A 56,704-nucleotide genomic window follows, 5' to 3' on the forward strand; every position below is an offset into this window, starting at 1 on the left:
TCCTCGACATGCTGGCCTCGATCGTCCACTACCGCGCCGTCTTCCAGGCCCGCCATCTGACCGAGGACGACGCCTCGGCGGTCGTCGAGACGCTGCTGCGCGGCGCGGCCGTCGATTACCCGGCACTCGTGGAGCACAGCGCGACGCACCACTGATCGGATTGCCCATTATTGGCGCGGGGGGCTCGTGCATGCTCCGAATGGGTGCGCCCGCATCGTGGCGCGGGATCCTTTGCCGTGCAGGAGTTGTGCCGATCGCGGTCCGCGCCGGGTAGCGCAGAAGCGGTGGGCGCGGCTGGGCGGGAGCGGGTCGTCAGCGTTGATCAAGGACACGCTGAGTACGACGCTGCGGCCATGTCGCACGGTTCCACCCACCCGGCTATGTGATGGGCATCACGTATTCGGCGGTGCCGCTAGGCCTCCGGGCGCCGCCGCTAGGCGTCCGGGACGAGGAAGATCCAAGTCGTGCCCTCCGCGAGCGGGAGATCCTGGCCCGTGGCGCTGGCAAAGCGGAAGGGATCGGTCGCGGAAGGCCGCATCCACCGCCCGTCGAACCGCTGCCCATCGCGCAGGATCGTCGCCTCGCCCGATCCCGTCGTGCCCGCCTCCGGCGAGCCGAGCAGGCCATCGCGGACCGGCACCCGCGCGATGGCGATGTTCTCGACCGCGATCTCCCCACCGTCGAGCGTCGAGAAGGGCTGCCCGTCGAGCGTGATCGACCACGCCTCGCCACTATCGCTCCAGTTGAGCTGGTAGGCCGCGCGCTCGTACACCACATCCTCGGCAGCGGCAGGCTCACCGCCACCCGGCAGATCGCCGGTTTCCACGAGCGGCCGCGCGGGCCCAACCGCCGGTCGCGGTAGATCACCCGCGCGCACGTACAGGTTGTGCGGGGCCGCGCGGCCCGGGTCGCGGAAGAACGCTCCCGCCGCGCTGGACTCGGTGGCATTGATCAACGGCGCTTCGTTGAAGCGCTCGAGCACTTCCCGGGCCGCGCCCGAGTACGCGAACGTCGGTTCCCCGAACTGCCGCAGCAAGTCGAGGTCCGTGATGCGCGCGCTGCGCACCGGCCCCAGCACCTCCGGGAACGGCGCCTCGAGCACCGCCATCAGGCGGGTCAGTCCACCTTCCACGGGCTCCACGATGACCAGCGATGCATCCTGCACGCCGGACTGCGGCCGGGCCGCCGCGACATTGTCGATCTTGACCACCACGACCGGGGCAGGCGGGGCGGGAGCCACCGTGGTCGGCGGCGGCGCCGACGAGCTAGGGGCTGGCGCATCGATCGGGCCCTGCCCGCACGAGGCCATCGCCAGCACACCCAACAGACCGACCGCCGCAGCGGCCCCACGCGCAACCCGGAGCATGCGACATTCCTACCAGGTCCAGGGCCGATGAACCGTCGATCAAGGCGGGTGTCGGCGGGTGGATGTCGGTGCGCAGCAAGCTAAAGCACCTCGGATCGCCAAACGCGATAGAAACTCCACGGGTTCTGGGCCCGTTTCTATCGCGTTTGCGACCAAGGAAGCGACCAAGGAAGCAACCAGGTCCCAGCAGCCACGGACAACTGGCCGCCCCCTTTGTTCGCGATTCCGGCCACCTCAACCGCGCCGCCGTTTCACGATGGTGGCATGACGAGCACGCAGTCCACGCCTTCCGTCACCCAAGTCACGCCCTCGCCCCGTCGATTGTGGGCAGGCAGGCTCGGCGGCCCAGCGCTCGCGCTCCTCGCGTACTTCGCGATCCCGGACCATCCGGACCTGTCGCTGGCAGGGCGCACGGTCGCGGCGGTGGCGGTGCTGATGGCCGTGTGGTGGATGACGGAGTCCTTGCCGCTTCCCGCGACCGCCCTGGTGCCGATCGTGGCGTTCCCGCTCCTGGATGTCCTGCCCATCGGCGAGGCCACGGCACCGTACGCATCGCCGACGATCTTCCTGTTCATGGGTGGTTTCATGATCGCCCTGGCGATGCAGCGCTGGGATCTGCACCGGCGCATCGCGCTGCATACGGTGCGGGTGGTGGGTACCCGGCCGCGGCAGATCGTGCTGGGAATGATGGTGGCGACCGCGTTCCTGAGCATGTGGGTGTCGAACACCGCCACGACATTGATGATGCTGCCGATCGCGGTGTCGGTGCTCGCGCTGGTGGTGAGCGATGACACGAAGAACGGCGCGGCGGGAGCGATAGAGGATCGCGATACGCGCAACTTCGCCGTGGGCCTGATGCTCGCGATCGCGTACGCGGCATCGGTGGGCGGCCTGGCGACGATCATCGGCAGCCCTCCCAACGCGATCATGGTGGCATTCGTGGAGGAGGAGTACGGGATCTCGATCAGCTTCGCTGACTGGATGAAGATGGGCGTGCCGTTGACGGTGGTCTTCCTCGTGATCGTCTGGGTGCTACTGACACAAGTGATCTATCGGAGCGGGCTGACGGAGATCGCGGGCGGTCGCTCGATGATCCGGTCGCAGTTGACCGGGCTGGGATCGATGTCGCGCGGCGAGTGGAACGTGCTGGTCGTGTTCGTGGTCGCCGCCCTGCTGTGGGTGTTCCGCGAGCCGCTCGCCGAGGTCGACATCCTGGTGTCCGTGCTGCCGTTCATGGCGAACCTGTCTGACCCGGCCATCGCGGTCGGGGCGGCGCTGCTGCTGTTCCTGCTGCCCGCGGAGCATCGCCAGGCCGAGACCGAGGACGGCCAATCGGAGTGGGTTGCCACGTTGGACTGGAAGACCGCGCAGACCGGCATCCCGTGGGGCGTGCTCCTGCTTTTCGGCGGCGGGCTCAGCCTGGCCGGGGCAGTCTCCGGCACGGGCCTCGATGAGTACATCGGCTCGCAAGTGAGCGGGCTCGGCGCGCTCCCGATCGTGCTGCTCGTCGCAGGGGTGTGCGCGATCGTGCTGCTGCTGACCGAGCTGACCTCGAACACCGCGACCGCGGCCACGTTCCTGCCCGTGCTCGGCGGTGTGGCGCTGGGGCTGGGGCTCGATCCGATGCTGCTTCTCGCCCCGGCCGTGCTCGCTGCCTCGTGCGCGTTCATGCTTCCCGTGGCGACGCCGCCGAACGCCATCGTGTTCGGCTCGGGGCATGTGACGATCGGGCAGATGATGCGGGCCGGGATCTGGCTCAACATCATCGGCGTCGTGCTCATCACCGGGCTTGTGTACGCCCTGGGTGGCTGGGCGCTCGGCATCGAGTTCGGCTAGCGCTCCCGGCCGCGCCTACCCAGCGATGAGGTCGGCGGCCTTCTCGCCAATGACGACGCTCGGCGCGTGCGTGTGGCCACGGATGATGGTCGGCATGATCGAGGCGTCGGCAACACGGAGGCCGTCGACGCCTCGGACCCGCAGCTCAGGGTCGACGACGCTGTGGTCGTCGCGGCCCATGCGGCAGGTTCCGACGGGGTGGTACAGGGTGTGCGCGTAGTGCTCGAGGCACATGTCGAGGACCTCGTCGAGGGGGGTGCCCGGCGCGACGAGCGGCTGGAGGTAGTTGCCGAGGTGCTGGGCGAGCGGAGCGGTGCCAGCGATGGCGGCGCACGCCCGGATGCCTGCCATGATCGCGGCGCGGTCGCGGCCTTCCTCATCGCTCAGGTACCGGGGATCGATCAGGGGCTTGGCGAGCGGGTCCGGGGAGGCGAGCGTGATGTCGCCTCGGCTGCGGGGGGTCAGCAGCACGGTGCCGAGGGAGGCGCAGTGGCCGTCGTGCTCGAACAGGCCCTCACGGAGGAACGGCGCGGGACCGAAGAGCAGCTCGAGGTCGGGCAGCTCGAGGGTGTCGCTGCTGCGGATGAAGCCGTAGGCCTCGGCGACGTTGGAGGTGAGCATTCCGCGGCGCGCGGCGAGGTAGGAGATGAGCTGCCGCGGGGTCTCGGCGTCGGCGAGAGTGTTGCCGTCGGCTTCGTAGGAGAGGATGGCAATGAGATGGTCCTGCAGGTTGCGGCCCACCTCGGGGCTGTGGTGCTGCACGGAGATGCCGTGGTGGGTGAGCTGGTCGGCGTCACCGATGCCGGAGAGCATGAGCAGCTGGGGGGTATTGATGGCTCCGCCGCTGAGGATGACCTCGCGGCCGGCGTCGATCTGGCATTGCTGGCCGCCGTGCAGGTAGTCGATGCCGGTGGCGCGGGAGCCGGTGAAGCGGATGCGGGTGGCATGGGCACCAGTGATGACCGTGAGGTTGCGGCGCTTGGTGGCGGGCCGCAGGTAGGCGTCGGCGGTGCTATGCCGGGCGCCGCGCTTCTGGGTGACCATGGTCTGGGTGAAGCCGTCGGGCTGGTACTGGTTGGCGCGCTCGAGGCGATGGCCGAGGCTGGATACGGCTTGGAGGTAGTCACTGGTCATGGGGCGCGGGCTGCGCTGCCGGGAGATGTGCAGCGGCCCGTTGGCGCCGTCCCCGGGAGGGGTGGCGCCCTCGACGTGCTCGATGCGCTGGAAGTACGGCAGCAGCTTCTGGAACGACCAGTCCGGACCGGCGGTGCTGGCCCACTGGTCGTAGTCGGCAGCGTAGCCGCGCACCCACATCATGGCGTTCATCGACGAGCTACCGCCGAGGGTCTTGCCGCGTGGCCAGTAGATCTTGCGCCCGGCGAGGGCGGGCTGGGCGGTGGTGCTGTAGTCCCAGTCGTACTCGGTGCGGAAGAGCTTGGAGAACGCGGCGGGGATGTGGATGAACTGGTTGTCGTCGGGTGGCCCGGCCTCGAGCAGCGCGACCGTGGTGCCGGGCTTCTCGCTGAGCCGCGCGGCGAGGGCCGCTCCGGCTGATCCAGCGCCAACGATGACGTAATCGGCGGTGATGCGCGTGCTCATGCTGGGGCTCCTGTAGGCGCTGTCGGGGCTATCCGCGCAGGGCGGAGGCGAAGATCCCGGGCAGTTTCGCCCAGGATCGGTTGGCGGCGAACGCGGTGAGTCGGCGGCCCGTAGTGGCGGCGGTGCGGTTGGTGACGAACCACGGCGGCTTGGGGCTGATGGCGAGCTCGCCGCGCAGCACGGAGCGCGGCACGGGCCGGAACGGCCCGGTGACGACGGTGCGCTCGGTCTCGGCGAGCAGCAGCGCGTTGTGCACGACTCCGATGCCGGACTGCACATCGTTGAGCGTATGCCCGGGGAAGGCGCCCCAGGTTGCTCGGGAGGTGAGGTAGCCGACTCCGGTCCAGGCGTTGATCGCCACGGTGCCGTAGCGCAGGTCCTCGACGGCTTGGTCGAATCGCTCGCCGAGCTCCCGACGGGTGTGCGGGTGGATGATGACGTTCGCGCCGAGGGTGCCGACGAGGTGCTCGTTGGCGAATTCGACGGCCGCATCCACGTACTCGGCGGCGTTGCCGGGCAGCTCGGTGACGGCGAGGACGGGCGCGAAGTACTCGGTGGTGAGGGCGGGCGAGTCCGCCTCGAGGCCCGTGGCGAGCACGCGGTCGCCGATGCGGATGGCTCCGCCGAGCGTGTCGAGGGCGGAGGCGATGCGATCGCCACTGCCTGGGTAATAGGCATCGCGCGAGGGAGCGTCAACGAGGACGGAGCGTACCTCGGCGAGGAATGCGTCCTTCTGGTCCCAGTCGGCGGGGACGATGAGCACCTGCGCGGCGATGCAGTTGTAGCCGTTGTTGTGGAGCCGCTGCGTCACTACATGCTCGGCCTGGTAGCGCAGGTCGGCGTCGCTCCACTCGCCCGGCACGACGATCACTGGGGACACTCCGCCGAGCTCGCTGCTGATCGGCTTGGCGAGCACCGGATCGTTGCTGGCCTTGCGCCGGGCGCCTTCCTCGCCGGTGCCGAACACGATGGCGTCGTGGGTGGCGGCGCTGCCCGTCATGTGCACGTGGCTGACCTTCTCGTGGTGGGCGAGGTACCCGCCCACCTCGGCGCCGCCGAGCACGATGCGGACCACGCCGAGATCGATGAGGGGCCGCAGGGCCTTCTCGAGCACCGGGAGCATGGGGTCGGTGATCGGGTTGAGCTTAAGGATCACCATGCGGTTGTGGGCGAACAGCTCGTAGAGCACATCGAGTGGCGCGATGGAGGTGATGTTTCCCGCGCCGAGGACCAAGCCGATGCCGGCCGTCTCGGTGGGGGCGAGCTGGGCGAGCCCGGCGGTGCGGATCGCGGTTTCCTGGTCGATCCCGGGGCGTAGCCACACCTCGGCGTGGAAGCCATTGAGCAACAATGCGTTGGCGAGCTCGTAGGGCAGGACGTCCACCGCTATGCGCCCGCCGCGGGCCTCGTGGATGTGCTTGGCATCGAGCGGGCTGCGTCCTTGCTCGAGCGCGTGCAGGGACTCCGCGAGGGCGGTGGTGGCGATGAGCACCGGGTAGGGCCCGGACATCCACTCCTCGCCGAGGAGTGGCGATTTGGCGGGCAGGCCCTTGATGCGGGCCGCGGCGGCCACCCATTCGTTCGCGGCGGTGGCAACGCTCGCGTGGACCTGCTCGAGCAGCTCGCGGCGCCTGCGCAGTGGTGTCGCCGACCAGAGCTTCTCCCCTGCCTCTAGCTCCTCGAGCAGGGCATCCAGGTGTGAGGGAATGGCCATCGTCAACCTCGTCTCGCCCCGGCCTGTGGCACAGCCGGATATCGCTGAATCGTATTGCCGCTACCGTACTCCGGTCAGCCGCGGTCAGGGCGGACTTGGGAGCTGGGCCAGCGCGTCATGATGGACAGTTTTTCACGAGCAAAGGGCTGTGTTCCGCGTCACAGAGTGCCATGATTGATCTTGAGCCGTATGGACCCGGGAGCCTAGAGAGACAGAGCGATCTGACCACGCTACTTCGGTGAGGAAGTGCCGCCATGCTCAGGAAAATGCATGATCGACTCGGCTTGCAGACCGATCCCACGATCTTCTTCGTCTCCGGAGGGCTGGTCCTGGGGTTTGTCATTGCCGCGATCGCGTTCACGGATCTCATTGATTCGATATTCACCGCGGCCCGGGACTGGCTGCTGACGTCATTGGGCTGGTTCTACATCCTCGGCGTCACCTCGTTCCTTATCTTCCTCATCTGGATCGCGCTGAGCCGGTTCGGGCACGTGCGGCTCGGTGGTGCCGACGAGAAGCCCGAGTTCGGCACCGCCACCTGGTTCGCGATGCTGTTCGCCGCGGGCATTGGCACGATCCTGATGTTCTGGGGCGTCGCCGAGCCGATCAGCCACTTCGCCAATCCCCCGCGCAGGGACGTGGAGCCCGAGTCGCTGGCCGCCATGGAGGAAGCGATGGGCTTCACGCTCTATCACTTCGGCCTGCACACCTGGACGATCTTCTGCCTGCCCGCGCTCGCCTTCCCCTACTTCGTGTACAAGCGCGGCCTGCCCATGCGCGTGTCGTCGATCTTCTACCCCCTCCTGGGCGAGCGCATCCACCAGTGGCCCGGCAAGGCCATCGACATCCTGGCGGTCATCGGCACGCTGTTCGGCGTTGCTACCTCGATCGGCCTGGGCACCCTGCAGATCAACGCGGGCCTCAACAGCCTGTTCGGCATCCCCATGGGCAAGCCGACGCAGGTCATCCTCATCGCGGTCATCACCCTGATCGCTATCGGCTCAGTGATGATGGGCCTCGACAAGGGCATCAAGCGGCTGTCCAACATCAACATCACCATGGCGGTGGGCCTGCTCATCTTCATCTTCATCACCGGATCCACGCTGTATCTCGCCAAGGGCATCATCGAGACGACCGGCACCTATCTGGAATGGCTGGTGCCGCTCGCGTTCTGGACCGACGCGTCCGACGTCAACCCGGGCTGGCAGGGCAACTGGACGGTGTTCTACTGGGCATGGACGATCACCTGGGCGCCGTTCGTGGGCATCTTCATCGCCCGCATCTCCAAGGGCCGCACCATCCGTGAGTTCGTTGGTGGCGTGCTGGCCCTGCCGACGGCGTTCTCCATCGTCTGGTTCTCGATCTTCGGCCTCTCCTCGTTCGATATCGAGCGCAACCAGGAAGGCACGCTCGTGCAGGAGGTCGTCGAGGAGAACGACATCCCTGGCGCCCTGTTCGCTTTCCTGGAGAACTTCCCGCTCACCACTTTCATCGCGTCGATCTCGGTGCTGATCGTGGTCATCTTCTTCACCACGTCCTCGGACTCGGCATCCCTGGTCGTGGACATGCTGTGCACCGGAGAATCCGAGGCCGGGCCGGTTCGCCAGCGCGTCTTCTGGGCGGCGCTCGAAGGCGTGGTCGGAGCCACCCTGCTCGCCGCGGCAGCCGGGACGAACGGGCTCGACGCCTTGCAACAAGTGATCACGGTGATCGGGCTGCCGTTCTTCCTCATCGGCTTCGTAATGATCTACAGCCTCGTCAAGGCGCTCAACGAGGACCACGTGCCCACGGGCAAACCAGTGCGCGAGAGAAAGCACGCCGACCTGAACTAGTCGGCGCGCCCGGGGCAGCCCAAGGCTAGGACGGATCGCCGAGCCCGCTGATGTCCCCCGGCACATCGACGGCGTGCTCGCGCAGCACCGCCAGCGGTACGAGGTCGAGCACCCTCTCATGGGAGGCCGCCAGCACCACGGGGGCGGCCGCCCCGTCCTCGTGCGCGCGCAACCAGTTCCGGGCCGTCACGCACCACCGGTCCCCCGGCTGAAGTCCGGGGAAGCCGTAGACCGGCATCGGCCGGGTCAAGTCATTGCCGATCGACCGTTGATGATCGAGGAACTCGCGCGTCACCACCGCGCAGATCGTGTGGCTGCCCAGGTCCTCGTCACCGGTGCTGCAGCACCCATCGCGGTAGAAGCCGGTCACAGGATCGGTGCCGCACTCCTCCAGCGCACTGCCCAGCACATTGTTGTCCACCATGCGCACCAGTATGCCGACGGCGCTGCCGTCACGGACGCCGCCGCGCTGATTCGTCTACTCGGCGGTTCCGCGGGCTGATCCGGTCATGTCTCCCTCGGGGTCGAACAGCATGCACACGACCTCGCGATCACCATCCGCCCAGGAGGACTCCGTCGGATACAGGTAGCTCATGTAGAAGCGCGAGGAGGCGTAGTCGATGCCCACGAATGGCTCGAACTCGTCGTAGCACGCGATCTCGACGGTCTCGATGAGCTCTTCCTCCGCAGGGAAAGGCCCGTCCTCGAGATCGACGAGGGCATAGACCTCCCGACCATGCGGGCTCGAGCAGGGCACGACTCCCACTGATTCCACCTGGGTGTCGGTCGCGCTCTCGGAGAGGCAGTCGCCCACGCGGAGCTTGAACGCGCTGACCTGGTTCTCCTCGATCGGATCCGGATCTGCTTGCCGCCCGAAAGTGGCCTTCTCGTCGTCGGCACTCGCGGTGGGCGCTTCAGTAGCTGCTGGGCTTGGCGCGCTGGCCGTCTCCTCGTCGGACCCGGAACCGAGGGAGAACGAGCACGCTGACACCGCGAGCCCTGCAGCAAGCATCGCTGCCATGGCCATGCCGCGCGCGCGATCGCGTGAAACGAATGGGAACGCGGCCATGCCGACCTCCTGGTCGAGTCAGAGGGTTCACCAGGAGCTACCGCTCCCCGCATGATGAGAATATCGCGGGGCGCCGTGGTCGCGCCCGCTAAGTTGTTTTTTCCGCCTCGCGCGCGATGCAGTAGAGATCCTTCTCCATGGCTTTGCGGGTGAGCGATGTACCCAGCCGCACCATGGCCTTGTCGGCGAGCTTGCGAAGCCCTCGCCGCTCGGGCATGCGCGCGGAGAAGCGCATCGTCACCGCCGTGCCGCCATCGCTGTCGGCAAGCTGGAACTCGGTCTCGTAGCTGACGGACCCATGCCCGGCCGCGACCACGGTGCGGTGCGGGGCCTCGACCTCGGTGACCCACATCTCCTCGGAGGCCTCCCTGCCGAGCATTTTGCGGGTCTCCCGCCAGCGCGTGCCCACCTCGTAGCCGTCGCCCGAGAGCCGCTCGATGCGCGTGATGCCGTCGAGGACATCAGCGGCGTTGTCGAGATCAGTGATGATCCGCCATACCCGGCCGACCGGCGCGTTGATATGGCGAGTGATGTCCATGCTTGACTCCATGGCCTCACGATAGCGACGGCGGGTGACAACTAGGCGGCGCACAGGTCACGGGCTCGCAAGAAGACAGCATCAAGCATCGCGGGGGCGAACACCCCTGTGCAAGATCCGTGAGTAGTGACGGTCCTGGTCATCGCTCGCACAATCAAGCATAGGATGAGAAATATGGGAAAGATCACATTCATTTCGTACGATGGCGAAGAGACCGAGGTCGACATCGTCGAGGGACAGACGCTGATGCAGCTCGCGACCAATAACGGCATCGCGGGCATTGACGGCGACTGCGGAGGCGAGGCGGCCTGCGGCACGTGTCACATCATTCTCGAAGCCGAGTGGTTCAACAAGGCCGGCGACCAGAGCGATGACGAGGCCCAGATGCTCGACCTGACACCGGAGCGCGAGGCCACGTCGCGACTTTCGTGCCAGATCAAGGCCACCGAATCGATGGACGGCATGACCGTTCGGCTCCCCGAGTTCCAGATGTAGTCCCGGCACTTCTCGAAGACATTTCCAAGGCTACAGCGAGGTAGGCAGAATGATGAACGTACTCGGTCAGGTCAAGACAAGCGTCGTCGACCCGGTGAGGAGCAGGGTCGAGCAGGTTTTCCCAATCGACGTGCTGGTCAAGGCGGCGCACGCATACAACCGCACTCGTCGCCTCGTGGACAAGAGTGAACGGTCGCCGATCTTCGTCGAGCGGCCGATCCCGGACGGCCCGGATATCGCGCTGGCCGACATCGACATGAGCAACCCGTTCCTGTACCGCCAGGGGCAGTGGGAGTCGCATTTCAAGCGACTGCGGGACGAGTCCCCGGTGCACTTCCAGGACAAGGGTCCGTTCGGCCCGTTCTGGTCGGTCACCCGCTACGAGGACATCCTCGCGATGGACAAGAACCACCAGGTGTTCTCGGCCGAGCCGTCCATCATCATCGGCAAGTTTCCCGCGGGCTTCGACATCAAGATGTTCATCGCCATGGACCCCCCGAAGCACGACGCCCAGCGTGCCGCGGTGCAAGGCGTGGTCGCTCCGAAGAACCTCAAAGAGCTGGAAGGGCTGATCCGCTCCCGCGTCCAGGAGGTGCTCGACGGGCTGCCCGTCGGCGAACCGTTCAACTGGGTGGACCGCGTCTCGATCGAGCTCACCGGCCGCATGCTCGCGACCCTGCTGGACTACCCGTACGAGCTCCGGCGGGAGCTCACGGTGATCTCCGACTTGGCTTCGGGCGTGCCGGCGGCGACGGGCGGCACGTCCGACCTCGACGAGGTGTTCACCTCCTGCATCCCGATCCTCCGCAGGGTCATGCACCTGTGGGGTGACAAGAAGGCCCGCCTCGCCGCCGGGGAGGAACCAGGCTACGACTTGATCAGCCTGTTGCTGGCCGACGAGAGCACCAAGGACATGATGGAACGTCGTCCGATGGAGTTCCTCGGCAACTTTTTGCTGCTCGTCATCGGCGGCAACGACACGACGCGCAACTCGATGAGCGGTGGCGTGTACGCGCTGAACAAGTTCCCGGACGAGTTCGCCAAGCTCAAGGCCAACCCGAAGCTGATCCCGAACATGGTGTCGGAGATAATCCGCTGGCAGACGCCTTTGGCCTACATGGCGCGCCGGGCCAAGGAAGACACCGTCGTCGGCGGCCAGCAGATCAAGAAGGGCGAGAAGCTCCTCATGTGGTATGCCTCCGGCAACCGCGACGAGCGCCACTTCGATAGCCCGGAGAAGCTGATCATCGACCGCAAGAACGCGCGCAACCACATCGCGTTCGGCTTCGGTGTGCACCGCTGCATGGGCAACCGGCTCGCCGAGCTGCAGCTGCGCATCCTCTGGGAGGAATTGCTCGAACGGTTCGACGACATCAAGGTACTCGAGGAGCCTGAGATCGTGCAGTCAACCTTCGTGCGCGGATACTCGAAGCTGATGGTCGAGCTCACCAAGAGGCAGGCCTGACATATGCGCGTGCTGATCATCGGAGCAAGCCACGCTGGGGCGCAGGTGTGCGCCAACCTGCGTCAGGACGGCTGGACTGGGGAAATCCTCGGCATCGGTGACGAGCCGGTCCTGCCCTACCACCGGCCCCCGCTCTCCAAGGCGTACCTCGCAGGCAAGACAACGCTTGACGAGCAGCTCATCCGCCCCGCGGCGTACTACGAGAAGCACGACATCACGTTCCGTGTCGCCCATGTCGATAGCATCGACCGAGAGGCTCACACCGTCACGCTGTCCGATGGCGAACAAGTCAGCTACGACAAGCTTGTGCTGTGCCTCGGTGCCCGGCCACGCAGCCTTCCCCGCGCGGGCGCAGAGCTCGCTGGTGTGCATTATCTTCGCGACGCCGCCGACACCGAGGCGATCCGTGACGAACTGCACGCCAAGGGGCTGCACGCCAGCGGACGCGTCACGATCATCGGCGCTGGCTACATCGGCTTGGAGGCGGCCGCATCGCTGCGCCAGCTCGGCGTCGAGGTCACGGTCCTGGAGAGCGCCGAGCGTGTGCTGCAGCGGGTCACGGCCCCGGAACTGTCAGAGTTCTACACACGCGTCCACCGAGAGGAAGGTGTGGACTTGCGTACCGGGGTCGCCATCTCGGGCATCGAGGGCGACGAGCACGTGCGCGGGGTGCGCCTCGCAGACGGTGAACTCGTTCCCGCCGACCTCGTGATCATCGGCATTGGTATCGTGCCCAACGTGGAGCTCGCCGAAGCTGCCGGCCTGGCAGTGGAGAACGGGGTTGTCATCGACGACCACGGGCAAACGAGCGCCCCGGACATCTTCGCAGCCGGGGACTGCGCGAGCCACTACCTCGCCCGGTACGGGCGCCAGATCCGCCTCGAGTCGGTGCCCAGCGCCGGGGAACAAGCCAAAGCAGTCGGAGCCAGGATCTGCGACAAGGAGAAGGAGATCAAGGCTCTCCCGTGGTTCTGGTCCGACCAGTACGAGCTCAAGCTACAGATCGCCGGCCTCAACGACGGCTACGACAGCATAGTGCTGCGCGGAGACCCAGCGGCTGGACGTAGTTTCGCTTGTTTCTACTTCAAGCAGGGGCAAATGATTTCCGCCGACTGCGTGAACCACCCGAAAGAGTTCGTTTTCGCGCGGCGCGTCATCGGTGATCAACTGGCAGTTGATCCGGAGAAACTGGCAGATCCGGAGAACTCGTTGAACGACTTGCTGCGCGCGGCACAGGCCGAGCGGGCCTGACGGCTGACTAGGCCGCGCACAGGTCACGAGCGCGCAGGAAGATGGTGTCGAGCATCGCGGGGGTCAGTCGGCCCGTGAACGTGTTGTGCTGGCTGGGGTGGAAGCAGCCGACCAGCGTCAACGACCGGCCGTCCGTATGATCGACAGTGATCTCCGCCCCGTGCCCGAAGCGGGGGCGCGGCCGGGGCACCTTCCATCCGTCGGCAACGAGGCGGGCGAGCAGGGCCTGCCAGCCGAAGCCTCCAAGCACCACCGCCACCCGCAGGGTGGGCGCGAGCAGCTCGAGCTCGCGGGAGAGGTATGCCCCGCACCGGTCCCGCTCGGACGGGGTGGGCTTGTTCGCCGGCGGGGCACAGTGCACCGGGGCGACGAGGCGCGCGCCATGCAGCTCGAGGCCATCGTCGGCGTCGCGCGCCCAGCCCTGGCTGGCGAGGCCCGCACGGTGCATCGACGCGAAGAGGAAATCGCCGCTCTGGTCGCCGGTGAACAGGCGCCCGGTGCGGTTGGCGCCGTGCGCGGCCGGAGCGAGGCCCACCACGGCGATGGACGCAGCGGGATCGCCGAATCCTGGCACGGCCCGCGCCCAGTAGTCCCAGTCGCGGTAGCGCGGCGGCTTGTCGCGGCCGACCTCCTCGCGCCACGCGACGAGCCGTGGGCAGGCGCGGCAGCTCGCGATGAGAGCGTCGAGCTCATCGAGGGACCGCGCTTGCTGTGCCCGATCGGGCGCGGTCCCGGGATCTCCCGCTCCCTCCGGGCCAGCGGGCGTGCTGCGCGAAGCCATGCCGTCATCGTGGCATGCCACCGTGCGGGAGGACAGCGGGAGCACTACGGTAGTGCGAGGAATCCGCGCGAACAGTCAAGCGCGGCAATCACTATGAAGGAGGCGTCCATGGGATTCGGCGACATCATGAACAAGGCAAAGAACCTCGCGCAGCAGAACCCTGACAAGGCGCGCGCGGCCATCGACAAGGTCGAGGACACCATCGACGAGAAGACCGGCAGCAAGTACGGCGATCACATCCGCAAGGGTGGGGATACCGTCGAGGGCCATCTCGGCATCTCCGAGCAGGAGGCCGCGGAGGCTGGCCAGCAGCAGGAGCAAGCCGCGGATACGCAGCAGGAGACCACGAGCGAGGGCCAGGCAGGCACCAAGCAGGCCGACAACAAGTAGGCCTTCGCCCAGCGATGATCGCGGACCGGCGGCTCCCTCCGCCAGCGCGATGGAAGCAGCGCTAAGCACCACGCCCGCACGGCGCGCGCCCCTTAGGATGGCAGCACACCCGATGCCACGGCCCCGAGGAGGGACACACCGTGCACAGGCCCATGATGCACCTCGCGAGCGTGGATAGCGCTGCCCTCCGCGATGCCACCAAGGCAGTCAAGGATGAGCTGGATGTGCCGGACGGCTACCCGCCCGGCGCGGAGGCCGAGGCTGCCGCGGCGGTGGACCGCTGCTCCGCGGAACGGCGCGACGCGACATCGATCCCGCTAGTGACGATCGACCCGCCCGGCTCCCGCGACCTCGATCAAGCCCTGGACATCGAGCGGCACCGCGGGGGCTATCGCGTGCACTACGCCATCGCCGATGTGGCCGCGCTCATCGAGCCGGGCGGGGCGCTCGACAAGGAATCGCAGCGACGCGGCGAGACCTGGTACGGCCCGGACATGCGGATCCCGCTGCATCCGGCAGTGCTATCGGAGGGGGCCGCCTCGCTCCTGCCGGGCAAGGAGCGCCTCGCGGTGCTCTGGACCATCGACCTCGACGCGGAGGGCGACCGGACATCGACGCACGTCGAGCGCGCCCGCGTGCGCAGCCGCGAGCAGCTCGATTACCAGCAAGCGCAGCATCGCATCGACAGCGGGGCACGTTCCCACGGCTCCAGGCCCGATGATCCGCTAGGCCTCCTCGCCGAGGTGGGGCGCCTGCGCCTGGAGCAGGAGCGGGCGCGAGGCGGGGTATCCCTGCCACTGCCGGACCAGACCATCCACACCGACGGCGATGCCTGGACCCTGCGGTACGGCACATCGCGCCCCGCCGAGCAGTGGAATGCACAGCTCTCGCTGCTCACGGGCATGGCCGCGGCCGAGATCATGCTCGACGGTGGAACGGGCATCCTGCGCACCCTGCCCGCCGCCGATGAGCACGCGACGCGACGAGTGCGCCGGGCCGCCCACGCGCTGGGAATCGACTGGCCCACGACCACCCCCTACCCGGAGTTCGTGCGCGGGCTCGATCCTGCCCGTCCCGAGGATGCCGCGATGCTGATCGCCTGCACGCGCTTGCTGCGCGGCGCCGGGTACGAGCCGTTCACCGCGGCCCCCCGGGACACCACCGCCCGGGTGCATTCAGCGGTGGCGAGCACCTACGCGCATGTGACCGCGCCGTTGCGCCGCCTCGTCGACCGCTACGGCGCGGAATGCTGCCTGGCCCATGCAGGCGGCCGGGAGGTGCCCGATTGGGTGCTGGAGGCGTTGCCCGACCTGCCAGGCATCATGCGTGGCTCCTCGCAGCGCGCCGCGACGTTCGGCAACGCGATGGTCGATCTCGTCGAGGCGGCGCTGCTCGCTCCCGCGGTGGGGCGCGAGTTCCCTGGTGTGGTCCTCGAGGCGAGCGACAAGGATCCACGGACCGGCACGATCATGATCCGCGAGCCCGCCATCGAGGCGCGCATCACCGCCGAGCAGGACCTCCCGGTCGGCGCCGACGTGCGGGCGCGGCTCGTCGAGGCCGATGCCATGGCGCGGCGGGTCGAGTTCGCGCTCGCCTAGCCGATCCCGCTACGCCGGGGCAGCCTCGATGATCGAGGTGGGCGCCACCGTCGGCACCACCCGCGACAGCTCGAACCCCGCAGCGCCGAGAAGATCGCGGAACTGCTGCTCGGTGCGCTCGCGGCCCGTTGCCTGCACGAGCATCTCGAGGTCCAGCCACTTGCCGAAGTGGGGGGTGTTGCCTTCCGGGAGCACCGTCTCGACGAGCAGCAGGGTCGCATCGTTGCCCATCGCATCGCGCACCGTGCGCAGGATGCGGGTGGCCGCGTCGTCATCCCAGTCGTGGATGATGCTCTTGAGCACATAGGCGTCGGCCCCGCCGGGGACGGCTTCGAAGAACGAGCCGCCGTTGATCGCGACCCGGTCGCCCACGCCCTCCTCGACGAGGAGCTCCGAGGCTCCCGCGACGACGCTGTCGAGGTCGAACAGGATGCCTTTCGCCGTGGGAGCGGCGCGCAGGATGCCGGCGAGCAGCGCGCCGTGCCCGCCGCCGATGTCGGCGATCGTGGTGAAGCGGCTGAAGTCGTAGGCCGCGACCGTGTGTGGCACGGAGATTCGCGAGACGTCGGTCATCGCACGGTTGAACACTGCCGAGAAGTCCGGATTGGCGCCGAGGAACTCGAACGCCGTCATGCCGCGGAGCATCTCGAGGCTCGGCTTGCCCGTCTGCACCGAGTACAGCAGGTGCGACCAATGCTCCCAATGCGTGGGGTCGCCGAACATGAGGACGAGCGACCGGACCGTGTCGGGGGAATCCTCGCGCAGCGTGTCCGCGAGTGGCGTCAGGCCGAATACCCCGGGGCGTGTCTCGGTGAAAATGCCGTGGGTGGCCAGTGCGCGCAGCAACCGATGCAGCGCGTCAGGATCAGCGTCGACGTGCTCGGCGATCTCGGCCACGGGCCGGGCACCGTCGATGAGCACCTCCGCGACCCCAAGGCGCGTCGCCACATAGGTGGCCTGCGCGACCCAGCTCCCAATCATCACCTCGAGCACCGAGGCGGAGGCGGGGACCATGCGTCGCGCGGTGGCGCTGAGCGCGTTGCGCACGCTCGCGACGGCGCGGATCACGCGCGCGGGAGGCAGCGCGGGCTTGCCAAGTCGGATCATGGCGTCCTCACAAGGTCAGGGGCGAGACGTCCTGCGGGCCAGAGGGTGCTGGCTTGGACTAGTGCTTAGCACGGCATGCGTGACCCACGCTACAGTTGCGCGATCCCGGAGCGGACGTTGACTGCCGCGCGAGGCGGACTGGCATCCCCGCGTCGCCCCGTGTGGGATCCTGGGGTAGCAGTTCCCCGCGCTCGGGAAGGACCCTCCACTCGTGATCGCACGCATCGCAACGGCCGCGCGCCGGCTCGTCGGCCGGTCGCTCGAACCGCTCGCCGAGCCCAGCTATGGCTTCGACCCCCGACGTCCGTGGCTGCTGACCGCGGAGGAGCGCGACAACCCCGCCGCGGACGTGGCGCCCTGGACGTCGGGAAACCAGGTGATGCCGCTGATCGACGGGCGCGACTACTTCGCGCGCCTAGCGACGACGCTCGCCGCGGCAGGCACGAACGATCTAGTGCTGTTCACCGATTGGCGTGGCGACCCCGAGCAAGTGCTCGACGAGCACGGCACCACCATCGCTGAGGCCCTCGCGGGGGCCGCTCGTCGCGGCGCGATGGTCCGAGGGCTCATGTGGCGCTCGCATCCCGAGATCATGGGCTTCACCGGCGAGCGGCACCGCGAGCTCGCTGACCTCATCACCCAGGCCGGCGGCGAGGTCGTCCTCGATCATCGTGTGCTCACCACCGGCAGCCATCACCAGAAGTTCATCGTCATCCGCTACGGCCGCGATGAGCAGCCCGATGTGGCGTTCGTCGGGGGCATCGATCTCGCGCGCTCGCGCCGCGATACCAGCGAGCATGCTGGGGATCCCCTGGCGCGCGACTTCCCTCCCGAGTACGGGCCCACGCCGCCCTGGCACGATGTGCAGGTAGAGATCCAGGGCCCCGGCGTCGCCGATGTGGAGACCGTGTTCCGGGAACGCTGGCACGATCCCGCGCTGCCCTCCCGCTTGCCGTGGCATTCCCTGCCGGACCTGCTGCACCCCCGCATCGCTTTCAATCCCGCGCCGCTGCCCGATCAGGCTCCCGCGCCGCCGCCCGCGGGCACCTGCGACGTCCAGCTGCTGCGCACGTATCCGCGGCGGCGACCGGCGTACCCGTTCGCGCCACGCGGCGAGCGGTCCATCGCCAGGGGCTATGCCAAGGCGGTGCACCGGGCCCGCTCGCTGATCTACATCGAGGACCAGTACATGTGGTCGCTCGACGTGGCCAGGGTCTTCGCGCATGCGCTGCGCGAGAATCCTGGCCTGCGCATGGTCGTCGTGGTACCCCGCTTCCTCGACGAGGATGGGGCGATCACCATCCCCTCGGCTCTGCTCGGGCACGCCCAGGCGCTCCAGGAGCTCCACGATGCCGCTGCCAGCCGCGTAGCGATCTATGACCTCGAGAACCATGCGGGCACCCCGGTCTACGTGCACGCCAAGGTGTCGGTCATCGACGATGTGTGGGCCACTGTGGGCAGCGACAACTTCAACCGGCGATCCTGGACCCACGATTCCGAGCTCACCGCGGCCATCCTCGACGAGCGGCTCGACGGGCGGGAGCCGACCGATCCCGGGGGGCTCGGCGACAACGCCCGGGTGCTCGCCCGCGAGCTGCGGCTCAAGCTTGCCGCCGAGCATCTCGACCGCTCCCCCGGCGATATCGGCGATCTCATCGATCCGAGCAGCTTCTTCGACATGATGCGGGCCCACGCGCAGGCCCTCGATGCATGGCACGCCTCGGGCAGGGTCGGCGAGCGGCCGCCGGGCCGATTGCGCGCGCATTCCCTCGACGGGGCTCCCCGCTGGCAGCGCCTCCTCGCCGCGCCGGTCTACCGCGCGGTCGTCGATCCTGATGGCCGACCGAGCCGCATGAGGCTCGCCCGCCGGTTCTGAGGCGGCCGATGCTCGGGGCAGCAGCGCGCCCACCGCCTAGGATGGCGGCATGCGAGTCCTGCTGACCGGCGCGGCCGGGTTCATCGGCGCCGCGGTGCATGCCCGCCTCGTCTCCGAGGGGCACGACGTGGTAGCGGTGGATGCGATGCTGCCGTCCGCGCACGGGCCCGCAGCCCGCGACCACATCGCCACGGACGGAGCCATCACCGTCGTCGATATGCGCGATCGCGCTGGCCTCGATGCCGTGCTGGGCGAGGTCGACGTGGTATGCCACCAGGCGGCGATCGTCGGTGCCGGGGTCGATGCCGCTGATGCGCCCGCGTTTGCTAGCCACAATGACCTCGGCACCGCCACGCTCCTGGCCGCGATGGCCGCCGCTGGGTGCGAGCGACTAGTGCTGGCCTCATCGATGGTGGTCTACGGCGAGGGCCGGTACCGATGCGCCCAGCACGGGGAGCAGGACCCCCCGTCCCGGGATCCCGCGGCGCTGCGCGACGGCACGTTCGACCTCGCCTGCCCGCGCTGCGGATCGCCGCTGGAATGGGCGCTCGTCGACGAGGACGCGCCGTTGCGCCCGCGCAGCCTGTATGCCGCGAGCAAGACCGCTCAGGAGCATTACGCGCTCGCGTGGGCGCGGGCGACCGGCGGCCAGGTGACCGCGCTGCGCTATCACAACGTGTACGGCGCCGGGATGCCCCGCGACACGCCCTACTCAGGGGTGGCGGCGATGTGGCGCTCGGCCCTCGAGGCAGGCCAGGCCCCGCGCGTGTACGAGGACGGTCGGCAGATGCGTGACTTCGTCGAGGTCCGGGATGTCGCGGAGCTCAACGCCCGGGCGGTGGCCGAGCCGCTGGGCGGGTTCACCGCCCTCAACGCCTGCTCGGGCCAGCCGGTCCGCATCGGCGAGGTCGCTACGGCCCTCGCGGCCGCTACCGGCGGTCCCCAGCCCGTGACCACGGGCCAGTTCCGGCCCGGGGACGTGCGCCACATCGTCGCCAGCCCGCGCCGGGCCGAGCAGCTCCTCGGCTTCCGCGCGGCGATCGGCCCCGAAGCAGGCCTGCGAGAGTTCGCTGTGGCGCCACTGCGCTCGGTCGACGGCCTCTCCCGGCCCAGCATCTAGGGCGGCCCCGCATCTAGGGTGGCCCAGCGTCGAGCGGCGCCCGATCACCACCTCGTCAGCACCAGATGATTGATCGCCAGCGCGATCACGGCCTGCACGATCAGCCAGCGCCGATGATGCTGCATCGGGAGCAGCGCCGGGGCCGTGCAGATCCAGATCGTGAACGGCAACCAGATGCGTTCGGTCTCGGCCTTGCTGAGCGCGCTGATCCCGGCCAGCAGGATCGCAAGGATCCCCGCCGCGACCATCACGCTCACAGCGTCGCGGGACCGCAACCGCGACAGGCGCAGCGCTCGCGGCAGGGCCGCCACGGAGGCCAGCCCGATGACGCATACCGTGGCGGCGTAGTTCGCCCACCCCCAGTAGCTGATCGGGCGGATGCTGGCGATGCCCTGGTAGTAGCGGTCCACAACGAGGTGCAAGCCCTCGAACCACCAGAACCCCGCCCAGGTGAACAATCCAGCTACTAGCAGTGCTCCGGCGAGGGCTGGCAGCAGCGGGCGAGCCGTGCGGGCGGCGAGGAGCACGGCCACCGCGAGGACGCCCATCAGCACGAGCCCGTAGTTGAGGTAGACGCCGAACCCGAGCAGGAGCCCAGCCGGGAATGCCAGCGCCCAGGCCCCGCGCCCGCGCCGGTTCGTGGCGAGCGCGAGCAAAGCGATGCCCCACGCTGCCACGCCCATGAAGTATCCGTCCGCGGAGGCCACCACCCAGATCGCGGCGGGCGCCAGCACCAGGAACGGTGCGGCCGCCCGCGCCCCGGCCTCGGAGCCAAGGGCCCGCAGTGTCACGAGGATCGCCACGATCGCGCTGCTGCCGGCCAGGAGGCTGAGCATCCCCGCCCAGGCGCCGCCACCGAGGCCGACGCGGTCGAGCACGACGTAGGAAAGGATCGCGCCGACCGGGTGGCCCGAGACGTGCGTGGTCCAGGAGTCGGGCTGCCCGTCGAGTATGCGAGCGGTGAACCCCGATACCAGGCCGCTGATGGAGTCGATGCCGGGAACCTCGTGGAGGTACTCGTGAGGATCGGTGAGGCGGTTGACCACCCCGCGCTCCCAGCCGTCGATGAGGGCCAGCGAGATCATCCACGCCGCGGCCGCTGCCCACGACGCCGCGAGCAGGAAGCCGAACCGGGCGCGCGCTGCGAACGATGGCCCCTGCCAGATCACCACGGCGGCGACGATCATCGCTAGCGCCGAGCCCGGACCATAGTGCGGCAGCCAGTCCCCGAACAGGGGCGCCACCTTCGCGAACAGGCTGCGCTGGTACTCGTCGGAGGCGAGGAACGGCACGACGATGGCCACCGCGACCAGGAGGGCGCCGGCCAGCGCGGCCACGATATCGCCACGGGCAGATTGTTGTCGGTCACGCGGCGCGACGGCTGGAGGTTCAGTCGGCATGCTTCGACGATATTGGCACGCGCCGGCGCGCCCGCGGGAACCGTCCGCGATGTCACGACATTGACATCGTTTTCCCAGGCTCCGGGGCCCGCGGGTGCCTAGGGTCTAGGCCATGAGCAATGCACCACTGCCCGGCCCTGGTGTCACGGTGGTGATCCCATGCCGCGACGAGGCCGCGTCCCTGCCGGGAGTGCTCCGCGCCATGCCACCGGGCTACCAGGTCATCGTCGTCGACAATGGATCGCGCGATGGCACCGCCGGGGTGGCGGCGCAGCTCGGAGCCACGGTGGCCCATGAGCCGCAGCCGGGCTACGGCGCCGCCGTGCACCGTGGCATCGAGGCCTCCCGCACCCCCTACACCGCCGTGCTCGACGGCGACGGCTCCATGGACCCGGGTGAGCTGCCCGCGCTGGTCGAAGCCGTGCGCTGCGGCGCGGACCTTGCCGTGGGACGGCGCCGGCCGACCAGCAACGGGGCGTGGCCCTGGCATGCCCGCGCGGGAAACGTGCTCATCGCTGCGCTCATCCGGCGGCGCCTCGGCATCGACATCCACGACATCGGCGCGATGCGCGTGGCCCGCACCCAGCCCCTGCGCGACCTCGGGATCACGGATCGACGGTTCGGCTACCCGCTCGAGCTGCTCGTCCGGGCTGCCCGCGCCGGATGGGACATCCGTGAGCTCGACATCAGCTACCGGCCCCGCACCGGCGGCGAGTCGAAGGTCTCGGGCTCGGTGGCCGGCACCACCCGAGCGGCGCGGGACTTCCTGAGGGCCCTGTCGTGACTCCACCATTCACGCTGCTCATCGTCGCCAAAGCGCCCGTGGCGGGGCTGGCGAAGACGCGCTTGCAACCCGCCTGCACGCCCGTGGAGGCGGCGGAGCTCGCTGCGGCATCCCTGCTCGATACCCTCGCGACCGCGCGGGCCACGCCTGCCCGGCGGCGCGTGATCGCGATGACCGGGGACCTCGCTGATGCCGAGCGGGGCGCCGAGATCGCCCAGGTGCTCGCGGACGGCTTCACGGTGATCGAGCAGCGCGGCCGGACATTCGCGGACCGTCTCGTCGCCGCCCACCTCGATGCCTCTGAGCTCGATGCCTGTGAGGTGGATGCCCCTGAGCTGGGCAGCACGGACCCCGGGCATGGTCCGCTGCCGATCGTCCAGATCGGCATGGACACCCCGCAGGCCACTTCCGCGCAGCTGGTCGCTATCGCGCGGCACGTGGCCAGGCCTGGCACCGCGCTCGTCGCCCCAGCGGTCGACGGCGGCTGGTGGGCGCTCGGCCTGCACGAGCCGCGGCATGCTGAGGTCCTCGCCGGGGTGCCGATGTCGGAGCCACGCACCGGGGCGGCGACGGTGGCGGCGCTGAGGCAGCGCCAGTTGCGGGTGCGCTCGGGAACGTTGCTGCGCGATGTGGACTACCCGGCCGACATCGCGATCGTCGCGCGCGCCTGCGCCCCGAGCAGCGCGTTCGCCCGCGCCGCCCGGGACCTGTCGGCGGGTGCGCGCCGATGATCACCACGTGCGGTCGCGCGGTGTGCCAGGATCGGCGGTATGGCTGATCCACAGCGCTACATCGCCGAAGACGAGACCTTGCTCTACAGCACTCGCCAGCACTGGACCGAGATGGTCGCGGAGGTGATCATCCTGGCGGTCATCTGGCTGGTAGCCGGTGCCGTGATCTGGGTGCTTCCCTCCGGGGAGCAGTGGAGCCGCATTGCCCTCTACGTCGTGATCGGGCTCGCGGTGCTCGCCTCGATCCGCTGGTGGCTGGTCCCGCTGCTGTCGTGGCGCTCGACGCTCTACATCCTCACGACCAAGCGCATCTACAAGCGCAGCGGCTTCCTCACCAAGACAGGGCGCAGCATTCCCCTGTCGCGCCTGAATGACATCTCGTTCCGCGCGACGGTGTGGGAGCGGATGATGCGCTACGGGACGCTGACGATCCAATCGGCATCGGAGCAGGGCACGATGACGCTCGCGCATGTTCCTGACCCGGAGGGCTTCAAGGCCCGGATCTATCGCGCCGCCGACGAGGCCCGCGGCTACTAGTCCGGCATCAGGTGATGGAGCCCGGCTACCTTCCCCGTGGCCGGGCTCCATGCACATCCATCGTGCGCCGCGCCAGAGCGTGGCTGCGGTACCGGTTGGCGATCGGCTACTGGTTGGCGATCGCGAGCTCGGCGAGCAGTACGTCGAGGAGCCCCAGTGGCTCGGAGAGGCTGCCGAACGCGCCCTCGAGAGCGTCGTCCTCGCCGCCCGTCTCGTCGGTGGTGGACTCGCTGATGGTGACCGTCTCGGTGGCCTCCGCGGGCGTGGTGCCGTCGTCGCAGGCGACGGTCGCGGTGTAGGTGCCGGGTAGCAGCGCGGCGGTGCGCGATACGCCATTGCCATCAACGGTGAGGCTGATGTCCTGGGCGACGATCTGCCCATCGTCATCCTCGACGGTCAGCTCGCAGGCGATATCGCCCTCGGTGCTGCTCGCGCCCTCGATCGACGCGACGATCGTGTCGCCGCTGGTGGTGATGGTGACATCGCCGGTGACGGCGGCGGAGGCGGTGGGGGCCGCGAGCGCGGCGATGCCGAGAATCCCGGCAGCGGCGGTGGCGGTGCGACATGCGAAACGAGACATAGCAATCTCCTCACTGGTTGACAACAGTCACACCGGTCACTGTAGCCCTTATGGGGGGCATCGACAGCAGAACGCCCCGCATCCTGGTCCGGGATGCGGGGCGCTGGCTCGAGGATTCGCTCGCCGCTGGTGTCAGGCCTTCTTGGCCGTACCGCGGATAGCGGGGTGCAGCTCGAACATGAAGTTCATGCCCAGGCGGACCATGAGGCCGTGCAGTGCCAGCGCGATCGCGACGACCAGGGCGGTCACGATCAGCGGCGCCACCACGGTCACCGCGAGCAGCGAGGTCACCGCGGAAGTCTTGATGAAGGCATACACCACGACCGCGATGAGCATGTCCATCATCACGTACACCGGCAGGGTGCGAGTGCCGATGCTCTGGAAGAGGTTGCCCGCCCGGGTGCCGACCAGCGCCGAGGCCACCAGCACTCCGAGCAGCAGACCGACGGTGGTGACGACCAGCTTGAGCTCGGGCATCGGGAGGACATCGAGGACCATGATCGGCACGAACACCGCGGTGTAGGCGGCCAGCGCGGCGACCAGGCGCGGCCCGTTGGCGAGATGGCTGAACCGCACGATGATCGGCTTGGCGTGGATCGCGAGGAGGAAGTACACGAAGTAGGAGCCCAGGTTGCGCCATCCGAAGCCCAGGTCGTCGAAGATGAAGTGCGAGCCGTAGGCGGAGACCGACAGCGCGATCGCGAACCCGAACTGAACCACGAGCGGCAGGCGCTGGATCGCCTTGGCAACGATCGCGAAGAGCGCGAGGCCATAGATGAACCACAGGGCGTTGCTGGGCGAGGTGAAGCCGGTGATCACCGAGCTGAGCTTGGCGTAGCCCTTGTGCGACACGTCGTCGGGGAGCAGGTTATGCACCACGAAGAACATCAGCAGCCACACGGTGTAGAGGTAGAACAGGTGCGCCACGCGGCTGCGCAGCATCGTCGCCCACGTCATCCGCAGCATCCCCTGGGCGAACAGGCCCGAGGCAACGAAGAACAGCGGCATGCGGATCGGCTGGAGGAACCCGTTGATCGTCGTCCAGAAATCCGGGGCGAGATCGTTGCGGGTCAGCATGCCGACGGCGTGGAGCAGCACGACCAGCGTGATGGTGAGGCCCTTGGCGAGATCGACCCACTCCACGCGCTGCTTGGCAGGCTTCGTGGGGGTCGGGGTGAGCTGCGCGGCGGCCGGGGCCTGTGCCACCGTTTCCGGCGTGGCCGCGGGCAGGTCGAGAAGGTGCTGGCGGTCCGCGGCAGCGATCGCCGAATCCGGTATCGAGCTCTGCGTTGGCGCGGTAGTCAGCACATCAATCTCCCAGGGTGCGGAATCGGTGGATACTGCGCCACCGACCACGTTGTTCGCAGCTTTGCGGCGCCTTTACCTTGATAAATAACGGTAAAGTAACGACAACCTGGGGGATAGATATGTGCAACCCACGTCACATGAGTGCTCGGTCACAGCGCCCCGGCCGCGGCAGCAGGTTCTCGCCGCGCGCCGGTGGCGCCGTGCGCAGCGACCTCAAGGCTCCACGACGGGAAAGTCGATCTCCGTGCCGAGGGTGTTGTTGACGATGTTCGTGAGCAGGTTCAGGCCCACATGGCCGAGCACCTCCGCGAGCTCGGCGTCCGAGGCACCAGCGGCGCGGGCCGCCTCGATCTCCTCCGCATCGACCATGCCCCGCTTCTCGTTCGCTGCTCGGGCGAAAACAAGCAGCGCCGCCGTGCGCGGATCATCCGCCTCGGCCTTGCGCGCTGCTGCGAGCTGCTCCCCCGACAATCCAGCGCCCTTCTCCCCGAGATAGGTGTGCGCCGACAAGCAATAGCCACAGCCATTGGACTGCGCGATCGTGATCGCCAGCCGCTCGCGCGTCGCTCGGGGCAGCACGCCCTTGTCCAGCGCGCCCGCGAGCCCCGCGTAGCCACGCAGCAACGCGGGGCTATGCACCATCACCCGCGCCAGGTTCGGAACAGCCCCGAACGTCTCCTTCGCGACCTGCAAGGCCTCCACCTGCTCCTCGGTCGCCTCTGAATCAGTGATCAACGGCAAAACACTCATCTCGCACTCTTCCCTTCTCCGTTCCGCCTGGCACCGGCATGCAACCGTGGTGCCGCTCGCGGCTACCGGCGCGCGATCACGCGCCATGGTGTAGACATACGAACATGCCCCGGCGTTACACAGCCCACGCCTAGCGTGCGGAAATCGCGGTGAAGTCCGTAGATGATGACAGGTGGCCCACCGACGCGGACCTGCTCGCGGGCCTGCGCGCCGGTGATACCGCCGCCTTCACAGCGCTCGTCGATGCCCTGCACGCGCCCCTCGTGCGGCTCGCCCGCGTCTACGTCACCCCCGCGCTCGCCGAGGATGCCGTGCAGGACACCTGGGTGAACGTGATCCGTGGGCTGCACCAGTTCGAGGGCCGCTCCTCGCTGAGGACCTGGGTCTACCGCATCATGCTCAATCGCGTCCGCACCCTCGCCAACCGCGAGGGGCGCCTGATCCCGTTCGCCACCGCCGGCCCCGAGGTCGATTCCCGTCCCTCCGTCGATCCCGACCACCTCGACGGTTCCGAGCATGGCGCCCACTACTGGCCCGAGGCGCCGCCCAGATGGGACTTGCTGCCCGAGCAGCACCTGATGTCCCGCGAGGTCCTCGATGTGGTCGCCAAAGCGCTCGCCACGCTGCCAGCGAGCCAGCGCGAAGTCGTCGTCATGCGCGACATCGAGGGGTGGACCAGCGCCGAGACGTGCGCATCGCTGGGAATATCCGGCGTCAACCAGCGCGTCCTCCTGCATCGAGGACGCGCCGCGATCCGCACGGCACTGGAGGTGTACCTCGCGTGAACCACCACAGCGACACCACGCCCGATGGACCTGACCCGTTCGTCGACAATGCACTGCGGATCAGCTGCGCCGATGCCATCGAGCTCGTCACCGGCTACCTCGACAGCAGCCTCGACGACGCCGACCTCCAGGCCTTCGAGGAGCACACCAGCCGGTGCGAAGCCTGCCAGGTGTACATCGACCAGGTGCGCCGCACCATCCGCATCACCGCAGCGGGGCGCGACACGAGCGTCGAGGTGCGCCCGCGCGACTTCCCCACCCTGCTAGAGCTGTTCGCCCAGCAGCATCCTCGCACCAGCAATGAACCGACTGGCAAGGATCAGGATGGCGCCACTCCCTGAAGTTTCGTGCTCTGATGTTTCGGAGTTTGGGGCCTCAGGGTTTGGGGCCCGGCCTCGTTCGCGGCCGCGAGCAGGTGCGCCGCCAGCTCGTCGGGGCAGGCCAGCGCCGGCATGTGCCCCGACGGTACTACGACAGGCTCGATGCCCAGCCGCTCCTGGCACACGCGCCGCTGAAACGGTAGCGGGAACAGGCGGTCATCCCGGCCCACGATGACCATCGTGCGCTCGGCCGGCCACTCGGGACCCGCCCAAGCAGTGGTGAAGGGCGTGCCCGACTGGTCACGGAAGTGCGCGATGCCTACCTCGACGATACGCGGCTCCACGTCGTGCAAGAACGTCTCGATGGAATCCATCGGCGCTTGCGGGTCGCGCCCCTGCTCCTGCGCGAATGCCTTCTGCGCCTCCTCCTGCTCCGTCGCTGCCCACCATTGCCCGCCGGTCTCCCCCGGCGCCGGGATCATCGGAGCCACGAGCACCAGCGCCGAGCCGGTCAACTGCTCGCATGCCAGCACCGCGGTGAACGCGCCCATCGAGTGCCCCACCACGACCACCGGTTCCACGACCTCGTCGGGAAGGGAGGCCAGAGCGGCCCGCGCATACTCCTCGAAGCCCGCGGAATCATCCGCGCACGGCAGGTCCGGCGCATGCACCTGATGGCCGGCGGCGACGAGCAGCGGGGCCACCCGGTGCCAGTCCCAGGAGTCGGACCCCGCGCCGTGGATCAGAAGGAACGTTGCCATGGCCCTCACGGTAGCGTGAGGGTGTGACGCTTTCCGTCGATCGCGCGCTCGAAACCATCGCCCGCCACCGGCCCGAGCCTGTCGATGCTCCCGGCATGCAGGCCGCGACCGCGCTGATCGTGACCCGCGAGCAGGATCCGCGCGCGCTGTTCATCCGCCGGGCGCAGCGCGACGGGGATCGCTGGTCCGGCCATGCCGCGCTGCCCGGTGGCAAGGTCTCCCCCGCCGACGCCGACCGGATCGCCACTGCACGCCGCGAGGCCCACGAGGAGACCGGCGTCACCGGTCTCGCCACCATCGGCGCGCTCGACGACATCAAGGGCTGGTTCCGCACCGGCGTCGTCACGCCCGTCGTGTTCACCATCCCCGAGCCGCCGCCGCTCATCCTCGAACCAAGCGAGGTGGCCGACGCCGACTGGATACCTCTCGAGATGCTGGCCGACCGGGCCGCCCGCACCCGCCACCCGTATCCCCGCCTCGGCCCGTGGAAGGCGTGGACGGTGCCGTTCGGCGAGACGGGCGAGCCACTGATCATCTGGGGGCTGACCTACCGCATCCTGCGGCGGTTCCTCGACCTCTGCCGCTAGGGGGCGCGCCGGTCGTGGGCCGGTCCACTCCAATCGTGAAGATCTGGCCACCTGCCACGTGGCTGATTCTTCACGATCGGCGGCGTCGCGCATCAGGAGAGGCTGCCGAAGTCGATGCACAAGAATCCGGTGCAGTCCGGCTCGGGAGCGGTGTAGGTGATCACCCCGCTGGGGACGTCGGTGGTCTGGGCGAGGCCAGTTGTGTCACCGAGCGCGGAACCACCTCCGCCCCCACCGCCGCTTCCGGGCATATTGGATGCTCCTCCACCACCACCGCCGTGGACCCCGGCACCGCCACCGCCACCGCCCTGGAAAATGTCCGTCCCTCCGGTTCCGCCGACACCGAGGGCGCCCATGGCGCCGTTGGCGAGACCACCCGCACCACCTGCGACAAGTGTGCCCGCGCCTCCTCCTAGCCCTGGTTGGCCATTAAGTGCATCGTCGCCGCTGACTCCCGCGTTGCCGCCGAGCCCACCTGAACCGCCACCGCCTGCACCGCCGCCGCCAGCGGCGACGACGAGCCGGGTGGAGAGATCACCGGCGACGGTTCGCACATCGGAAGCGCCACCACCACCACCACCGTTGATGCCATCGCCACCACCGTTCGCGCCGCCAGCCCCGTCGGCCGAGCCGTTGGCGCCGTTGCCGCCGACGAGCACGAACAGGGTGCCGGTGAGCCCGTTCAAGGTGCTGCTCGCCGTCCCGCCGCGTCCGCCGATACGGACGCCGACGTTGCCGTTTCCACCGTGTCCGCCGATAGCCACGACATCCAGACTGTCCACACCGTCAGGAACGATGAACTCGTGCTGGCCAGCGGTGAGGTACGTGCATGTCACTTCCGCACCGGTCTGCATGCACTCCGCGGGAAGCGCGGCGGACGCGGTCGCAGGCATGACGAGCGCGGGCACGGCAAGCACGAAAACTGCTCCTGCTCCAACGCTAGCCCACCGCCATGGCGAGACAGCGCGTCGTTGATCGGGTGCCGCCTGTTGTCGCATCATGTGGGGCCTGCTTCCTGTGAGCAAATGAGCCTCGTCCGGCTCCATGAATGTGCTCGACGCTAGTTCTAGCCGCGCGGAGGCACGCGGCGTTTGTCGCGAGCGAGACGGACCCGTGATTGTTGTACGGCTGTCCGCGTCATTCCGAATTCGTGGAGGTGTGATCGTGCAGTGCCAAGCCCGGGAGCATCAGTCGGTGCGGGCGCGAGCGCGCCGATCAGGGCCGCGCCGGCAGGACCGGTACGGTTGGAGGCATGGGCCCACATTCCAACACCTCCTGGCAGGATCCCTGGGACAACAACGACTACGACGACGATGACGCGCCTCGCCGCACCGGACCCCGCTGGACCACCATCGTCGCGTGGATCGCTATCGCCGCTATGGTGCTCGTGCCCATGATGTCGCTGTTCAACCTGTACCAGGCCGTTCCGCTGCTGGTGATCCTCAGCGCTGCCATCCTCGGTGGCATCTTCTACTTGGTCAGCACCCGCGGCGGCGAGCTGATCACCCGCATCAACGACAAGCTCGGCAAGAAGTAGCGCCCTCGCCGCTAGCGACCGCGATCGTGAAGATCTGGCCACGCGGGACGTAGCTGATTTTTCACGATCGGCAGCGCCCCGGTTCGATCGGCGGCGCGCAGCTAGCGCTGCTCCAGCCTCGCCTCCACCCGCGCGACCTTGCCCTCGATCTCGCCGTGATGACCGGGCCTGATGTCGGCCTTGAGGACGAGGGACACCCGCGGCCCGAACTCGCCCACGGCATCGCAGGCCTGCTTGACGACGGCCATGCACTCGTCCCACTCGCCTTCGATGGTGGTGAACATCGCGTCGGTGCGGCTGGGCAGGCCGGACTCGCGGACCACCTTGACGGCGGCGGCGACAGCGTCGGACATCGAATCATCTGGGGCGCCACCGGAGGGCGCGACGGAGAAGGCGATCAGCATCCTTCCACGGTATTCCAGCCGCGCGCCCAAGACACGCGCCCAAGACACGCGCCCAAGCCATTAGCCAGGCCCCCGGCACGCCAGTGAGCCCCGGTTCCGCGAGGGAACCGGGGCTCATGGGACCGGTGCTAGACCGGCTCTACCTGGATCAGGCGGCGACGAGCTCGCGATCCGTGGTGCTGGCGAGCTGTGCCTGCTCGGCCTTCGTCTTGCGGCTGTCGGGCAGCGCCAGGCGGAAGATCTTCTTGTAGACCGATCCGAACTGGCCGAGGAACGAGCCCGTGTTGTACGGCAGGCCGTACTTGGCGCAGACTTCCTGGACCTTGGGCGACATCTCGGCGTAGCGGTGCGCCGGGACGTCGGGGAACAGGTGGTGCTCGATCTGGAAGCTCAGGTTGCCGGACATGATGTGCATGAGGCGGCCACCGTGGAAGTTGGCGGAGCCGAGGATCTGGCGGTAGTACCACGCGCCCTTCGACTCGTTCTCGGTCTCCTCGATCGAGAACTCCTGCACGTTGGCGGGGAAGTGACCGTTGAAGATGACCGCGGACGACCAGACGTTGCGGATGAAGTTGGCCGCGACGTTGCCGGCGAAGGTGACGGGGAAGAACGGGCCGGAGAGCGCCGGGAAGATCAGGTAGTCCTTGAGCGCCTGCTTGCGTCCCTTGTCGAGCGCGCGGCCGAAGCTCTCGCGGGCCTCGGCGAAGGACTTCTCGCCACGGATGACCTTCTCGGACTCCGCTTCCTGGAGGGCGGTGCCCCACTGGAAGAACGACTGCAGCAGGATCGCGAAGACCGGGTTGAGCAGCCAGATCGGGTGCCACGGGGTCTCTTCGGTCATGCGCATGACGCCGTAGCCGCTGGCGTCGTGGTCCTTGCCGACGATGTTGGTGTACGTGTGGTGGACGTAGTTGTGGGTGTAGCGCCAGCTGTCAGCCGAGATGGTGTTGTCCCACTCGAAGTTCTTCGAGGTCAGCTCGGGGTCCTGCATCCAGTCGTACTGGCCGTGCATGACGTTGTGGCCGATCTCCATGTTGTCGAGGATCTTGGCCGCGCTGAGCGAGGCAACGCCGGCGAGCCAGAATGGCGGGATGATGCCGGCCCACAGGAAGCCACGGCCCGCGACCTCGAGCTTGCGCTGGACGTCGATGATGCCGCGGATGTAGTCGGCGTCGCGCTGGCCGAGGTCAGCGACGACCTCCTGGCGGATGGCGTCGAGGTCCTTGCCGAGTGTTTCGATCTGGTCCGTGGTGAGGTCTGGATGGGTAGTAATCATGATTAGTCTCCCTAGCTGTTGGATCTTGAATTGATTAGAGGTTGACGCTGACGTCGCCGCAGGGCGCCGTCACGCAGATCTGGATGTCCTTGTCCTCTTCGGAGTCGATCTCGCCGGTCATGACATTGCGAGTCGTTCCGAAGTCCTTGCGCTTGGTGCACGAGAAGCAGATGCCCATCCGGCAGCCGTACTCCGGCGTGAGCCCCGCCTCCTCGGCCTGCTCGAGGATGCTGCGGCCGTTGTTGGTGACCTTCTTGTCCGCGAAGGTGAAGGAAAGGTCGCCCTCGACGTCATCGGAGGGGACGGTGCGGACCGGGGCCGCGAACTGCTCGAGGTGGAGCTGGTCGTCGAGGCCGTCCTCGGCGTAGACCTTGCGCACCGCATCCATTAGGGGCAGCGGTCCGCAGAGGAACGTCTCCGCGTCGTGGAAGTACGGCTCCGCGGCTTCGAGGTGCTCGCGGTTGAAGTACCCGTGCAGGTCTCCACCGGTCTCTTGCTCGGTGTACGCCCGCACGATCTTCACGGTCGGGTACTGCTCCTTGAGCTCGTCGAGCTCGCGGCGGTAGATGATGTCGTTCTCGGTGAACGCGTAGTGCAGGAATGTGATCTTGCCGTTGTAGGCCTTGTCGCACAGCGTCCGCAGCATCGACATCACCGGGGTGATGCCGGAGCCGCCGCTGATCAGCAGGATGCGTCGCGGGTGCGGCAGCGGGACGAAGAACTCGCCCTGTGCCGGCGAGAGGGTGACGATCATCCCGGGCTTGGCGTTGTCACGCAGGTACGGCGAGACGAGGCCGTTGGGGTCCACCTTGATGGTGAGCTCGATGCGACCGTCGCGGCGGAACTGCGAGTCGGCGGGCGAGTAGCAGCGGGTGCGGCGAATGCCGTCGATGTCGACGGAGAGGCGCACGAACTGCCCTGCTCGGAAGCCCTTCCAGTTCGCGTTGGGCCGCAGGGTCAGCGTCACGCTATCGCTGGTCTTGCGATCAACCGCGGTGACCTCGGCGCGGACGTCGGTGAGCGACCACGCGGGGTCGATCATGCTGACGTAGCGGTCCACGCTATGGGGGCTGGCCATGGCTCGGGCGATCGACGATCCCAGAACACGTCGTCCTGGTCGTGATGACGTCACCACACTCATTGCTGTACGCATCTACACTCCTAGGGCTCGTGACGTGTACTGGGCCGGTTGACCCGATGCACTCAGAGTACATGTGTGCACTCAAATGTCGATGGTTCGGGCGGTGTGTTCCCGGACACGTGGCAACAAGCACCAACGCGGGTCGGGGAGCCAGTGAACGGCCGTTGCCGCATGGCGAAATTCGCGCGCAGGGCGAGCGATAGCTGGTCAACCGCGGGAAAGCGCGCGCCGGAGGGCATGGTCGCCGACCACACGATGGGGTTCCGATCCCGAGGCGTGGCATCATTCCCCTGACCCTGGAAAGCTGCTTGCGCCGGATACTCCTCGGCCGCAACCGTCACGACTCGCGATCGGAGCGCCTGTGCTCAGAAACCTGCTGGCGAGCAAGAAGCCCTCCCCGGACGACATCCTGGCCTTGCAGCGCGCGCGGCTCGCCGACGCTGTCTGCCACGCGCGCGCCCATTCGCCACTGTTCGCCGAGCTCTACCGGGACCTGCCCGATACCGTCACGGACCCGGGGTTGCTGCCGATCACCACCAAGCCTGGGCTGATGGCCGACTTCGACCGATGGACCACCGACCGCGCGATCACCCGCGAGCGGGTCGAGGACTTCCTGGCCCATCCCGAACTGGCCGGCACCCGCTTCCTCGGCAAGTACCTCGTCACGACGACATCGGGCACCACGGGACGGCGCGGGTTGTTCGTCCTCTCGCCGGACGAGCTGCGTGCCGTATCCGGCCCCGCGTATCGCATCAGCACGCTGGGACTGCTGATGCCACCGGTGCGCACGGCCCGGCTGCTCGCCAAGCGCTTCCGCACGGCAACGATCATGGTGTCGATCGGGCATCACGCCATGAACTCCCTGTGGACCCAGGCGCACGGCACGGGCAGCAAGCGGCACCAGCGGTTCTCCTCGATGCAGCCACTGCCCGAGCTCGTCGCGCGGCTCAATGCGTTCGACCCGGCGACGCTGACCGGAACATCAGGGGTGGTGGCGCTGCTCGCCGGGGAGAAGGCCGCCGGACGCCTACAGATCGCACCGGCCATCGTCATGATCTCCGGGGAAACGCTGTCGGAGGAGGAACGCGCCTTGATCACCAGCGAGTTCGGCGCACGCGTGATCGACATGTATGCGGCGAACGAGGCGCTGAGACTGAGCACGAGCTGTGCCCACGGCTGGCATCACGTCTTCACCGACTGGGTGATCTTCGAGCCGGTCGAGGAGGACTACTCCCCCACGCCGGTCGGCCGCCTGTCGCACTCGGTCCTGATCAGCGTGCTGTATCGCAGGACGCAGCCGCTGCTGCGGTACGAGCTCGGCGATTCGGTGCAGCAACGACCTGATCCGTGCCCCTGCGGCAGCCCCTTCCCGGCGTTCAAGGTGCACGGGCGCACGGCCGATGTGCTGCGCGACGGCGACGGCAACCCGGTGGCGATCGCGCAGCTCCTGCTGCTTGCCCTCACGAAGCGGGTGGAGGGCATCCGGCAGCTCCAGCTCGTGCAGTCGGATGCGAGCACGCTGCGGCTGCGAATGCTCCCGGCCGACGGCACGAGCCTCGACGAGCTGTGGCCCCGAGCGCGCGACGAATTCGAGAGCCTGCTCGCCGAGCACGACCTGTCCAGGTTCGCGGTCGAGCGAGCCGACGAGCCACCGCGGATGAGCCCGGGAGGCAAGTTCCGGACGTTCGTACCGATCGATGCCTGACCACGAGCGCCCCACCCTGTTCAACCATGACGCGCAGCACTGCTACAGCGGCATGGCCGCTGAGTACCAGATCCAGGAGTCGCTCACCGCGTCGGCGTTCCTGAACGTGCCGTGACCGAGCAAGGCCTGCGGCTGCTCGAGGTGAAGAACGCGCGATACAACAGCGCCAGCTACCCCGCCGCGATCGCTCGCGTCCTCGGTGCACATCGATGGACTGCCCTGCACTGCACATGCCGACCCGGTCCCGGACAGTCCGCCCGCTCACCCGTGCGCTCGGCGAGCTGAAGTACGACCCGCGCCACCGGGCGGGAGTGGTGCTGGTCAACTGGGGGCCGGTAATCGTGGGCGAGATCGGGGTGCTGCTGATCAGCGATGACGCGGACCTGGCAGCGCTAGGAGCCGAGGTCGCCGCGGAGATCAGCTAGCCAAGCGGTTCCCGAATTGTTACTCAATGAATCTATTGGTTCGCATGGGGCCTATGGTTCTGCTGTGCCAGAGTTCGAGCACATCCTTCCCGCTGGCTGCCCAAAGCCGCGACATGCCTCCAGCGGGGGCCATGCCACGACACGAGGAACGCCGATGACCACGATCACCGCCAAGAGCCGAACCTCAAGGCACTCATTGCCGCGGATAATGCTCCTAGCGCTGGGCGCCACCCTCGCCGCTGCGCTTCCAGCCGCCGCGGACACCGTGACCGACACGATCCCGGTGGTCGGCACCCCGCATGGAGTCGCGGTCACCCCGGACGGCACCCGTGCCTACGTCACCAACGGCGGTGACGCGTCAGTGTCGGTCATCGACACCTCGACCAATACGGTCGTCGGCGCACCCATCACCGTCGGGACTGTTCCGCAGGGGCTGGCAGTGAGCCCCGACGGCAACACCGTCTATGTGGCTAACGCCTTCACCGATGTGGTCTCGCTGATCGACACCGCTACCAACATCGTCACCGGCACCATCAACGTCGGGAGCATTCCACTCGCGGTGGCGTTCAGCCCGGACGGCAGCACTGCCTACGTCACTGTCACCACCACTGACCAGGTGCAGGTGATCGATACCGCCACCAATTCGGTGATTGCCACGGTGGGCGTCGGAGACGCCCCAGAGGGAGTCGCGGTCAGCCCCGACGGCAGCACCGTCTACGTCGCCAACAGGGTAGATGATTCAGTGTCGGTGATCGACACCACTACCAACACGGTCACCACTACCATCGGCGTCGGTAACCGCCCCATCGAGGTGGCGGTCACCCCGGACGGGGCTGCTGTCTACGTCACCAACGCGGACGACGACACCGTATCGGTGATCGACACCGCCACGAACACAGTCACGGGCGCCCCGGTCCCGGTTGGCGGCGCACCTCTAGGCGTCGCCATCACCCCCGACGGAACGCGTGCCTACATTGCCAACAAGGACTCGGCCAACGTCTCGGTGATCGACACCGCCACGAACATGGTGATCGACACGATCACCGTTGGCGCCGGTCCGCGCGGTGTGGCGATCACCCCCAACGGCAGTACCGTCTACGTCACTAACGCGTTCGACGACACTGTGTCGGTCATCGCGGTCGAAGTCGCTCCCGCCATCACCGGCACACCACCCGCGGGCGTCGTCGGCGAGCCGTTTGCCTTCAGCTTCACCGTCACCGGCCAGCCCGCGCCCACCGTCACCACCGGCGACCCGCTTCCCGCCGGTCTCACCTTGGACTCTGATGGCACGCTGTCCGGCACCCCCACCGAATCCGGCAGCTTCCCGATCACTGTCACCGCCACCAACGGCATCGCACCCGACGCCACCACCAACGCGGTGATCGAGATCGCACCGGCCGAGTGCACCGGCTCGCTCTGCCTGTCCGCCGGATCGTCGGGCAGCTGACCCAAGCCGCGGCGGCGAGGCCCCGGTCCTCGCCGCCGCCACACCAAGCCCGGCCCCGCGGGCAGACAAGGAAACCAGGACCATGACCACGGCACTCCCCGCCACGCCACCCGCCCCCGACGGCCCTCGCCCGAGGCGCCGCCGCGCCCGGCTCGCCACCGTGCTCATCGCGCTCATCGGCCTGCTGGCACCCGCCCTGACCGCCGCCCCCGCGGCGGCCGACACGGTCACCGACACCGTCCCCGTCGGGGGCGCCCCGCGAGGAGTGGCGGTCACCCCAAACGGTGCCTTCGCCTACGTCGCCATCATCGGCAACAACACTGTGTCGGTGATCGACACCGCCACCAACACGGTCACCGCGACCATCCCCGTCGGCCACGGCCCCATCGGGGTGGCCATCACCCCGAATGGCGGCTTCGCCTACGTCACCAACTCCGACGATGCCTCGGTGTCGGTGATCGACACCGCCACCAACACGGTCACCGCGACCACCCCCGTCGGCAACGGCCCCATCGGGGTGGCCATCACTCCCGACGGGACCCGCGCCTACGTCACCAACGCCGACGATGCCTCGGTGTCGGTGATCGACACCAGCACCAACACCGTCACCGCGACCATCCCCGTCGGCGACCGCCCGATCGGGGTGGCCATCACCCCCGACGGCACCCGCGCCTACACCGCCAACTCCGACGATGACACCGTGTCGGTGATCGACACCTCGAGCAATACTGCCGTCGGCGCCCCCATACCCGTCGGCGACGCCCCGTTCGGCGTGGCCATCACTCCCGACGGGACCCGCGCCTACGTCACCAACTTCGACGATGCCTCGGTGTCGGTGATCGACACCGCCACCAACATGGTCACCGACACGATTGCCGTCGGCGACGCCCCGCGCGATGTGGCGGTCACCCCCGACGGCACCCGCGCCTACACCGCCAATGGCCCCCTCATAGTTGGCACCGTGTCGGTGATCGACACAGCCACGAGCATGGCCATCGACACGGTCACCGTCGGCTTCCTCCCGTACGGGCTGGCGATCACCCCTGATGGCAGCACCGTCTACGTCACCAACGGCTTCGACGCCACCGTGTCGGTGATCACCATCGAAGTCGCACCGGCCGAATGCACCGGCTCGCTCTGCCTGTCCGCAGGATCCTCAGGCAGCTGACCCAAGCCGCGGCGGCGAGGCCCCGGTCCTCGCCACCGCCACACCAAGCCCGGCCCCGCGGGCAGACAAGGAAACCAGCACCATGACCACGGCACTCCCCGCCACAGCGCCCTCCCACAACAGCCCTCGCCCGAGGCGCCGCCGCGCCCAGCTCGCCGCCGTGCTCATCGCGCTCATCGGCCTGCTCGCCCCGGTGCTGACCACCACGACAGCCACAGCGGACACCGTCACCGACATCGTCCCCGTCGGTAGCATCCCGGGGAGGGTGGCCATCACCCCTGACGGCTCCAGCGCCTACGTCGCCAACTTCGCCGGCGGCACCGTATCGGTGATCGAGACCGCCACCAACACCGTCACCGCCACCATCCCCGTCAGCTTCGGGCTGTCCGGGGTGGCCATCACCCCCGACGGCACTCGCGCCTACATCATCAACCAACTCGACAACACAGTGTCGGTCATCGACACCGCCACCAACACGGTTGTCGGCACACCCATCCCGGTGGGCCAGGCCCCTCGCGTGGTGGCGATCACTCCCGACGGCTCGGCCGCATACATCGTCAACACTGTCCACAACGAAGTGGCGGTCCTCGACACCGCTTCCAACCCTGTCACCGGGACGATCCTCGTCGGCAATACCCCAGACGGGATGGCCATCACCCCTGACGGCACCCGCGTCTACGTCACCAACTCCAGTGACGGCACAGCGTCGGTGATCGACACCGCAACAAACACTGTCACCGCCACTGTCGCAGTGGGCACCGTGCCCGGCGGGGTGGCGATCAGCCCCGACGGCACCCGCGCCTACATCGTCAACAGCAACAGCAACGGCACCGTGTCGGTGCTCGATACCGCCACCAACACCGTTGTCGAGACGATCCCGGTGGGCGCCGAGCCACGACAGTTGGCGGTCACCCCCGATGGCGCTCGCGTCTACGTCACCAACAACGGCGGCGACATCGTGTCGATCATCGCCACGGCCACCAACACGGTCATCGAGACGATCCCCGTCGGCACCAACCCGGGAGGGGTGGCGGGCACCCCCGATGGCACCCGCGTCTACGTCACCAACGCCGGCGACGACACCGTGTCGGTGATCACCATCGGCCCGGAGCCCTGCACCGGCTCGATCTGCCTGCCCACTGGATCCGCGGGCAGCTAGCCCAGCCTCTCGATCCCCTCGGTCAGTTGCGCGATGTTGACGAGGCCATCGCGGCCGGGTGCCGGGTGCCGGTTCTCCACATGAGCCAGCTCATCGGGACCGGGAATGCCCTAGCGAACGGCTCGATCGCGGCCCAGCGCCACGGCGTATGAATGTCACGCCTGCCCTTTTCGAGAGTCCGGAGGACAACTCGGGCGACCTGGTCCGGAGTCATTGTGCCGATGAGCTTCTCGATCCTGGGAATACGATCTTCGGCACCGGGGTGGCGATCGAAATACGGGCTTGAGACCTTGGCTGGAGTAACAGAGCTGACGCGCACTCCAGTGCCGCGGAGGTCCTGGCGCAGCGCATCAGTGAAGCCGCGCAATGCGTACCGGCTGGACGCGTAGCCAACCGCCCCCGGCCAGGGGATCGTGGCAGCCGGGGTGTTGATCTGCAGGATGGTCCCAGACCCGCGTTCCACCATCCCTTCGACGAAGGCCCGGGTGACGTAGAACGCGGCGAAGTAGGGCACGGTCATCATCGCGACTGCCTCTTCGGGATCCGTTTCATCGATGAACAGGAACCGTCCGGCACCCGCGTTGTTGACGATCACATCCGGCACGCCCCAGCGCTCGAGGACCTCGGTGGCCATGGCTCGAACGTCGTGAATCGAGCCGACATCAGCCGGTATCGCATCGGCACGGCCACCGGCGCGCCTGATGCTCGCCGCGGCGGAGTCGAGTGGCTCTGGGGTCCGGGCGACGAGGATGACGTGCGCACCCTTTTCCGCGAGGGCGTGTGCTGTCGCCGCCCCGATGCCCGAGGAGGCTCCGGTAACGAGCGCGAGCTTTCCGTCAACGTTCATTGTGGTCTGATTCCTTCTCATCGATCACTGGTTGTACTTGCTGGGACTGACTGCGTGGGTCGTGGGAAGCAGTATCGAGCCAGCTCGCCACGCTCTGTCAGGCCGGTGCCGGGAGCAGGTCGCGGACCATCCGCTCGGTCCGCGCCCTGTCCATGTAGACCGGGACCGCGTAGTTCCAGTGGGTCTCGCTCATGGCGCGCTCGACGATCTGCGCGATGTCGGTGTCCTGGAGCTTGTCGACCTGTGTGGGGATGCCGAACTGGGCATTCAGTTCGCGGACGTGCGCGATGAACGCATCCGCCAGGGCAGGCTCATCCGTGCCCTCGAGCCCGCTCGCCAGCGCCAGATCCGCTAGGCGTGCCTGGCATACCGGTCGATAGAGATCGAGAACGCGCGGCAGGATGATGGCGTTCAGGTAGCCGTGCGGCAAGTGATACAGGGCACCGAGATTGTGCGAGATGGCGTGCACCCAGCCGATGCCCGCGGTCGTGATCGCGACGCCGGCCTTGTAGGACGCGATCGCCATGCGCTGGCGTGCCTCGAGGTCGGTGCCATCCTGCAACACCTGAGGAAGGTTTTCCATGACCAGCCGCGTCGCTTCGAGCGCCTCGGCGTCGGTGGCCGCAGTCGCGTTGCTGGAGAGGTATGCCTCGACCGCGTGGGTCAGTGCATCCATACCGGTCGCAGTGGTCCCCGCTGCTGGCAGTCCTGTCATCAGGCTGGCGTCCAGCGCGGCGGCGAGCGGCACGAGCTTCGGGTCCATGACGACGAATTTCCGAGTCGTTTCCGGGTCCGAGATCACCGCTCCGATCGTCGCTTCCGACCCGGTTCCCGCAGTCGTCGGAATCGCGTAGAGCGGCAGTGGCGGAACGATGACTCGGAAGAGCCCGCCCATGTGGACGATCTTGAGCGGGTTCCGGGCGCGCGCCGCCACCATCTTGGCGGCGTCGATGGACGAGCCGCCGCCGATCGCCAGTACTGCTTCGCTGCCGTGCTGGCGCAGCATCGCAAGACCTGCCTCGACCTGCTCGATCGTGGGATCGGGCTGGACGCCGGTGTAGGCGACGACGTTCACGCCGTGCGACTCGAGGCGGTCGATCATGGGTTGGAGCAAACCGATCTCCAGCAGGAACTCATCGCTCACGAGCAGCACCTTGCGGACGCCGGACTTCGCGATGTGGTCGCACAGGTCGAGCGACGACCCCGGACCGCTGAACAGTTCCGGCTGCCGGAAGTTCATGATCTTCGCTCCGATCTTCAGCGCGGACTGTAGCTGCTTGTAGGCAAGCACCTGGATCGAGTACGGAATCATTGAATTTCTCCTGTTGTCGGATGGATGTCCGGGCAGCCACTGCCCGCGATCGAAATGTTCCCTCACAGATCGAGGTCGATGTCCGAGCAAGCCAGACTGTCGCACACTGTGATCCTCTGGACACCGGTGCCGGAGTCCTCGTTCTGCGTCCTGCCACTCAGCTTCGGGGTCACGCAGGCTCGGCACAGGCCGCGACGGCATCCGGTAGGAACCGAGATCCCGGCACGGGAAGCCGCTTCGAGCAAGGTCGTCGCGCCGTCGATCTCGACCTTGCGATCGCTGCGGCGGAACGACACGGTGTAGCGGCGACCGTCGTCGACGGGACGAACCAGCTCTGGTGGCGAGAACGATTCGGTGTGGAACAACTGTGGCGATTGACCGAGGCCAGTCAGGCATCCGCGAACCGCTTCGACAAGTCCGCCCGGGGCGCAGACGAACGTCTCGCGCTCGTGCGCATCGGTGACGAGTTGCTCGATCAGGGTCGCCGCCGGTTGCTCGCCGGTGAACAGGTGCACTCGGATGCCGGACTTGCGCCCGAGCTCGCGGATCTCGCGCTCGAAGAGCGTCGACTGCTTGTCCCGGTTGAAGTACAGGAGCACCGCGTCGCTGGCCTTGCCCTCGCTGGCCTTGCCCTCGCGGGCGATCCGGCGCAGCTGGCTGATGATCGGCGTGATCCCGACACCACCCGCCACAAACAGCGATTTCGCGGGAACCTCGGTCATGATGAGGCCGCCGGTCGTGGTGGGGGCACCGACGAGGGTCACGTAGGCGCCTGAGTCCAGCGTGTCGTTCAGTAAGTTCGAGACTCGTCCGTCGTCAACCCGCTTGATGCAGATATCCATCGTGCCGGAGCCGTCGATGTCGTGCACCAGGCTGTACTGGCGCACGAGCGACTCCCCACGATGCTCGACCCGCACCGAGATGAAGGCGCCGGCTTCCCATCGCACGTCGTCCCAACCGTGCGGCTTCGCAAGCTGAACCAGCCGGGCGCGACCGCCGGCCAGCTCCTTCGTCGCGACGACGCGCGTGGGGACGTTGTACCAGCGCGGCTTGTCGAGGTAGGGAGCATCCGGGAGCAATCGATACTTCGCACCGGCGACGACGCGTCGAGCGAGGGACAGCGGCTGCTTCAGCAATCGCCGCGGGCTCGAGCTCTCGCGCTCCCCGACCGGAACCGACAACCCGGCGAGAGCCTGCACCAGCAGCGCCGCGGTGTCACCGATCGGCGTCTCGTGGTAGGGCAGGCCATGGCGGAGCGCGATTTCCTTGACCTGCGCCGCGACCTCGCGCTGCCGGTTGGGCGGCAGGTCGGGAAACAGGTGGTGCTCGATGTGCGTGTCCAGGCCGCCGTAGAAAATACGGAAGTCCGGCCGGTTCTCGTAGGGCACCTCCTCCTCGAGGATGCGCGCGAGCACCGAATCGAGCTTGTCGTTGCGCAAGAAGTTCCGCGTCGCACGGATCTGCCTGGTGTAGTACTCGTCGCGCGTCTCGTCGGGACCGGGCTCCGGAAAGACTTCGACGTCACCAGCATGGTGCTCGATGATCACCAGGAACAGCACGGCGAGGTAGCCGGCGACCCCACCGACGTGATTGCCGAGCAGCGTCGGAAGAAACCGCGAACCTGCTGCGCGCGGTTCGGTGATGAGCCGGCGCACCGTGTCGCGGTAGGCGACGCGGGCTGGCACGCGCAAGGTGTCGACGCTGAAGAAGGGCGAGTTCGTCATCTGCCGGGACGCGTTCGTCACGACGAACGGCGCCACCTGGGGGAAGAACGGCGTTGCCGCGCCGACTAGGAGAAGCTGCAGCGCGTGGTGGCCGAACCAGTCCTGCCCGGGCTGGGCGCGCACGACGCTGTACCCGAGATCGTGGTCCCGGCCGAGAATGTTCGTGTTCGGGTGATGTCCCTCGTGATGCATCACCTTCCACTCGGCGATGTCGACGTTGAAGTCCCAGTCGTAGCGGTCGGAATGGAACTCACCGGCGTTCGGCAGGTGGTCGTAGGACCCGTGAATGATGTTGTGACCCAGCTCGGAGAACTGCAGAAGCCGATACAGCATCTCGAGCACCACCGCCCGGCTCACCGCCCTCGGGCCGCCCGAGCGGAGCAGTTCGCGGCGCCGGGCGTCGATGGCCTTCGAGTAGGCGCTGACGGCACGGATGTGGGCAAGGTCTTCTTCGCCGACCCTCGCCTTTGTGCGGGCGTAGAGGTCTTGGATTTCCTCGGAGAGGGCCTTGTGTCGGACAACATCAATCGCGGTCATGAGAACAACTGTATGGCGATCACGGTTCCAGAAGAATGTTCGCTTCGGGCGGTTATTTGATAAATTCGGACAATGGTTATGGCTGCAGCGCCCGCATGGTCCGTGCCGCGCGGCACTGAAGGCTTGCGGATCATGGCGCAAGGCGTCACCGGTCACATGACCATCGCCGAGGTGCTGTCGGGGACGGGACTGACCGAAGCAGATCTCGTTGACGAGACCGCCGAGATCTGGGAGCACCAGGAGTTCGCCGTTGTCCGCAACATCGTCGGCAAGCTCGGCGACAACACCGGCCAGGGGATCGAGGTCGGCGGCTTCAGCACCTTTGGCCGGGCTGGGATCGTCGGTTTCACCTTCCTGGCCAGCGCCACGGTGCGAGAAGGCGTCGAACGTGTTGCTCCCTACCTCGCGCTCGCGCCGTCGCACGTTCGCCTGTCGGTCGACGCCGACGCCACTCACTCGTACATCGTCGCCGACGACACCGAGATTCCTGCCGACGTGCGGCCATTCATCGTTGAGCGGGACCTCGCGGGCATCGCCGCCGTACTCAGGGGAGCCGGTGTTGAACTCGCGCCGGAGTGGATCGAGACCACTCTCGACGAAGAGCGGGCTGAACGTCTCGTGCGCACGTGGTCGGCAACGGCTGAGATCCGCCCCAACCAGTCACGCAACCGCATAGCAGGGCCGCCGGAAATGCTTGATGTTCCGCTCCCGCAGGCTGATCCGAACACCGCCAGGCTCTTCGAGCGGCAATGTGCCGAGGTCCTCGGTCGTCGGCTCGCACGTGTTGGACTGGCCGGTCAGATCCGCAGCCGACTGCTCAACGATCCAGCGCATTTCCCCTCGATGCAGACGGTCGCCGACGAGCTCCATCTCGACCCACGTACGCTCCGCCGCAGACTGACCGACGAAGGAACGTCGTTCCGGGCGCTCGTCGAAGACGTTCGCTGCACCCTGGCCGAAAGACTTCTAGCGCAAGACATGCCGATCGAAGCGATTGCACACCGCCTTGGCTATGCGGAAACGGCGAGCTTCACGCACGCGTTCACCCGGTGGACTGGCGTGGCTCCGAGCCGGAGTCGCGCGCGAAACCGTCGGCGCTGATCGGCATCCGATGCAGCGGGCAGCTAGCCCAGCTCCTCGATCACCTCGGTCAGCTGCGCGAGGTTGCGGCACTCGAGCATGTCGATCACCTCGGCGTACTCGAGCGCCGCGGAGTCGCCGGTCTCCCAGCTCGCGCGCGGCTCGGGGTTGAGCCAGTAGGCCCGGCGCGCGCGTCCCACCAGGCCCGCGACAGCGTCTGCCCGGGGCGGGAGGTTGTTCGCGCGGGCGTCACCGATGACCAGGAGAGTTGTTCTGGGCGTCAGGGCATCAGCGTAGGTGTCGGTGAAGCCGCGCAAGACCTTCCCGTAGTCGGTTCCGCTGCCCATTACCTGCTGCGTGATCGCGCCCTCCATGGCCGTGAGCGCATCGAGAGCATCGCTGTGGCGGGCGAAGTGCTCCGAGACCTCCTCGGCCATGCTGATGAACACGAACGACCGCACGCGGGCGAACTCCTGCTGCAATGCCGAGAGCAGGAGCAGGGCGAACCGCGCGAACGTTGCCCCCGATGCGCTGATGTCGCAGAGCACGACCAGCTCGGGGCGGTGCGGGCGCTTCGGGCGATGCTTCAGGTGGACCGGGACACCACCGGTCGCGAGCGAGGCGCGGATGGTGCGCCGGAAGTCGAGCGCGCCCCTCCGTCCGTGGTGCCGCTTCATGCTCATCCGCGCCGCGAGCCGCCGGGCCAGCGGATGCAACTGCCGCCGCATCTCGGCGACCTCTGCCTGGGACGCGGCGGCGAAGCTCACCAGCTCCAGCGGCTGCACCCGCACTGCTTCCGCGCCGGCGCCCTGCTCCTCGAGTATGCGTCGCCGCGCCTCGGCCTCGACGAGCTCCTCGAAGCGCTCGAGCCGGGCATCGAACCGGGCGCGGGCAATCGCTGCGGGCATGGCGGGTTCCTCAGCGGCGGAACGCATCAGTCCGGCCATGAGGGTCCGGGGCGACATCGCGGTGAGCACGGTCGCCGGGGACCACGATGTACCCGTGCCGCGCGCGCTAGGGAGCTGGCCGAGCTGCTCGACCGCTTCCCGGGCGATCTCGTAGAGCTCGCCCTCGTCGCCGTCGAGGACGGCCTCGGTGAGCTCGCCGCGCAGGGCCTCCACCCCCGACGCTCCCGGCTCCGATCTCGTTTCCCGCGCCGTCTCGCCCTCGGGGAACCACAGGTCGAACAGGGTGTCGAACAGCTGCCGATGGGACTGCCGCTTGACCAGAGTGGCCCCGTATATGGCGTGGAGCTTGCGCCGGTCGAGCGCGGGCAACGCAGCGATGCCATCGAGCGCGTCGAGGCCCTCGGACGTCGAGGCAGGCACGCCAGCATCCCGGAGCGCCTGCAGGAAACCGAGGTGGCGGTCGAGCATGCGGCTACTCCGCGAGCTTCAGGCCGGTGATCGCCCTCGCATGATCAGAGGCATGCTTGAGCACCACGCCCAGCGTCCTCGTGATCGTGCGCCCGTCGAGCCTGGTCGTGCCGAGAGCCCGCAGCGTCCGTCCCCAGTCGAGCGTCTCCGCGATCGAGGGCGCCTTCTTCAGCTCGAGGCCGCGCAAAACCTCGACCGTCTCGGCGAGCTGACGCGCCAGGGTCTCGTCGATGCCCGGGATGCGGCGCACGACGATATCGCGCTCCCGCTCGATCGACGGGTACTCCATATTGAGGTAGAGGCAGCGGCGCTTGAGGGCCTCGGACAGCTCCCGAGTGGCGTTGGAGGTCAGCACGACGAAAGGCTTGGCGGTCGCCCGCATCGTGCCGAGCTCGGGGATCGTCACCTGGAAGTCGGACAGGATCTCGAGCAGCAGGCCCTCGAACTCGAGGTCGGTCTTGTCGATCTCGTCGATCAGCAACACGGTGCGGGTCTCGCTGCGGATCGCGGTCAGCAATGGCCTGGTCAGCAGGAATCGCTCGCTGAACACATCATCGGAAAGGCCATCGGCATCCTTGGTGGCCTGGATGCTCAGCAGTTGCTTCGAGTAGTTCCACTCGTACAGCGCGCGTGATTCGTCGAGGCCCTCGTAGCACTGCAACCGGATCAACGGCACCGCGGCGGCGCTGGCCACGGCCTTGGCGAGCTCGGTCTTGCCCACCCCTGCCGGGCCCTCGATCAGCAATGGCTTGCCGAGCGCGTCCGCGAGGAAAACCGTCAGCGACGTGTCCTCGTCGGGCAGGTAGCCCTCGGCCTCGAGCTGCCCGCCGACATTCTCGGGGTCGGTGAAGAACCTGGTCGTCGCATCCTCGTCCACGTCGCCAGCATACGGTGGGCTAGCCTCCAGCCTGGTTGACCGTCGCCCAGGCTGTGTCGAGCCGTGCTGCCCGCGCGCGGCCAGCAATGCCCAGCAGTGCCTTGTCCCTCTGCCACATCGCCGCGACGCCTGGATCCGCATCCGCCCACAGGGGTTCGAGCTTCTCGATGGCATGAGCGGCCGACGCGAGCGCGCCGGCGAGGGCGATGTGCACCGCCGGCGAGGCGGGATCGCCGCCGCTTATGGCGCGCAGAGCAACGATCGTGGCGACGAGCTGCTCCTGGATGTCACGCGGCCATTCAGATTCGCGCGCGATGCGCAGCAGCCATCCCAGCACTGCCGCGGTGGCGTGGATGTCCTCGATGGTGCGGAACGGCTTGACGTAGCGGGTGTAGCCATCCCCGTCGAGCACATCGGCGCCGTGCGCTTCATTGAGCTGGACCTCCTCGAGCTGCACCTCTCCGTGCGGCAGCTCCGGAACCATCGGCAGCGGGGGCCGCGCCGTCACCCTCACCCCCGGCTGGTCCGCGCGGACTCGGACCACGCGGAGGCTGTTGCGTCCCTCCGGCGAGGCTCCCGCGCTGGCGGCGACGAGCAGCTCGGACGCCTCGGGCCCGAAGGTGACGAACGTCTTTGTTCCGTTGAGGACCCACCCGTTTCCGGTGGGCCTGATGGAGGTGGTGACCGCACGCGGATGACCGCCACCAGCCTCGGTGACGCACAGCGCCGCGATGCCGTCGCCGAGCCCAGGATCGAGGACGCGCAGCGCGGCCTGGTAGCCGGAGCCGAACGCGAGCCCGACACAGCTCGCGCCGAAACCCGCGGCGGCCGCGGCATCGACTGGATGCGGGAACCGCCGCGCGATCTGGCAGTGCCGGTCCCAGAACTCGGCCGTGGTCTCCCGGGTGGGGGCCGTCGCGGGCGCGGTGAGCAGGTGCTGGAGCAGGGGCTCGCAATCCATGGAGCGAGCCTAGCGGTAGCCCCCGATCGTGAAGATCTGGCCACCTCCCGCGTGGCTGGATCTTCACGATTCGAGGGCTTGCACCCGAGGATCCCTACCGCAGCACGATGACGCCCTCCCCCGCCGCGACCTGGGTGCCCGTGCCCACGAGCACCTGATCGACGGTTCCGGCGCGCGGGGCGGTGAGGACGGTCTCCATCTTCATGGCCTCGAGCGCGAGCAATGGCTGGCCCTCCGTCACCTCATCACCGGGGGCGACGTTGATCTTCCACCCGTTGGCGATGAACGGGGAGTCGATGAGCACGCCGCCGTCGGGCACCACCACGTCCTCGGTTGGGGCGGGCACATCGACAGCAGCGTCCTGGCGGTCGAACTCGCCGGAGGCTTCCCAGGCGTCACGCTCGGCGGAGAACGCGGCGGCCTGCTTGGCGCGGAAGCTCGCGATCCCGTCGGCATTGTCGGCGAGGAAGCGGCGATGCTCGGCGAGGGAGAACTCCCCCTCGGTGATGTCGGGATCGAACCTGCCCGCGGCCATGTCGGCGCGCATGTCGAGCAGGTCCTCCGGCGAGACGGGATACCACTGGATGCGGTCGAAGAAGCGCAGCAGCCAGGGGGTTTCTGCGTGGCGCTGCCAGATCTGGGTGGTGCGGCCGACGAACTGGTAGCCGCCGGGCCCTTCCATGCCGTAGATGCACAGGTAGGCGCCGCCGATGCCGACTGCGTTCTCCGGCGTCCAGGTGCGGGCCGGGTTGTACTTGGTGGTGACGAGCCGGTGGCGGGGGTCGAGCGGGGTGGCGACGGGCGCGCCGAGGTAGACATCACCGAGGCCGAGGACGAGGTACTCGGCGTCGAAGACGGTGTCGAATACCTCCTCGACGGTGGCGAGGCCGTTGATGCGGCGGATGAACTCGATGTTCCACGGGCACCAGGGTGCATCCGAGCGCACGCCGGACATGTAGCGCTCGATCGCTTCGCGGGTGGCGGGATCGTCCCACGACAGCGGCAGCCGGACGGTGCGGCTGGGCACGACGAGCTCGCTGGCGGCGGGGATGTCGTTCTCGAGATCGCGGAGCAGTCCGACGAGCTTCGGGACGGGCAGCACGTCCGGATCGACGTGCACCTGGAGCGACCGGATGCCGGGCGTGAGGTCGAGGATGCCGGGATGCGCCGCTTGCTCCAGCCGGGTGTGCAGGGCGTGGACGCGGGCGCGGAGCTCGAGGTCCAGGGTGATGTCGCCGTACTCGACGAGCACGTTGTCGTCGCCGGAGGGGCGGTAGGCCAGCGACGGCAGGTCACCACGGTCCGGCTCGCGGTGGAGCACGCCGTCATCGCCGTCGCCGCCGGTGGAGCTGGTCATCCAGCGGGTGGCGTTGAGCGCGCGCGGGGATGCCGCGTCGGTGGACCTGATGGGCACGAAGCGGACCGTGTCGCCGGGGCGGAGCTGCCCGAGCTTCCAGCGCTGGGAGGCCACCACCGTGACGGGGCAGACGAAGCCGCCGAGGCTGGGCCCGTCGGGACCGAGCAGGATGGGGGTGTCGCCGGTGAAGTCGAGCGCGCCGACGGAATAGGCGTTGTCATGGATGTTGGATGGGTGCAGACCGGCCTCGCCGCCGTCGGTGCGGGCCCAGCGCGGCTTGGGGCCGATGAGCCGGACCCCGGTGCGGGCGGAGTTGAAATGCACCTCGTAGTCGGTGGCGTGCAGGGTGGCGATGTCGTCGCGGGTGAAGAACTCCGGCGCGGCGTGGGGGCCCTCGGTGACGGCGAGCTCCCAGTGGTGGGCGAACGCGGGACGCTCGGTGATCGGCGTACCAGTGACGGTGGTGCCACGGGCGCGCAGCACATCGCCCTTGGCGAGCGCGCGTCCACCGTGGCCGCCGAACTGCCCGAGGGTGAACGTCGACGCGCTGCCGAGGTACTCGGGCACTTCAAGCCCGCCGGCGACGAGCACGTACGTGCGCAGGCCCGCCTCGCTGGCACCGATGTCGAGAGTCGCCCCCGCGGGGACGGTGATCGGCTCCCACATCGGTGCGGGCTTGCCGTCGATCGTCACGGGGACGTCCGCGCCGGTGATGCACACGGGGGTGGGGTCGGTGAACCGCAGCGCGGGTCCGGTGGCGGTGCATTCGAGGCCGGGCACGCCCTCGTCGTTGCCTAGCGCCCGGTTGCCGAGGCGGAAGGACAAGTCATCCATGGGCCCGCTCGGCGGGACACCGATCTGCCATAGCCCGGTGCGGCCGGGGTAGTCCTGGACGGTGGTCTGCATGCCGGGGCGCTCGACGACGATGCGCGGCTCGGTGTCGGTGACGTGCGCGAGCGTTCCGGTGTGATGCTCGGCGGCGAGGATGTCGGGGACGGTGGTGATGGCGCGCAGCAGCCCGAGGTTGGTCTCGATGCCGTCGATGCGGGTGTGGCGCAGCGCGTCACCGAGCCCGGTGAACGCGGTGGCACGGTCCTCGGCGAAGGTGATGACCTTGGCGAGCATGGGGGCGTAGGCGGTCGAAACGACGGTGCCGGTCTCCACCCACCCGTCCACGCGAACCTGCGATCCGGTGGGAAGCTCGACGTTGGTGAGCGTGCCCGCCGACGGCAGGTAGTCGCGGGTGGGGTCCTCGGCGTAGACGCGGGCCTCCACGGCGTGGCCCCGCACCGGCACGCGGCCCACATGCTCGGTGATCGCATCGAGGCGCTGGCCCTGGGCGAGCTCGAGCATCATGCGGACGAGATCGACCCCGGTCACGGCCTCGGTAACGGGATGCTCGACCTGCAGGCGGGCATTGACCTCGAGGAAGGACGCCTCGCCGCGGTGGGGGTCGTAGACGAACTCGACAGTGCCAGCGCTGCGATAGCGCACGGATTCCGCGAGCGCGCGCGAGGTGTCGTGCAGCTGACGACGCAGGTGCTCGGGCAAGCCGGGCGCGGGTGCCTCCTCGATGACCTTCTGGTTGCGGCGCTGCAGCGAGCAGTCGCGGTCGCCGAGGGTGAGCACGTTGCCGGTGCCATCGCCGAGGATCTGCACCTCGATGTGGCGGGCGTCCTGGATGTAGCGCTCGGCGAAGACCCCGGTGGTGGAGAAGCTGTGCGAGGCGAGGCGGGCGACATTGCTGTAGGCGGCGATCAGCTCGTCGTCGTCCCGGCACACCTGCATGCCGATGCCGCCGCCACCACCGGTGGCCTTGAGCATGATCGGGTAGCCGATCAACTCCGCGGCGACCACGGCATCCTCGGCGCTCGCGAGCAGGTCGGTTCCGGCGATCATGGGGACCCCGGCCTCGGCCGCGGCGGCGCGGGCGGTGTGCTTGGTGCCGAACACGCGGAGCTGCTCGGGGGTGGGGCCGACGAACGCGATGCCCTCCGCCTCGACCTGCTCGGCGAAGGCCGCGTCCTCGGAGAGGAACCCGTAGCCGGGATGGATGGCTCCCGCTCCGGTCTTGCGCGCGGCGGCGAGGATCGACTCGGCATTGAGGTAGGACTCGCGCGGCGGGGTCGGCCCGATGTGCACGGCCTCATCCGCCATGCGGACGTGGGCGGCACCGCGGTCAGCGTCGGAGAACACCGCGACGGTGCGCAGTCCCATCTCGCGGGCGGTGCGGATGATGCGGCAGGCGATCTCGCCGCGGTTGGCGATCAGCAGGGTGTCGAAGGTGCTCATGGTCGCGTCACCACCATGCGGACCGGGGTGGGGTTGAAGCCGTTGCAGGGGTTGTTGATCTGCGGGCAGTTCGACACGAGCACGAGGGTGTCGGTCTCGGCGCGCAGGGACACCTTCTTGCCGGGGGCGGAGATGCCATCGACGATGCCGAGCGTGCCATCAGGATCGACGGGAACGTTCATGAACCAGTTGATGTTCGAGACGAGGTCGCGCTTGCCGAGGCCCCACTTGCTGCCCTCGATGAGGAAGTTCTCCACGCAGGCGTGCTGGTGCTTGGTGTGGTGGCCGTAGCGCAGGGTGTTCGATTCCTGGGAGCAGGCGCCGCCGAGGGTGTCATGGCGGCCGCAGTCGTCGTGGGTGACGGTCATCAGCGGGGCGCCGTCGGCGGTGCGCAGGACGCTGCCCGCGCCGAGGTAGGCGTTGCCCTGCGCGGATATGGTCTCGGGCGCGCTGTAGCGCAGGGTCGTGTCGCCGGCGTCGTAGAGGATGCAGTCAACGGCCTGGTTGCCCTCGAGATCGATGATGGTCAGCGTGTCGCCGGCAGCGATGACCGCGGACCAGGGGGCACGCGCGGGGACGGTCTGGTCAAGGACGGTGGTCATGCTGGTCTCCTTCACAGCGTGCCGCGCGCGGCGAGGTAGTCGTCGGTGTTGTCCACCGCGCGGAGGTATTCCGGGTCGGTGCTGGGCAGGGCGTCGAGATCGCCGGGGGCTGTCCAGGCGAGGATCTCGAGCCCGGTGGTGGCGAACTCCGGGTCGGGGTCGAGGCGGTGGGCGGTGTTGGCGATCAGCACGATCGCGGGAAGGTGCAGCAGGATCTCGACGTGCGCGCCAGGTCCCGCGGTGCCCTCGCTGACGAGCGTCCCGTCCTCGGCGACGCGGATGCCGTGGAAAAGGGAGAGCGACGGCGGCAGGTCGCGGCGATCGAGGCCGTGCTTGGCCGCGGCGACGGTGAACAGCTCGAGCCCGGCCGGAGACGCGGAGTGCACAGCGCCGTCGCCGTACTTGGCGGTGTTGGCGGCGAGCGTGGTGGTGCCGCACAGCAGGTCGTGCTTGCCGGAGGTGTCGGCGACAACAGTGGCGATGATGCGGCCCTGGTCGGTGAGCAGCGGGTGGCCGGTGCCGAGGTAGGCCTGCCAGGGGATCTTGACGGTATCGGCGACGTTGAGCCGCTCCCAGGGCTGGTCGGCGTGGAACAGCAGCAGGTGGGCGCAGGCGTTGCCTGCGATGTCGGTGAGGCGCAGCCGGGTGCCGCGGGCGAGCACCTTGCTGGTGTAGCGGCCACCGGCGACCTTCTCGGCCCAGGTGAGCCGGTTCGCGTCGATCCCGGATGGCGGGGCCGACCAGGTGGTGGCGGGAATGGTGGGCATGGAGTCGCTCGTGGTTCCGGCCTGGGCACGGGCGTGCTCGCGGGCACCGTGCGTGGTGGCCGTGGTGGGGCCTGCGGTGGTGGTCATGGCGCGTCCTTCAACGACGAATATCTGTCAGTTGACAGTTTTTCTCATCCGCGAGCCCGCTGGGTGACGTCCGGGTAACCGTTGGTTTCCACCATGTTTCGGCCGTGGTGGACCGGCAAAGCCGATGCGGGCCAGTGCTTTTGTAAAGCAATCGCGGGCCCGCATTAACGGAAGGTTTACCGCCGCGAAACCACTCGAATCGTCCTCGGTCGTAGGTTTCTGTCATTCGACAGGTACCCCCGGGTGCCCCCTCGCTGCCAGCCACGCGGCCCAGCCACGACCCATGGCCGAACCGACCGATGAGGAATCCCATGATCATTGCCGGCGTAGCACTCTTCGTCCTCGCCCTCCTGATGGCCGGTGTCTACGCCGCCCGGAAGGTCCAGGGCTCCAGCCACAACTACCTGCTCGCCGGGCGCACCCTCGCCGTCCCCGTCGTCGCCATCCTGCTCGCCTCCCAGGCCATCGACTCCAATGGCATCCTCGGCAACACCGACCTCTCCGCCGCGTTCGGCTTCTGGGCCGGAGCAGCGCTGCCCATCGGCCTCGCGCTCTGCCTCATCATCGCCGGGCTGTTCTTCGCCAAGCCCATGCGCGAGTACCGCATCGTCACCCTCCCCGACTTCTTCGAGCGACGCTTCGGGCGCAGCATCGAGATCCCCGCCGCCATCCTCACCGTCCTCGCCTTCGGCATCCTCGTCGCCGGAAACCTCGTCGCCCTCGGCTTCCTCCTCGACCGCTTCGCCGGCATCCCCTACACCGCCGCGATCCTCATCGCCATCCCCATCGTCATCTGCTACACCATCGCCGGAGGCATGTTCTCCTCCAGCTACGTCGGCATCGGCATGATCATCGTCAACATCGTCGGCATGCTCGCGCTGTTCGGCTGGATGATCACCACCTATGGCCTCTCCGCCCCCGCAGGACTGGGCCCGCTCGACCTCTCGCAGCTGACCAGCGCCGACGAGGGCGCCGTCATCAACTGGGCCACCATCGTCGCCCTCGCTCTCGGCAACCTCGTTGCCATCGACCTCATGCAGCGCATCTTCGCCTCCAAGTGCCCCCGCACCGCCCAGAAGGCCTGCTTCGGCGGCGCCGCCCTCATCCTCGCCATTTGCATCCCCTTCTCCCTCGTCGCACTGACCGCCGTCACCGTCCTCGGCGACGAGGTCGCCAACGGTCCCGTCCTCTACACCCTGCTCAGCGACTACGCCCCGCCTGTGCTCGCCATCATCGTGCTCTCCGGCATCGTCACCGCCTCGCTGACCACCGCCAGCGGCGTCCTGCTCTCCTGCTCCGCGGTGATCACCCGCAACATCCTCCAGCTCGGGCGCACCGCTTCCCTTGACACCGCGCACGCCATGACCGCTACCCGCATCGCGATGATCCCCATGGCACTGCTCGGCGCGTTCGTGGCCCTGCGCATCCCCCAGACCGGCATCCTGCTCACCCTCACCTTCGACCTGCTGCTCGCCGGGCTCGTCGTGCCGTTCATCCTCGGCCTGTACTGGACCTCCCGCGGCACCATCTCCGCCGCCATGGCCGCGATCATCACCGGAGTGACGGTCCGCGTAGGGCTATTCGTCCTCACCCCCACCATCTACGGCGTGGACAACACCCTGCTCTACCTCGACAACGGGCTGCTCACCGCCGCGATGGACGGCTGGTCCACCTTCCTCGCCGCCGGGGCATCGCTGGCCGCCTACCTCGTCGTGGCACTGCTCACCAAGCCGGTTGCTCCGGTTGGCGCCCCGCCTGCGGACGCGGTTGTGGTGACTGCACCCGAGCCGGTGGGCGCGCGCGTCTAGGCCTTGCCAGCGCTCCGATCGTGAAAGTCCAGCCACGTGGGAGGTGGCTGGACTTTCACGATTCGGGGGCGAAGCCAGTGGCGACACCGGCCTAGCCACCTGCCAAGATGGACGCCGTGACCGAGCACGCCTCCCGCGCGGAAGCCCCCGCATCAGCCCAGGGCGCTGGCCGCCCCCGCCTCAGCGACCGCAAGCGTCCCGGCGAGACCGCCCGCGAGGAGATCCTCGATGCCGCGGCGGAACTGTTCACCAACCGCGGCTATGCCTCGACCTCCACCCGCCGCATCGCCGAGGCCGTGGGCGTGCGCCAGGCCACCCTCTACCATTACTTCCGCACGAAGGACGACATCCTCGAAGCGCTGCTCAGTACCACCGTCGCGCCCATGCTCGAGGCTGCCGCAACGATCGCGGGCCAGACCGCGTCCCCTGCCGCACGGCTGCATGCCACCGCGCTGCTCGACGGCACCCAGCTCTGGCAGAGCCGCTGGAACATCGGCGCCCTCTACCTGCTGCCCGAGCTGCGCACCGAGCGTTTCGAGCAGTTCGTGCAAGCCCGCGAGGCATTGCGCGCCACGTACCGGGAGTTCGCCGCGCTTGTGCTCGATGACCTCGCGAGCCGCGGTGTCCGCGATCTGCCCGATGCGAGCGAGGACATCCCGCTGCGGCTCGTCGAGACGCTGGTCAACCTGCGCTGGGACAACGTGGGGGTCGCTGACGAGCCACGACGCACCGCCGACGCCGTCCTCCGGGCACTCGGCTGGACCGGCGACTGGAACGACCTGCGGCGCGAGTCGGCTCGCTTGCTCGCGATGCTGTGATAGGCACCATGCCCTAGCGCGAGGGCCATTCGGCCCTACCGCGGGATCCATGGCTCGGTAGGTTTGATCTGACAACACTCCGATCGGGAACGAGGATTAATCGATGACATCGTGGAATGAACTGACCCCAGCCCAGCGTGGCGTCCTGCTCGGCGCCGCGTCGGTCCAGCTCAGCCTCGCCGTCTCGGCGTGGGCGGACCTCGCGTGCAGGCCAGCTGATGAGGTCAACGGCTCCAAGGGCAAGTGGGCCGCGATCATCGCGATCAACTTCATCGGCCCGATCGCCTATTTCGCGCGAGGCCGGAAGCACTAGGCGGTCCGTGGGGACTCGGCGCGCCGCAATGAGCGGTAATGCCGGGTTCACACGGGTGACATACGCCCCTCGCATACTACTATCTGTCAACTGACAGAAACCAGTGGATTCGAGGGCGACATGAACACCGCGCAGGACCGCGCGCGCCAGGCATACGCGCGCATCGACGAGACCGACCGGCCTGAGGCCTGGATACACTTGCGCCCCCTCGACGACGTCCTCGCTGACGCTCGGCGCCTCGATGCCCGCGTCACGGACGGCGAGCACCTGCCGCTCGCCGGGACGGCCTTCGCGGTGAAGGACAACATCGATATCGCCGGGCTCCCCACCACCGCCGCCTGCCCTGGATTCGCCTACGTGCCCGAGCGCACCGCGACCGCGGCGCAACGGCTCATCGACGCGGGATCCCTGGTGCTCGGCAAGACCAATCTCGACCAGTTCGCCACCGGCCTCGTCGGCACCCGCAGCCCCTACGGCGTGTGCCGCAACGCGCATGACGCCGAGCGCATCTCCGGTGGTTCGAGCTCCGGGTCCGCGGTCGTCGTCGCCCTCGGGATCGCCGACTTCGCTCTCGGCACCGACACCGCCGGGTCCGGGCGGGTGCCTGCCGCGCTCAACGGCATCGTCGGGATCAAGGCCACGCTCGGGCTCGTGCCCGTGGACGGTGTCGTTCCCGCGTGCCCGTCCTATGACTGCGTCACCGTCTTCGCGCATGGCCTGCCCGACGCAGTGCGCGCCATGCGCGTGATCACCGGGCCGAGCGACCACGATCCCGCGTCCCGCACCTGGCCAGCCACCGCGCCCCTCGCTGCTCCGCCAGAGCCGGTTATCGCCGTGCCCTCTGCGAGCAACCTCGCGGCCCTCTCCCCCGCCGCCCGTGATCTGTTCGACCAGGCGGCGGGGAGGCTTGAGGATCACGGCGCGCGCCTCAAGGAGCTGGATATCGCCCCGTTCCTCGAGGCGGCCCGGCTGCTGTACGACGGCGCGCTCGTCGCCGAGCGCTACGCCTCGTTCGGTGCAGGCCTTGAGGAGGTCTCCGAGGATCCGGCCAGCGCGGCCTCTGGCGGCGCGGCCTCTGGCGGCGCGGCCTCTGGCGGCGGGGTC

Annotated in this window: 54 protein-coding genes (2 of these 54 only partly in view); 28 read left to right on the forward strand and 26 right to left on the reverse strand. The window is 68.2% G+C overall.

Features of this window, described 5'->3' with window-relative positions:
• Positions 1–155: the end of a TetR/AcrR family transcriptional regulator gene (locus HT102_RS00690; RefSeq protein WP_192037497.1), read on the forward strand. Its footprint begins 454 nt before the window's first position; 155 of the gene's 609 nt are visible here — the last part of the coding sequence; the start codon falls outside the window, past its left edge; the stop codon is at positions 153–155.
• A 278-nt stretch (positions 156–433) separates the two neighbouring features.
• On the opposite strand, the gene HT102_RS00695 is transcribed toward HT102_RS00690, so the two are convergent.
• A complete protein-coding gene (locus HT102_RS00695) occupies positions 434–1,366 on the reverse strand; it encodes a DUF3048 domain-containing protein (RefSeq protein WP_192037498.1) in 933 nt (310 codons plus the stop codon).
• A gap of 264 nt (positions 1,367–1,630) precedes the next feature.
• On the opposite strand from HT102_RS00695, the gene HT102_RS00700 reads away from it, so the two are divergent.
• On the forward strand, positions 1,631–3,202 hold the full coding sequence (locus HT102_RS00700) for an SLC13 family permease (RefSeq protein ID WP_192037499.1): 1,572 nt from the start codon (positions 1,631–1,633) through the stop codon (positions 3,200–3,202).
• Positions 3,203–3,217: 15 nt separating this feature from the next.
• Here the strand turns inward: HT102_RS00700 and HT102_RS00705 are convergent, their stop codons facing one another.
• Both HT102_RS00705 and HT102_RS00710 read right to left on the reverse strand, forming a co-directional pair.
• Complete coding sequence (locus HT102_RS00705) at positions 3,218–4,801, reverse strand: GMC family oxidoreductase (RefSeq protein ID WP_192037500.1); 1,584 nt, start codon at positions 4,799–4,801, stop codon at positions 3,218–3,220.
• A gap of 28 nt (positions 4,802–4,829) precedes the next feature.
• A complete protein-coding gene (locus HT102_RS00710; RefSeq protein WP_192037501.1) occupies positions 4,830–6,515 on the reverse strand; it encodes an aldehyde dehydrogenase family protein in 1,686 nt (561 codons plus the stop codon).
• 254 nt (positions 6,516–6,769) lie between these two features.
• On the opposite strand from HT102_RS00710, the gene HT102_RS00715 reads away from it, so the two are divergent.
• On the forward strand, positions 6,770–8,347 hold the full coding sequence (locus HT102_RS00715; protein WP_192037502.1) for a BCCT family transporter: 1,578 nt from the start codon (positions 6,770–6,772) through the stop codon (positions 8,345–8,347).
• A gap of 25 nt (positions 8,348–8,372) precedes the next feature.
• Here HT102_RS00715 and HT102_RS00720 read toward each other — a convergent pair whose 3' ends face one another.
• The 3 genes from HT102_RS00720 to HT102_RS00730 form a co-directional block, all read right to left on the reverse strand.
• Positions 8,373–8,771: a DUF2237 family protein gene (locus HT102_RS00720; RefSeq protein WP_192037503.1), complete on the reverse strand. Its 399-nt coding sequence runs from the start codon at positions 8,769–8,771 to the stop codon at positions 8,373–8,375.
• A 54-nt stretch (positions 8,772–8,825) separates the two neighbouring features.
• Positions 8,826–9,416 carry a septum formation family protein gene (locus tag HT102_RS00725; RefSeq protein WP_192037504.1) on the reverse strand — a complete coding sequence of 197 codons (591 nt, stop codon included), beginning with the start codon at positions 9,414–9,416 and terminating at the stop codon, positions 8,826–8,828.
• A gap of 88 nt (positions 9,417–9,504) precedes the next feature.
• Positions 9,505–9,966, reverse strand: coding sequence for an SRPBCC family protein (locus HT102_RS00730; RefSeq protein ID WP_225443042.1), 462 nt, complete (start codon positions 9,964–9,966; stop codon positions 9,505–9,507).
• A gap of 162 nt (positions 9,967–10,128) precedes the next feature.
• On the opposite strand from HT102_RS00730, the gene HT102_RS00735 reads away from it, so the two are divergent.
• From HT102_RS00735 to HT102_RS00745, 3 genes are read left to right on the forward strand one after another with little or no spacing between them, the layout of a single operon-like run.
• Positions 10,129–10,449 carry a 2Fe-2S iron-sulfur cluster-binding protein gene (locus HT102_RS00735; protein ID WP_192037505.1) on the forward strand — a complete coding sequence of 107 codons (321 nt, stop codon included), beginning with the start codon at positions 10,129–10,131 and terminating at the stop codon, positions 10,447–10,449.
• Between the two features lie 52 nt (positions 10,450–10,501).
• The gene (locus tag HT102_RS00740; RefSeq protein WP_192037982.1) at positions 10,502–11,914 is read left to right on the forward strand and encodes a cytochrome P450; all 1,413 of its coding nucleotides are present in this window, start codon (positions 10,502–10,504) and stop codon (positions 11,912–11,914) included.
• Between the two features lie 3 nt (positions 11,915–11,917).
• A complete protein-coding gene (locus HT102_RS00745; RefSeq protein ID WP_192037506.1) occupies positions 11,918–13,165 on the forward strand; it encodes an NAD(P)/FAD-dependent oxidoreductase in 1,248 nt (415 codons plus the stop codon).
• A gap of 7 nt (positions 13,166–13,172) precedes the next feature.
• Here HT102_RS00745 and HT102_RS00750 read toward each other — a convergent pair whose 3' ends face one another.
• Positions 13,173–13,946, reverse strand: a complete 774-nt coding sequence (locus tag HT102_RS00750; RefSeq protein ID WP_192037507.1) for a uracil-DNA glycosylase — start codon at positions 13,944–13,946, stop codon at positions 13,173–13,175.
• A gap of 108 nt (positions 13,947–14,054) precedes the next feature.
• On the opposite strand from HT102_RS00750, the gene HT102_RS00755 reads away from it, so the two are divergent.
• Both HT102_RS00755 and HT102_RS00760 read left to right on the forward strand, forming a co-directional pair.
• The gene (locus HT102_RS00755) at positions 14,055–14,336 is read left to right on the forward strand and encodes an antitoxin (RefSeq protein WP_192037508.1); all 282 of its coding nucleotides are present in this window, start codon (positions 14,055–14,057) and stop codon (positions 14,334–14,336) included.
• Positions 14,337–14,476: 140 nt separating this feature from the next.
• Positions 14,477–15,934, forward strand: coding sequence for an RNB domain-containing ribonuclease (locus tag HT102_RS00760; protein ID WP_333473215.1), 1,458 nt, complete (start codon positions 14,477–14,479; stop codon positions 15,932–15,934).
• A gap of 9 nt (positions 15,935–15,943) precedes the next feature.
• On the opposite strand, the gene HT102_RS00765 is transcribed toward HT102_RS00760, so the two are convergent.
• Entirely contained in the window at positions 15,944–17,041 is a 1,098-nt protein-coding gene (locus HT102_RS00765) for a methyltransferase (protein ID WP_192037509.1), read from the reverse strand.
• A gap of 211 nt (positions 17,042–17,252) precedes the next feature.
• Between HT102_RS00765 and HT102_RS00770 the strand changes: the two genes are divergently transcribed.
• Together HT102_RS00770 and HT102_RS00775 are read left to right on the forward strand one after the other, a co-directional pair.
• Positions 17,253–18,917, forward strand: a complete 1,665-nt coding sequence (locus HT102_RS00770; protein WP_333473216.1) for a phospholipase D-like domain-containing protein — start codon at positions 17,253–17,255, stop codon at positions 18,915–18,917.
• 49 nt (positions 18,918–18,966) lie between these two features.
• Positions 18,967–20,037 carry an NAD-dependent epimerase/dehydratase family protein gene (locus tag HT102_RS00775; protein ID WP_192037510.1) on the forward strand — a complete coding sequence of 357 codons (1,071 nt, stop codon included), beginning with the start codon at positions 18,967–18,969 and terminating at the stop codon, positions 20,035–20,037.
• Positions 20,038–20,081: 44 nt separating this feature from the next.
• Here HT102_RS00775 and HT102_RS00780 read toward each other — a convergent pair whose 3' ends face one another.
• Positions 20,082–21,437 carry a hypothetical protein gene (locus HT102_RS00780; RefSeq protein ID WP_192037511.1) on the reverse strand — a complete coding sequence of 452 codons (1,356 nt, stop codon included), beginning with the start codon at positions 21,435–21,437 and terminating at the stop codon, positions 20,082–20,084.
• A 112-nt stretch (positions 21,438–21,549) separates the two neighbouring features.
• On the opposite strand from HT102_RS00780, the gene HT102_RS00785 reads away from it, so the two are divergent.
• From HT102_RS00785 to HT102_RS00795, 3 genes are read left to right on the forward strand one after another with little or no spacing between them, the layout of a single operon-like run.
• Positions 21,550–22,221 carry a glycosyltransferase family 2 protein gene (locus HT102_RS00785; protein ID WP_192037512.1) on the forward strand — a complete coding sequence of 224 codons (672 nt, stop codon included), beginning with the start codon at positions 21,550–21,552 and terminating at the stop codon, positions 22,219–22,221.
• Positions 22,218–22,952, forward strand: a complete 735-nt coding sequence (locus tag HT102_RS00790; protein ID WP_192037513.1) for a TIGR04282 family arsenosugar biosynthesis glycosyltransferase — start codon at positions 22,218–22,220, stop codon at positions 22,950–22,952. The genes HT102_RS00785 and HT102_RS00790 overlap by 4 nt, the downstream gene beginning before the upstream one ends.
• A 39-nt stretch (positions 22,953–22,991) precedes the next feature.
• Positions 22,992–23,489 (forward strand): PH domain-containing protein, encoded by a 498-nt coding sequence (locus HT102_RS00795; RefSeq protein ID WP_225443043.1) that lies wholly within the window; start codon positions 22,992–22,994, stop codon positions 23,487–23,489.
• Positions 23,490–23,595: 106 nt separating this feature from the next.
• On the opposite strand, the gene HT102_RS00800 is transcribed toward HT102_RS00795, so the two are convergent.
• The 3 genes from HT102_RS00800 to HT102_RS00810 form a co-directional block, all read right to left on the reverse strand.
• A complete protein-coding gene (locus HT102_RS00800) occupies positions 23,596–24,069 on the reverse strand; it encodes a hypothetical protein (protein ID WP_192037514.1) in 474 nt (157 codons plus the stop codon).
• A 132-nt stretch (positions 24,070–24,201) separates the two neighbouring features.
• The gene (locus tag HT102_RS00805) at positions 24,202–25,377 is read right to left on the reverse strand and encodes an acyltransferase family protein (RefSeq protein WP_333473217.1); all 1,176 of its coding nucleotides are present in this window, start codon (positions 25,375–25,377) and stop codon (positions 24,202–24,204) included.
• A gap of 213 nt (positions 25,378–25,590) precedes the next feature.
• A complete protein-coding gene (locus HT102_RS00810; RefSeq protein ID WP_192037515.1) occupies positions 25,591–26,127 on the reverse strand; it encodes a carboxymuconolactone decarboxylase family protein in 537 nt (178 codons plus the stop codon).
• A 149-nt stretch (positions 26,128–26,276) separates the two neighbouring features.
• On the opposite strand from HT102_RS00810, the gene HT102_RS00815 reads away from it, so the two are divergent.
• Positions 26,277–26,912 carry an RNA polymerase sigma factor gene (locus HT102_RS00815; protein WP_333473218.1) on the forward strand — a complete coding sequence of 212 codons (636 nt, stop codon included), beginning with the start codon at positions 26,277–26,279 and terminating at the stop codon, positions 26,910–26,912.
• Positions 26,909–27,253 (forward strand): anti-sigma factor family protein, encoded by a 345-nt coding sequence (locus tag HT102_RS00820; protein ID WP_192037516.1) that lies wholly within the window; start codon positions 26,909–26,911, stop codon positions 27,251–27,253. The genes HT102_RS00815 and HT102_RS00820 overlap by 4 nt, the downstream gene beginning before the upstream one ends.
• Here the strand turns inward: HT102_RS00820 and HT102_RS00825 are convergent.
• Entirely contained in the window at positions 27,232–27,993 is a 762-nt protein-coding gene (locus HT102_RS00825; RefSeq protein ID WP_192037517.1) for an alpha/beta fold hydrolase, read from the reverse strand. The two genes, HT102_RS00820 and HT102_RS00825, sit on opposite strands and share 22 nt — an antisense overlap.
• Before the next feature lie 23 nt (positions 27,994–28,016).
• Between HT102_RS00825 and HT102_RS00830 the strand changes: the two genes are divergently transcribed.
• The gene (locus HT102_RS00830; protein ID WP_192037518.1) at positions 28,017–28,580 is read left to right on the forward strand and encodes an NUDIX hydrolase; all 564 of its coding nucleotides are present in this window, start codon (positions 28,017–28,019) and stop codon (positions 28,578–28,580) included.
• 92 nt (positions 28,581–28,672) lie between these two features.
• Here the strand turns inward: HT102_RS00830 and HT102_RS00835 are convergent, their stop codons facing one another.
• Positions 28,673–29,497 carry a hypothetical protein gene (locus tag HT102_RS00835; protein WP_333473219.1) on the reverse strand — a complete coding sequence of 275 codons (825 nt, stop codon included), beginning with the start codon at positions 29,495–29,497 and terminating at the stop codon, positions 28,673–28,675.
• A 335-nt stretch (positions 29,498–29,832) separates the two neighbouring features.
• On the opposite strand from HT102_RS00835, the gene HT102_RS00840 reads away from it, so the two are divergent.
• The gene (locus HT102_RS00840; RefSeq protein ID WP_192037519.1) at positions 29,833–30,117 is read left to right on the forward strand and encodes a hypothetical protein; all 285 of its coding nucleotides are present in this window, start codon (positions 29,833–29,835) and stop codon (positions 30,115–30,117) included.
• A gap of 101 nt (positions 30,118–30,218) precedes the next feature.
• Here HT102_RS00840 and HT102_RS00845 read toward each other — a convergent pair whose 3' ends face one another.
• From HT102_RS00845 to HT102_RS00855, 3 genes are all read right to left on the reverse strand, one after another.
• Positions 30,219–30,521, reverse strand: coding sequence for a thiamine-binding protein (locus HT102_RS00845; RefSeq protein ID WP_192037520.1), 303 nt, complete (start codon positions 30,519–30,521; stop codon positions 30,219–30,221).
• 148 nt (positions 30,522–30,669) lie between these two features.
• The gene (locus tag HT102_RS00850; protein WP_192037521.1) at positions 30,670–31,797 is read right to left on the reverse strand and encodes a fatty acid desaturase family protein; all 1,128 of its coding nucleotides are present in this window, start codon (positions 31,795–31,797) and stop codon (positions 30,670–30,672) included.
• A gap of 34 nt (positions 31,798–31,831) precedes the next feature.
• Positions 31,832–32,938: a ferredoxin reductase gene (locus HT102_RS00855; protein ID WP_192037989.1), complete on the reverse strand. Its 1,107-nt coding sequence runs from the start codon at positions 32,936–32,938 to the stop codon at positions 31,832–31,834.
• 361 nt (positions 32,939–33,299) lie between these two features.
• Between HT102_RS00855 and HT102_RS00860 the strand changes: the two genes are divergently transcribed.
• From HT102_RS00860 to HT102_RS00880, 6 genes are all read left to right on the forward strand, one after another.
• The gene (locus tag HT102_RS00860) at positions 33,300–34,643 is read left to right on the forward strand and encodes a phenylacetate--CoA ligase family protein (protein ID WP_192037522.1); all 1,344 of its coding nucleotides are present in this window, start codon (positions 33,300–33,302) and stop codon (positions 34,641–34,643) included.
• Positions 34,636–34,758, forward strand: a complete 123-nt coding sequence (locus HT102_RS16095) for a hypothetical protein (protein ID WP_269902734.1) — start codon at positions 34,636–34,638, stop codon at positions 34,756–34,758. The genes HT102_RS00860 and HT102_RS16095 overlap by 8 nt, the downstream gene beginning before the upstream one ends.
• A 94-nt stretch (positions 34,759–34,852) precedes the next feature.
• Positions 34,853–35,068: a hypothetical protein gene (locus tag HT102_RS00865; RefSeq protein ID WP_192037523.1), complete on the forward strand. Its 216-nt coding sequence runs from the start codon at positions 34,853–34,855 to the stop codon at positions 35,066–35,068.
• Between the two features lie 154 nt (positions 35,069–35,222).
• Positions 35,223–36,515: a beta-propeller fold lactonase family protein gene (locus HT102_RS00870; protein WP_225443044.1), complete on the forward strand. Its 1,293-nt coding sequence runs from the start codon at positions 35,223–35,225 to the stop codon at positions 36,513–36,515.
• An 82-nt stretch (positions 36,516–36,597) separates the two neighbouring features.
• Positions 36,598–37,683, forward strand: coding sequence for a beta-propeller fold lactonase family protein (locus HT102_RS00875; RefSeq protein WP_192037524.1), 1,086 nt, complete (start codon positions 36,598–36,600; stop codon positions 37,681–37,683).
• Positions 37,684–37,765: 82 nt separating this feature from the next.
• Positions 37,766–38,842: a beta-propeller fold lactonase family protein gene (locus HT102_RS00880; protein ID WP_192037525.1), complete on the forward strand. Its 1,077-nt coding sequence runs from the start codon at positions 37,766–37,768 to the stop codon at positions 38,840–38,842.
• Between the two features lie 22 nt (positions 38,843–38,864).
• On the opposite strand, the gene HT102_RS00885 is transcribed toward HT102_RS00880, so the two are convergent.
• From HT102_RS00885 to HT102_RS00895, 3 genes are all read right to left on the reverse strand, one after another.
• Complete coding sequence (locus tag HT102_RS00885; RefSeq protein WP_192037526.1) at positions 38,865–39,689, reverse strand: SDR family NAD(P)-dependent oxidoreductase; 825 nt, start codon at positions 39,687–39,689, stop codon at positions 38,865–38,867.
• Between the two features lie 97 nt (positions 39,690–39,786).
• Positions 39,787–41,001 (reverse strand): iron-containing alcohol dehydrogenase, encoded by a 1,215-nt coding sequence (locus HT102_RS00890; RefSeq protein ID WP_192037527.1) that lies wholly within the window; start codon positions 40,999–41,001, stop codon positions 39,787–39,789.
• A 62-nt stretch (positions 41,002–41,063) separates the two neighbouring features.
• Positions 41,064–43,418 (reverse strand): fatty acid desaturase, encoded by a 2,355-nt coding sequence (locus HT102_RS00895; protein ID WP_333473221.1) that lies wholly within the window; start codon positions 43,416–43,418, stop codon positions 41,064–41,066.
• On the opposite strand from HT102_RS00895, the gene HT102_RS00900 reads away from it, so the two are divergent.
• Positions 43,419–44,363, forward strand: coding sequence for a helix-turn-helix transcriptional regulator (locus HT102_RS00900; RefSeq protein ID WP_225443045.1), 945 nt, complete (start codon positions 43,419–43,421; stop codon positions 44,361–44,363).
• A gap of 23 nt (positions 44,364–44,386) precedes the next feature.
• Here HT102_RS00900 and HT102_RS00905 read toward each other — a convergent pair whose 3' ends face one another.
• The 6 genes from HT102_RS00905 to HT102_RS00930 form a co-directional block, all read right to left on the reverse strand.
• Positions 44,387–45,718 (reverse strand): vWA domain-containing protein, encoded by a 1,332-nt coding sequence (locus tag HT102_RS00905; RefSeq protein ID WP_192037529.1) that lies wholly within the window; start codon positions 45,716–45,718, stop codon positions 44,387–44,389.
• Positions 45,719–45,722: 4 nt separating this feature from the next.
• Positions 45,723–46,595 carry an AAA family ATPase gene (locus HT102_RS00910; protein WP_192038045.1) on the reverse strand — a complete coding sequence of 291 codons (873 nt, stop codon included), beginning with the start codon at positions 46,593–46,595 and terminating at the stop codon, positions 45,723–45,725.
• Between the two features lie 19 nt (positions 46,596–46,614).
• Positions 46,615–47,556, reverse strand: coding sequence for an acyl-CoA dehydrogenase family protein (locus tag HT102_RS00915; RefSeq protein WP_192037530.1), 942 nt, complete (start codon positions 47,554–47,556; stop codon positions 46,615–46,617).
• 94 nt (positions 47,557–47,650) lie between these two features.
• The gene (gene uca / locus HT102_RS00920) at positions 47,651–51,205 is read right to left on the reverse strand and encodes an urea carboxylase (protein WP_192037531.1); all 3,555 of its coding nucleotides are present in this window, start codon (positions 51,203–51,205) and stop codon (positions 47,651–47,653) included.
• Positions 51,202–51,807 (reverse strand): urea amidolyase associated protein UAAP2, encoded by a 606-nt coding sequence (locus tag HT102_RS00925; RefSeq protein WP_192037532.1) that lies wholly within the window; start codon positions 51,805–51,807, stop codon positions 51,202–51,204. Before HT102_RS00925 ends, uca begins: the two co-directional genes overlap by 4 nt.
• A gap of 11 nt (positions 51,808–51,818) precedes the next feature.
• The gene (locus tag HT102_RS00930; protein ID WP_192037533.1) at positions 51,819–52,661 is read right to left on the reverse strand and encodes an urea amidolyase associated protein UAAP1; all 843 of its coding nucleotides are present in this window, start codon (positions 52,659–52,661) and stop codon (positions 51,819–51,821) included.
• Between the two features lie 311 nt (positions 52,662–52,972).
• Here HT102_RS00930 and HT102_RS00935 point away from each other — a divergent pair, with 311 nt between their 5' ends.
• The 4 genes from HT102_RS00935 to HT102_RS00950 all read left to right on the forward strand — a co-directional run.
• The gene (locus HT102_RS00935; protein ID WP_192037534.1) at positions 52,973–54,469 is read left to right on the forward strand and encodes a sodium:solute symporter family protein; all 1,497 of its coding nucleotides are present in this window, start codon (positions 52,973–52,975) and stop codon (positions 54,467–54,469) included.
• 116 nt (positions 54,470–54,585) lie between these two features.
• Entirely contained in the window at positions 54,586–55,287 is a 702-nt protein-coding gene (locus HT102_RS00940) for a TetR/AcrR family transcriptional regulator (RefSeq protein WP_333473222.1), read from the forward strand.
• A 103-nt stretch (positions 55,288–55,390) separates the two neighbouring features.
• Positions 55,391–55,600, forward strand: coding sequence for a hypothetical protein (locus HT102_RS00945; protein WP_192037536.1), 210 nt, complete (start codon positions 55,391–55,393; stop codon positions 55,598–55,600).
• 120 nt (positions 55,601–55,720) lie between these two features.
• Positions 55,721–56,704, forward strand: the 5' portion of a protein-coding gene (locus HT102_RS00950; RefSeq protein WP_192037537.1) for an allophanate hydrolase. It continues 801 nt past the right edge of the window; 984 of the gene's 1,785 nt are visible here — the first part of the coding sequence; the start codon lies at positions 55,721–55,723; its stop codon lies off the right edge, out of view.

It is taken from the genome of Lolliginicoccus lacisalsi, from assembly GCF_014841105.1.
Lineage (GTDB): Bacteria > Actinomycetota > Actinomycetes > Mycobacteriales > Mycobacteriaceae > Lolliginicoccus > Lolliginicoccus lacisalsi.

Bases quoted from the DNA above. Each gene is read 5' to 3' on its own strand.
- HT102_RS00765 (WP_192037509.1), bottom strand. From the start codon at position 17,041: ATGATCCGACTTGGCAAGCCCGCGCTGCCTCCCGCGCGCGTGATCCGC.
- HT102_RS00870 (WP_225443044.1), top strand. From the start codon at position 35,223: ATGACCACGATCACCGCCAAGAGCCGAACCTCAAGGCACTCATTGCCG.
- HT102_RS00890 (WP_192037527.1), bottom strand. From the start codon at position 41,001: ATGATTCCGTACTCGATCCAGGTGCTTGCCTACAAGCAGCTACAGTCC.
- HT102_RS00850 (WP_192037521.1), bottom strand. From the start codon at position 31,797: ATGATTACTACCCATCCAGACCTCACCACGGACCAGATCGAAACACTC.
- HT102_RS00800 (WP_192037514.1), bottom strand. From the start codon at position 24,069: ATGTCTCGTTTCGCATGTCGCACCGCCACCGCCGCTGCCGGGATTCTC.
- HT102_RS00915 (WP_192037530.1), bottom strand. From the start codon at position 47,556: ATGGATTGCGAGCCCCTGCTCCAGCACCTGCTCACCGCGCCCGCGACG.
- HT102_RS00710 (WP_192037501.1), bottom strand. From the start codon at position 6,515: ATGGCCATTCCCTCACACCTGGATGCCCTGCTCGAGGAGCTAGAGGCA.
- HT102_RS00700 (WP_192037499.1), top strand. From the start codon at position 1,631: ATGACGAGCACGCAGTCCACGCCTTCCGTCACCCAAGTCACGCCCTCG.
- HT102_RS00730 (WP_225443042.1), bottom strand. From the start codon at position 9,966: ATGGAGTCAAGCATGGACATCACTCGCCATATCAACGCGCCGGTCGGC.
- HT102_RS00840 (WP_192037519.1), top strand. From the start codon at position 29,833: ATGGGCCCACATTCCAACACCTCCTGGCAGGATCCCTGGGACAACAAC.
- HT102_RS00775 (WP_192037510.1), top strand. From the start codon at position 18,967: ATGCGAGTCCTGCTGACCGGCGCGGCCGGGTTCATCGGCGCCGCGGTG.
- HT102_RS00865 (WP_192037523.1), top strand. From the start codon at position 34,853: ATGGACTGCCCTGCACTGCACATGCCGACCCGGTCCCGGACAGTCCGC.
- HT102_RS00810 (WP_192037515.1), bottom strand. From the start codon at position 26,127: ATGAGTGTTTTGCCGTTGATCACTGATTCAGAGGCGACCGAGGAGCAG.
- HT102_RS00795 (WP_225443043.1), top strand. From the start codon at position 22,992: ATGGCTGATCCACAGCGCTACATCGCCGAAGACGAGACCTTGCTCTAC.
- HT102_RS00925 (WP_192037532.1), bottom strand. From the start codon at position 51,807: ATGACCACCGTCCTTGACCAGACCGTCCCCGCGCGTGCCCCCTGGTCC.
- HT102_RS00725 (WP_192037504.1), bottom strand. From the start codon at position 9,416: ATGGCCGCGTTCCCATTCGTTTCACGCGATCGCGCGCGCGGCATGGCC.
- HT102_RS00715 (WP_192037502.1), top strand. From the start codon at position 6,770: ATGCTCAGGAAAATGCATGATCGACTCGGCTTGCAGACCGATCCCACG.
- uca (WP_192037531.1), bottom strand. From the start codon at position 51,205: ATGAGCACCTTCGACACCCTGCTGATCGCCAACCGCGGCGAGATCGCC.
- HT102_RS00900 (WP_225443045.1), top strand. From the start codon at position 43,419: ATGACCATCGCCGAGGTGCTGTCGGGGACGGGACTGACCGAAGCAGAT.
- HT102_RS00875 (WP_192037524.1), top strand. From the start codon at position 36,598: ATGACCACGGCACTCCCCGCCACGCCACCCGCCCCCGACGGCCCTCGC.
- HT102_RS00705 (WP_192037500.1), bottom strand. From the start codon at position 4,801: ATGAGCACGCGCATCACCGCCGATTACGTCATCGTTGGCGCTGGATCA.
- HT102_RS00945 (WP_192037536.1), top strand. From the start codon at position 55,391: ATGACATCGTGGAATGAACTGACCCCAGCCCAGCGTGGCGTCCTGCTC.
- HT102_RS00695 (WP_192037498.1), bottom strand. From the start codon at position 1,366: ATGCTCCGGGTTGCGCGTGGGGCCGCTGCGGCGGTCGGTCTGTTGGGT.
- HT102_RS00935 (WP_192037534.1), top strand. From the start codon at position 52,973: ATGATCATTGCCGGCGTAGCACTCTTCGTCCTCGCCCTCCTGATGGCC.
- HT102_RS00740 (WP_192037982.1), top strand. From the start codon at position 10,502: ATGAACGTACTCGGTCAGGTCAAGACAAGCGTCGTCGACCCGGTGAGG.
- HT102_RS00785 (WP_192037512.1), top strand. From the start codon at position 21,550: ATGAGCAATGCACCACTGCCCGGCCCTGGTGTCACGGTGGTGATCCCA.
- HT102_RS16095 (WP_269902734.1), top strand. From the start codon at position 34,636: ATGCCTGACCACGAGCGCCCCACCCTGTTCAACCATGACGCGCAGCAC.
- HT102_RS00720 (WP_192037503.1), bottom strand. From the start codon at position 8,771: ATGGTGGACAACAATGTGCTGGGCAGTGCGCTGGAGGAGTGCGGCACC.
- HT102_RS00750 (WP_192037507.1), bottom strand. From the start codon at position 13,946: ATGGCTTCGCGCAGCACGCCCGCTGGCCCGGAGGGAGCGGGAGATCCC.
- HT102_RS00905 (WP_192037529.1), bottom strand. From the start codon at position 45,718: ATGCTCGACCGCCACCTCGGTTTCCTGCAGGCGCTCCGGGATGCTGGC.
- HT102_RS00880 (WP_192037525.1), top strand. From the start codon at position 37,766: ATGACCACGGCACTCCCCGCCACAGCGCCCTCCCACAACAGCCCTCGC.
- HT102_RS00885 (WP_192037526.1), bottom strand. From the start codon at position 39,689: ATGAACGTTGACGGAAAGCTCGCGCTCGTTACCGGAGCCTCCTCGGGC.
- HT102_RS00755 (WP_192037508.1), top strand. From the start codon at position 14,055: ATGGGATTCGGCGACATCATGAACAAGGCAAAGAACCTCGCGCAGCAG.
- HT102_RS00825 (WP_192037517.1), bottom strand. From the start codon at position 27,993: ATGGCAACGTTCCTTCTGATCCACGGCGCGGGGTCCGACTCCTGGGAC.
- HT102_RS00845 (WP_192037520.1), bottom strand. From the start codon at position 30,521: ATGCTGATCGCCTTCTCCGTCGCGCCCTCCGGTGGCGCCCCAGATGAT.
- HT102_RS00735 (WP_192037505.1), top strand. From the start codon at position 10,129: ATGGGAAAGATCACATTCATTTCGTACGATGGCGAAGAGACCGAGGTC.
- HT102_RS00780 (WP_192037511.1), bottom strand. From the start codon at position 21,437: ATGCCGACTGAACCTCCAGCCGTCGCGCCGCGTGACCGACAACAATCT.
- HT102_RS00745 (WP_192037506.1), top strand. From the start codon at position 11,918: ATGCGCGTGCTGATCATCGGAGCAAGCCACGCTGGGGCGCAGGTGTGC.
- HT102_RS00855 (WP_192037989.1), bottom strand. From the start codon at position 32,938: ATGAGTGTGGTGACGTCATCACGACCAGGACGACGTGTTCTGGGATCG.
- HT102_RS00930 (WP_192037533.1), bottom strand. From the start codon at position 52,661: ATGACCACCACCGCAGGCCCCACCACGGCCACCACGCACGGTGCCCGC.